Source organism: Chryseobacterium sp. FR048, from assembly GCF_056844665.1.
In genome coordinates this window covers 115,344-173,014 of record NZ_JBXDSE010000004.1, presented here as the reverse complement: position 1 = coordinate 173,014, position 57,671 = coordinate 115,344, and the positions used below count along the sequence as shown (strand labels likewise).

The window sequence follows — 57,671 nt, the reverse complement described above, 5'->3', positions numbered from 1 at the left end:
GGATGAATAGCCTGTTTAAACATCACCTGCCCATCAATGGTCATACAATAGCCGCCATTGAATGTAAGAAAACCATCAAACTCGATATGCTTGATATGACCGAGATCATTGATTGACCGGCCTGTTGCTACAATAACTTTAATTCCCTGTTCCCGAAGATTTTTTATTGCTTTCTGAGTTGATTCCGGAATAACTCTGGTTTTTAAACTGATTAATGTGCCGTCAATATCAAAAAAGACTGCTTTTATATTTGGATTCTGTACAGGATTCATACTAATTGATTACTACAACATTTATTGAATAAAAATACAAACAATAATCTACCAGAGTCTTATTGATCGTAAATTTCACTTTATTTTAACTTTGGGATAATTGATATGGTTAAGCCGATATTTCAACGTAATTTCCTTCAGGATCTAAAACCACACTTTCGTAATACCCGTCTCCTGTTGTTCTCGGTTCACTTTCAATCGTGTAATGATCATTTCTCAGCCTTTCGGTTAACCGATCTACCGCTTCTTTTCCGCCTACTGAAATTGCAAAATGGGCAATCCCTTTACTGAAGCCTCTTTTCTCAGGTTCTTCATGAATATCAATTCTATTCATAATTTCTAGGCGGGCTTTACCCTCACCGAATGAAAGAAAATAGGAAGAGAAACCTTTCTTTTCATTAATGTATTTTTCGTTACTCGTCATATCAAAATACTTCAGATAGAACTGACGCATCTTTTCTAAATCGTCTGCCCAAATCGCTAAATGTTCAATTTTCATTTTGTAAATTTTTAATAAGTATCATTTTAATATTTGATCTTTTCAAATATTTATTTTGCAAATTTATGCAATATTGCATAAATTTGCAAAATAAAATTAATCTATGTTTGATAACAAAATATCAAAAGCAAAACTGGCAACACAATTTATATTCCTTGTTTGTGGTCTTGCTATTTCGAGCTGGGCCCCTATGGTCCCTTTAGCAAAAGACAGACTTTTATTAAATGAAGCTGAACTGGGACTTCTACTTCTTCTATTAGGAGGTGGTGCTTTGTTTATGATGCCACTCTCGGGATTCTTTATCAGCAAATTCGGAAGCAGAAAAGTAATTCTTATGGCGGTTCTTATGGTAGCATTCCTTCTTCCATTCTTATTGATCATCCATAATATATATTTAATGGGCGCTACCCTATTTGCGTTTGGATGTGGCATCGGTACCATTGATGTGGCTATGAACTCACAGGGAGTGCAGGTTCAAAATGCTTATGGAAAATCTATTATGTCGTCTTTACACGGTTTATTTAGTGTTGGGGGGTTATTCGGTTCCATTGGTTTAGGGTTTTTAATAAAATTTGGGCTTAATCCCATTTATGCAGCCATTACAATCTCCGCTCTATTGCTTCTGTTATTGGCTTTTCAGTATAAGAATTTATTGAACTACCAAGCAGAAAAGGAAATTATTCAGAAATTCTCTCACGTTGATGAAGCTAAAGCAGTAACTAAGCGTTTCCAATGGTTGAACGGAACAGTACTGGTTTTGGGGTTTATGTGTTTTATAGTTTTTCTTTCAGAAGGAGCAATGCTGGATTGGAGTGCGATATTTCTAAGAGATCACAAAGGGATCGAGTCGGAATTTTCAGGTATTGGCTATGCGGCATTTTCAGTGGCTATGGCCGTCATGAGATTGACCGGAGATTCTTTGGTCAGCAAATTAAACAGTAAAATCATTGTGATTGGAGGAAGTTTAATCGCCTCTATCGGAATTTTAGTTTTGCTATTCAGTCCCTGGATTTTATTATCGCTGTTTGGATTTATCCTATTGGGAATTGGTGCGGCTAATATTGTTCCTGTCTTTTTCAGTGAAGGAGGACGAATTGTAGGATTGTCGCCAACGGTTACCATTCCGGTTATTTCTACAATGGGATATGCCGGGCAGTTGGCAGGACCAGCACTTTTAGGATTTATTGCTCATCATTTTTCTTTGACTGTTGCTTTTGAAAGCATAGCTTTGTTGTTTGTTATGGTAGCCATCATTTATAAATTCAGAAAATAATATATGCTAAAAGAAGAACGTTTTGAAATCATTCTTAATGAATTAAAAAACAGGAAAAAAGTCAAATTTGAGGATTTGGCCGTGCAGCTGAATGTTTCTGAAGATACAGTACGAAGAGATATTGATGCTTTACATCGCAATGGGTTATTATCCAAAGCCAGAGGCGGAGCTATTCTCAGAGAAAAAGACCCGTTAACTTTTCAGGACAGGCAGTCTTTTCTTACCAAAGAGAAGGATATTATCGCCCTAAAAACACAGCGGTTTCTAAAAAATGGTAGCACCGTTTTTATGGATGGTGGTACCACCGTACTGGCTGTGATCAATGCAATGCCTTTGGATATTACGATCAGAATTGTTACGAACAATTATTCTGTTGTTCCCATTATTGAGAAGTTTAAAAATGTTGAACTGATCCTTTTGGGCGGCAATTATGAACGAGATCTTGCCGCTACATCAGGATTAACAACCTGTTATGAGGTTTCTAAATACATAGCAGATGTCTTTATCATGGGAACCTGTGCTGTAGATCCGGTGTATGGCGTTTCCGCAACTTCTGTAAATGACGGAGAAACTAAAAAAATGATGGTTCAGTCTTCTAAACAAACCATTGCCCTTGCAAGCCGAAACAAACTATCTCAGACAGAATCTTTTAAAGTCTGTGATATGAGTCAGGTGGATGCTTTAATTACAGATTTGGATTCTAATGATGCAGATCTCGATGATTTTAGAAAATCAAATGTCCAGATTGTATAATCTTTTCTGATGGATTCGTTTTAATTCAATTTACTTATTAAATTTGCTTAACTCATGATTAATTTGCATTAATGGATCTACAACAGCTCAAATACTTTCTGGCATTGGCAAAAGAACTTCATTTCTGGAATACTTCCGCAAAAATGAATATTACCCAATCTGCTCTGAGCCGGCATATCCAGTCTTTAGAAAGTGAGCTGGGTGTTCAGTTGTTTTACCGTGATAAGCGCAATGTGAAACTTACTCCGGCCGGAAAATTCCTGCAGGAAAAATGGGGCGAAGAACTTAGTCAAATCGAGTCTTTTCATCAGTTGGCCCGGCAAATTCATTTAGGAGAATCCGGAACGATAAGAATTGCTCACCCCGATTCTATTTCATCTTCCGTTTTGCCCGATTTTGTAAAAAAGATTTCTGTCGCTTTTCCCAACCTTAATCTGGAATTGTTTCAGCTGACGAATGAGATCCAGGAAGATTATCTTAAAAATTATAAGATAGATCTGGCCTTTTCACGTGATACCAATACCTATTCCGTAATTAATGAAAAGAAATTACACCAGGAAAACCTTTCTTTCGTTGTTCCCGAAAATCATCCTTTTAAAACCTTAGCTGATATTTCTGCAGAAACACTGAAAGACCAAAAATTCCTTCTGACCACAGGAGATGACAGCAGCAGTTATAATATGTTGGTTCAGGAAGTGCTCAATTTTTATAAAATCAAGCTTGATTCTTACATTCGCTGTGAGTTTGGCTCAACCATTATTTCATTGATTAAAAACGGATTAGGCATTTCTATTCTCCCACATTCTTATCATCTGCATCAAAATACCGGAATCCGCTTTATCCCTCTTCCCTTTGTTACCGATCTGTATATCCAATGGCGTAAAGACGATCCTAATCCGATTCTTAAAAATATTCTGGAATTAGTGTAAAACCATTTCTATATGCGGAATTCCGTCTTCATCGTAAGGCTTTCCTACTTCTTTGAAACCAAGAGCATTATAAAACTTCAACAGGTACAATTGGGCACTGATCCGAATGGTTGATTCTTTAAGAATATCTTTACAGCCTTGTATAGAATGTTCCATCAGCTGTTTTCCAAGCCCTAATCCTCTATAATCCGAACCGATAACAACGCGGCCAATTGAAACGTCTTCATAGGTGAGCCCACGGGGAACAATTCTCGTATATCCTGCCAAATTCCCATCAACGAAGCACATCAGGTGATGGCATTTTAAATCTTTATCATCTATATCCTGATACACACAATTCTGTTCTACAACAAATATTTCGCTTCTTAATTTTAATATTTTGTAGAGTTCAATCGTCGATAATTCATCGAATGATTTGATAACAAATTCAATTTTCATTTTGTGGTTTTTCAAATCCAGTTTCATCATAATATCGGTCTGCTCTTCGTTTCCAAGTCTGAAAATATGTTTATCAAATTCTTCAAATCCATTTTTCCTGTAAAATCCGATAGCCCGCAAATTGTTTTCCCAAACTCCCAGCCAAACGTAGTCTACATTTTTTTCGATGGCAATGGCAATCGCTTTGTTATAAAGGGCCTGCCCTACTTTCTTTCCGTGAAAGTCTTTAGAAACATATATCCTTTCAATTTCAAGCGCATTCCCCTCTACAATTTCAGTTTGTGATGAACCGGTGTTGATCTTTAAATATCCGATAATGGTATCCTCTAGCTTAGCCAGGTAGAATTCGGAATTTTCATCATTTACCTCAGCAATAAGCTTTTCTGTGGCAAAACTTGTTTCAAGGTATTGTGCCATACTTTCGGCCGTATTATTCACGGAGAATGTTTCAAAGAACGTTTTTTTACCAATCTCCTGTAATGCAGCTATTTCGTTTTCTTTAATTTTTGTTATCTTAATCTCCATTTTCTATACATTCCATTCGTAATTCAACCCATTTATTGGTGCAAAATTAGGAAGTAGAATAATGCGAAAAAATGCTATTTTTTGATTATTTGATTTGATTTTTGCATTAAAGGATATTCCTAATAGATTGAGCTTGTATTGTCATAAAGGTTTTAATTATTTTATCAGCTATTTTTTGATTGATTGTTTAAAAAGATAAACGCAAAGTTTATTAGTAATTCTGCTTTATGGTAAGGGAGCTAAGGGAAGCGACTTTGTCGCTGATGAAGCTGGATGATTAGCCGTATGCTTCAACGAAGCAACGAAGTTGATTCTATTCTTTTGCTCTCTTTAAATCAGCAGTTTCAAAAATGAAAACTTTGCTTTAGAAAAAATATCATCAGAATATAAACCACCTGCATCAACCAATCTCAATCTTTTATTGATGCATCACCTTCTTATTCTGAATGGGTATCAGCTGTTTTCTTTTCTCTCTTTCTTTGAAGAATAAGGTGTGCTGCATCCAGCATTTTCACCGTATGGATGTAAGGCATCACGATATTTCTTTCCGGGAGATTTTCATAGACACCCATTGAGAAATAGACGATTCCGGACATAAAATAATCAAATTCTTTGAGAGTGTACTCTCTGAATGCATTTTTGAAAACCAGTAGTGGATTCCGGTATTCCTTCTCCGAAAGCAGGCCAAGAGTCCACGGGGAAACCTTTTCCTGACGGGTATCGACCGTCCATTTTCTTTCCTTCAGCATAAAGAGATATCCTGCCCGGATTAACAACCTCATCGACTGGTAAAACTCATAGATGACCGCCGGATCTTCATTGATCCAGCTATTTCTCTTTACAGCATAATTCATAATGTTGCTGAGCCTTTCTTTGGAAACATCCAGCTCATTGAACTGAAAGAACGTTTCCATCAGTTGCAACCCGGAGCGCTTCTTACTTGCCCGAAACTGGGTATCGAAATTTGTTTTTATCTTTTTCATGGGTTGTATTTTTTTATAAATGTAAGAAAAAAACACAGGTATTCGGATTTCAGTCCGAGTTTTTTTTAAGAATAAGTAATTTATTTGTTTCTATGACGGAAACAAATAGAAAAATTGTTGAATTTATAAGGGATGAATGGGTTATTCCTTTGAACAATAATAGCAAATTTGCAGTAGATCATAACATTGATGAAAAGACAGTTCGAAGAATAAGAGAAGATGCGACTTATCAAATTTCCCTTATCACCATAATGCGAATTTGCCATGCTAGAAATTTAACTCTTGCCAGTTTTTTCAAGGTGGTTGGAATATAGATTATGAAACAATATAATTAATAAATCCTGACGAAAGTTGGGATTTTTTATGATATAGTTTTTGGAGAAATTCCGTAAAAATACGGATTCACAATTTTAAGATGTTTTTTATTTTTACAGATTTATAGAATAAAACAAACATAGTAAAGCAAGTTATATAAAATTTAGCCAAAAAAAATTACGGTTTTCCCCATAGTAGGAATTAAAAATTTTACTTATACTTGCTTTTTAAAAATTTATACATTTTTCTATACCATAATTTATTATAAAATGGTTTGAAAATGAAGTTTAAAATATATAATTGGATTAAGTAATTAATGGAATCATTTATAAAATGGGCTGGAGGAAAAAGATGGTTTATTAAAAATTATAATCATTTGATTCCTAAAAGTGATCAATTTAATAGATACTTTGAACCATTCTTAGGAGGAGGTTCTATGTTTTTTTACTTAAAACCTAAAAAAGCATTTTTAAATGATATAAATAATGAGTTAATTATTACTTACGAACAAATTAGAGATAATTGGGCAACTATAAACAACAGTCTTATAGATCTAAATGGAATGCATAATGAGATTTTGTATTATAATATACGTGCTCAAGAACCAAATATAGACATTGAAATTGCAATTCGATTTTTATATTTAAATAGAACTTGTTGGAATGGCTTATATAGGGTAAATGCTAATAATGAATTTAATGTGCCAATTGGTACAAAAACAAGAGTAGTTTTGGATAATGATAATTTTGAATCGAGATCTAAATTACTTAAAAACGTAAAATTCAGCTCTAACGATTTTGAAGTATTGATTAATAAAGCTAGAAAAGATGACTTTGTTTTTATTGATCCACCTTACACCGTTAAGCACAATAATAATGGATTCATAAAATATAATGAGATTCTATTTAAATGGGAAGATCAAGTTAGACTAAAAAATTGTGTGGTTAAGGCTGTTAATAGAGGTGTAAAAATATTGATATTAAATGCTAATCATGAATCAATTAGAGCACTTTACCATAACATTGGAGAATTTCATTTTTTAACGAGAAAAAGTGTTATTTCAGGAAAAAAAGAATTTAGAGGGACTTATGAAGAATTAGCAATAAAATGCTATTAATAATGGCCCTAAATAAACATAATTTTAAATGAGCAAGATTGTGGATTTTACCTTACTAAGGAAAAGTGTTAGCGAAGTTTTTTGGCTAACATTGTTTGCTTTAGCTCCCTTAATGCTGGGTTTATCATCTGAAGTTATTAAAACATCAATTTCAGATGCTATAGCATTAAAAGTAACTAGTTCTGAAGTACTAGCATATTGTGTTAGCTTTTTAGCTCCTTCAATTTTTTTTATCAAGAAAACTCATGGGAAGTCAATTAAACTACCATTTCTAGATTTTTATTTCTTTTTGACAGTTTTAATGTATGGTTTTGGATTATGTTATGTATTTGTTTTGAAAAATAATGTAGACCCTAAAATTGTTCAAAATGTAACTAAAAACCAAATATATTTATGGGTCTCATTATCATTTTTAGCTATTACTATAATATTTAGAATTTATAGTATTTATCACTCAAATAAGCCATCAGATTATGTTAGTAATCAGTCCAAAGAGCAGAAAGATTTCAATAGTGAATTTAAAAATACATTAAATCAGTCAACTAATGAGAAATAAAGTATTAAGTGTTATAAAACTGACTCAATCAAAAGGCGATTTTTTTGTTGGAACTGTTTTGGCTCAAGATTTAGTTGACATTACTTATTCTGATGTCAGGAGAATAGAAGGTGAGAATAGAGATGTGGAAAGATATTTAGGTATTCAAAGACCATTAGATAAAGCAAGAGTAGCTAAAATTAAAAAATATTTAGAATCACCAGATGCATCTTTTCCTACAGGAATTGTTTTATCAATTGACCCTAATTGTGCAGAATTTGATCCAGATAATTCAACTCTAATTTTAAATGAATTTAGATCAGATTTTGATGATTTGAATATACCTTTACATAAAATAGCTAAGGTTTTGGATGGGCAACATAGAATTGCTGCGTTTATGAATGACCTAGGAAACTACGATTTTTCATTAAATTTAGAAAAATTTGAATTAAATGTTGTAATTTTTGTTGGGTTGGATATTGACGAACAAGCAAATATTTTCGCAACCATTAATTTAGCACAAACAAAAGTAAATAAAAGCTTAGTTTATGATTTGGAAGGCCTTTCAAAAATTAAAAGCCCTTTTAGAGTAGCACATAAGATAGCTGTTGCATTAGATGAGGCAGATTCAAACAGTCCTCTATACCATAGAATTAAAAGATTAGGAGTTAAAACAAAAGGTCGAGTAAATTCAGAACCTTTGACTCAAGCCGTTTTTGTAGAGTCATTACTAAAATTGATATCAAAAGATCCGTTTGAAGATAGAACAACACTTCTAAGAGGTTACAAATTAAGTTTATTAAATAATAATGAACTTAATGAATTACCATTCAGAAATTTATATATAGAGAATAGAGAAATGGAAATTGCTTTGATTCTATATAATTATTTTAAAGCAATACAAACTACTTGGCCAGACTCTTGGAATGATCTTATAACTGTAGGAAATTTATTACCGAAATCTAATGCATTTAAAGCTTTTATGAGATACCTAAAGATTTTGTACCCACAATTAGTTAATAAAATTGGTGATATAGTTACAATAGAAGAATTTAGAGAACATTTTTCCTCATATAAAATTGATGATCTTGATTTTTCTTCAGGAAATTTTAAACATGGAAGCGGTGGAGAATCTACATTTTATAAAATTTTGACAAAAGAAATTACCATTCAGGATTTGAAAGAATAACTTGACTGATTCAACTAATAGATACCTTCACTCTAAAATCGCTTGACTTTGAAGACCTTATTACATCCTCTCTCCGAAGTCTCCTGACTTTGGAGCAAGTTTAAAAGAAATGATTCTATTTACTAGCTCAAAGTCGGGAGACTTTGCGCAGCAGAGTTGGGATTTTCAAGCAAAACAATCTACAACCTCTATTATTGCAGGAATTTTCCACAAAAAATGCCGGGTATTTTCCATATCCGGCATTTTATAATATTCAACTATTGATCTATTTTGCCTTATTCACTAATCGTTTCCTGATGGTGCTTACAAACTCCTTTGAAACACCAAATAAGTTCTTTATTCTTAAAACGAAAGGATCAAAAATTCAAGACTGTAAACTCATACAGTTGCTACAATTTTAATTTCGACAAGCTGTCCCGGCAATGCAAGCCCGCTTACTCCAACCATTGTGCTGGCTACAGCTTCAGGATTATCGTAAAATTCTGTTTTGAAATTTTTTCTCGCCTCAAACGCCATCGTCATATCCATTGCATAGATAACCTCTTCCATCACATTTTCCATCGTCATATCATACCTTGACAATAATTCTTTAATATTTGCATAAGTTTGTTTCATTTGTGCTTCCATTCCTTCTGCTAATTCGCCTTTTTCGTTGTGACCCAACTGACCGGAAATCCAAACGGTGTTTCCTTTTTTTACCGCCTGGGCATATCCATAAATATCTTCCCAAGGCATTCCAAAGCCTTCTGCTGTTTTGTTTTCCTGTATCATTTTTTATTATTTAAATTAATAAGGCAAATGTAGAACGGATAAAAATCTTAGAAATTTAACTGGTTTAATAAATAATCTTTTCTTTTATTCTAAATAAAAAAGGTGGTTTACCTATTCTGCATAACCACCCTAATAATTCTTCGAATTTTTGTTGTCATTTCAAGAAAGGAAAATTTCCTGCTTATTATTTTTGTTTCTCTTTATTAGCCAATCGTTTCCTGATGGTGCTTACAAACTCCTTAGAAACGCCAAGATACGATGCAATATAATACTGTGCCACACGCTGCGGAATGGTAGGATACACCCTGATAAATTCCAGATAACGGTCTGTAGCAGGTTGAGAAATGGTATTAACCAGTCGGTTTTGAAGCGTCACCACATACCGCTGCATCATCAGCCGGAATGCTCTTTCAAACTTCGGAACCTTCTGCATCAGTTCCTCTTTAGTTTCCGGATTCAACATATAAATTTCGGTGTCTTCCAGGGCTTCTATAAAAATCTTCGAGGGTGTTCTATTATTAAAAGAATCAATATCGGTAATCCACCAATCTTCAACGGCAAACAGAAGGGTTACTTCAAAACCGTTTTCATCAAGATAATAGGTTCGTACACATCCTTGCTTTATAAACCCTTCGAATTGGCAAATCTCTCCTTCGCGTAGCAAATGTGTTTTTTTCGGGAACTTCTGAAGGGTCAGCAAACCTTCATATATATTTTCTTCTTCCGGAGTCAGGATCACAAATCGTGAGATGTTTTTGATAATATTTTGAAACATACATTTATTTTACGGCCGCAAATTAGAAAAAAGCCTGTAAAATTCATAGTTCAGAAGCTATTTGATGATCCCAAAATGCTAAGATTGAATGATGATCTGAAGAAAAGATTGGAATCAGAAAGCAAATTAAATGGCTCAAACAAAAAAATGTTGTCAATAGGTACGAAATTAAACTAGATTAATTTCAGTGAAAGCGAACTGTCCTACATTTGCTAAAGAATTAAGACAACAAAAAATTATAAAATAAAATATCAATTAACATTAAAAATTTAAAACTATGAGCACACTTACATTAAAAGACGGAACAGAGATTTTTTATAAAGACCAAGGAGCAGGACCGGTATTGATGTTTCACCACGGATGGCCGTTATCATCAGACGACTGGGATGCACAGGTTATCTTTTTCTTACAGAGAGGGTACAGAGTAATTTCCCATGACAGAAGGGGCCACGGCCGCTCAAGCCAGAACATCTACAATCACACCATCGAGCAATATGCTTCTGACGCTGCAGAATTGGTAGAATTCCTTGATTTGAAAGATGTGGTACACATCGGACACTCTACAGGAGGTGGTGAAGTGATCCGCTATGTACATAAATATGCCAATGGCAGAGCAAAAAAAGCAGTTTTAATAAGTGCTGTTCCACCGGTAATGGTAAAAAGTGAAAACAATCCGGATGGAGTTCCCATGGAAGTTTTTGATGGAATCAGAGAGCAGACTTTGAATAACAGAAACCAGTTTTATTTTGATCTCACTTTCCCTTTCTATGGATACAACAGAGAAGGTGCCAATGTAAAAGACGGGGTACAAAGAAACTGGTGGAGACAAGGAATGATGGGTGGTATTGTAGCTCATTATGACGGAATCAAAGCATTTTCTGAAACTGATTTCACCGAAGATCTGAAAGCCGTAGATATTCCGGTTTTGGTGCTTCACGGGGAAGATGACCAAATTGTACCGATCGAAAATTCTGCTATAAAATCTGCAAAACTATTGAAAAACGGAAAACTGATTACGTATCCCGGTTTTCCTCACGGAATGCCCACTACGGAACACGAAACTATTAATAAAGATCTCTTAGAATTTATTGAAGCTTAATAAAAGAATAATAAAAAGAGATGAATCAGTTTGATTCATCTCTTTATGTTTAAAGCACTTTCAAAGAAGTGATGTTATTCACCAGCTCTACTCTACGGTTTTGCGCCCTGCTCAATCGGTGCTTTCTGTAGAATTTGTATGGCTCCGGTAGAGGTATTTCCATAGAGCTGAATATAAATATCATCACCATTGGGTCTTCTTATGACATATACTTTTACGGGTTCATTCCAATAGTCTATAGAACCTTCTTCACCAAAATATTTGGCTTCGTCTTTTATTCTGTCAAGCTCCTGCTGAGAGACTTTAGCATCAAATATTTTTACACCCCCCAGTTTTGTAATCGCCTCATCATAGCTTTTCAAAAAATAAGGTAATGACCATTCTTCTGTATTGTTTTTCTCGTTGACGACATAGGTTTTCCATACTTTTCCTTCTATCGGTGTCATGACGCCGTTAAGTGGAAAAAACAGCCTATCGTAACTTCTTTGTACCGGTTTGTTCTGGAAGTCCAGCCCTTTGGGAAAACTGAAAAAGGGAAAATCTCCCACCTCAGCATTGGAAACCGGCACAGAATTGATGTCAAACTGAGTGGTTGCTCCCGAAGATTTTTCTATAGCTGTGGGAGTTTCTATGGCAACAGTATCTATTTTTTGTTCAGCTTTTTTGTTACAAGCCGCAAGCAAAGCGCCTATTGACAGAATAATCAGTGTCTTCTTCATTGTAATATATTTAGTTTTTTGGTATATTATTTTTTAAAATAGAGAGTAACAGGACAAATTGAACCCTCTTTATCAAAGTTGTTCAGTATGTTTTATACTGTTCTATTTTGGGCGACACTAACTTACAAATAAAATACGAATGGGAAACCCCTGGCTTTAAGGATTTTATGGATTAAGAAGATATTCCTCGAAGCATATGGATAAAAATACCGCTCCCCGCTCTCCTAAGTCTCCTGACTTTGCATAGCAGACCAGCATCAGAATAATAACGCTGTTTAATTTTTTTATTAAACCACAAAGATTTTTTAAACACTTAAGTTATATACTTTCTGTATAAGAAGTACACTTAAGTTTTGTTGAAAATCAAAGATTTTCATCTTATGTGAACTTAATCGTGTGGTATTTCCTTAAGCTTTTTAAAGTGTGCTAAAGTGTTTAAAAAAAATAAAAACTTTTGTGACTTTTGTGGTTAAGTTTAAGCAGACTTAATAATTGATTGCACAGCAAAAACATTCTTATCAACAAAATCTATTTTTCTTTATCACTTATACCCTATTTTTGCAAAAAAACTAATGGACAAATTAAGTTTTCTGGAAGTTATTGCTGCGATTGCCGTTTTTGTATCGCTCTTGCTAGCTGTATTTCTGTTAACAGTAAAAACAGAAAGAAAACTGGAAAACAGATTATTTGCCGCTTTCCTTATCATTAATGCGATTGACATCAGCGGACTTTTTATGCATCTTTTTGTGGAGAGTTATAATCTGAAAGCTTTCAAAATATCAGCTTACTTATTGGTAATGCCTCTTTTCTATCTGTACGTAAATGCAGTTTGCTATTCCGATTTCACTTTAAAAAGAAAGCATTTCCTGCATCTTGTTCCTTTTATTGTTGCCAATTTAATTTTAGTGCCAAGACTTTATCTAGCAGAAGGTGCTGCTAAAGAAGAATTCTTTGCAACGATGTGGAACTCTCCGGAAATGTTTTTTTATCAGGCAATCGGGGAAATGCAGTTTTTCTTTTATATCATTGCTGTATTTCTTATCCTTAAAAAATATAAAGAGATTTATCTTGAAAACTATACCAATCCAAACACTTTATTATACAAATGGCTGTCTCAGCTTACCCTGATTTTCTTAGTCATCCATATATGTATTATTTTTAAAAACATCGTAAGATACACCCAGCATAGAGATCTGTTTATCTGGCTGAATATTGTTGCAGGAACAGTGTCTTTATTGGCCGCCTGCTGGTTTATTTTAAAGGCATTAAACTATCCTGAGCTTTTCCGAAGGATTGATTCTACGCTACAGCCGACAAAAGATTTTGCCGACACTCTGGAAACTGAAAATAAAACGGACGCCACAAAAAGCCTTCAGATCGAAGAGCTTAAAAAATTCATGGTTGAAAAAGAACCTTTCCTGGAACCTTCATTAACGATTCAGGAATTGGCAGATCAGGTGGACATTCCTGTTCGTGAGCTGTCTGTATTAATTAACCATCATCTCAATCAGCACTTTTTTGATTTTGTGAATGAATACCGCGTTAAAAAAGCGATGACCATTCTGAAAGACCCTGCGAAAAAAAAATATACCGTGCTAGAAATTTTATATGAAGTAGGTTTCAATTCTAAATCTTCTTTTCATACTTCATTTAAAAAATATACGAATCAAACTCCGACAGAATTTAGAAACAGCTGATAATTAACAATTTGTAAATAATCGGACTTTGAATTGCAGATAGTCGGACTCATTTTAATCAACAAAATGAGTCCGACTTTTTTAGATGGACTCTTTTCAAGATTTTCTACAGGATATTTGCGTCAGATGATCAAAATCCAATTAAAATTCTGACCATGAAATATGTAACCCTTATTTTATTTCTTGCTTTACTTGGCTGTAAAAGCGCTTACCCAACCCATGAAAAAAAGATTGAAAATGCAATTACAAAAAATGCACTTCAGCTCTTAGAAGACAAAAGATTTCATTCTGTTTCTATTGCCGTGCTTAAAGACGGAAAATCTACCATAAAGCATTTTGGAGAGCTAACGATTGGAAAAGGAAACAAACCCAACGATTCTAGTCTTTATGAACTCGCTTCTGTCACGAAAACTTTTGCAGGATATGTAGCTGCAAAAGCGGTACTCGATCAAAAACTCAGTTTAGAAGATGATATTAGAATCTATCTTAATGAATCTTATCCCAATTTAGAATATAAAGGGGAACCTATCAAAATCAAGCACCTCATCACTCACACCAGCGGATTTCCTAATTTCCCGATAAAAAGTGAAAATAAAGAGGCTTTTTTAGAAGGGTTAAAACGCATCAAAATCGAAACGAAGCCTGGAGAAAAATATTTCTACTCAAATACAGCTCCAGAGCTGACAGCCTATATCCTTGAAAAAGTGTATCAAAAACCTTATGAGGAACTGGTCTCTGAATTTGTTTTAAAACCCAATAAAATGAACCAGACTAAGTTCACCCTCAATGAAAATGATAAAGCAAGATTGGTGAAAGGCTATAATGACAAAAACGAGTTAATGCCCAATTTCAACAGAACTTTATGGGGTGGAATTTCAGGGCTACATTCTACGACCACCGATTTGGTGAAATATATGAAGTTGCAACTTGACTCATCAAATCCTATTATCAATGAGTCTCATAAAAAATTATATAAAGAAGGTTCTGATTTTTGGGAAGGCTATCATTGGTACATCATTGAAAATGATCATCAGTTAATCTACAGACATCATGGCGGGATATACGGAATGCAGAATTGGTTTGTGATTTATCCTAAACAAAATATGGGAATATCTATATTGACCAATACCAGCTTTAATGAAACGGGAGAAATTTTAGAAAAAGTAGTGGATATCCTGTATGATGACATCATTGTAAACTAAGAACAAAATCGTTTTTGGTAAACGCAAAGTTTATGCATAATTCCACTTTATTTTAAGGGGGCTAAGCGAGGCGACTTCGTCGATGATGAAGCGATATGATTAGACACACGCTTCAACGAATCAACTTTGTTGATTCCAGCCTTTGCTCCCTAAAGTAAGTACAAAGAAACTAAGACTTTGCGTCACAAAAAATCCTTATCAGTACATTTTTTCCTCTGTTACACATCTTATTTAGATTAATCGCTGAATTTATCTTAGGATTTTATATTTCTTCAAGTCTGCAAAAAAGGATTAACGCAAAGTTTATCAGCTATCCTATTGATTTTAGAGGAGGCAAAGATCGGAATCGACAAAGCGGATATGAGCCAAGACTATAATTTCTTACAACGGATAGAATTATTGCCCTGCGCCAGTTTTATTCCAGTCACCATTCCTTTTTTATTCAGTAAAAACTGAAGTTTTGCGTTAGTTTCAAAAGAATAAAACTCATTTTCTCCGGTTCTTTTCAGGAGTGCCTTCCGACTTTCCTTATCATGATCTTTTTCGTTATTATACATCTCAAAATACAGATGATTTTTCCCTGCCTGTGTTATTCTGAACTTTCCAATGCTGATGATCCCTGCTAATTTGGCACTGTAAATACCTGTGTAGATCTGGGTCTGAGGAGCATTTGCATTTTCATATGCCGTAAAATCCGGTCTTTGGTATTGGGTATGATAATATTTTGAAGCGATCCCTAATGCAATATCATTCAGTTTAATGTTGGTTCCATTGGTAAGAATTGTCAAAGTCAGATCATCTGCCGGAAAGTAGACTGTAGCAGCCCGAAATTCATCGATTCTGCCGGTATGACCGTATCCGTTTTTATGATGAAAGGGCGTTCTGAACAATCCATAGCCAATCCCGGTTTGCAAATTGGTCTTTTCCATTTGTTCTAATGATTTTTTGGACACCAGATTTTCATTAAAAAGGGCAAACATCAGCCTGGATAGATCTTCCGTATTAGAAACCATCGCTCCTGCGGCAAGGGTAAAACTTGGATGGGTCTCCTTTTCTTTAGACCAGGTTTCTCCATCAAATTTATAGGAATCATTCCGTTTGAAGTTTCCACTTTTATCTTTCTCTGTTTCGTAATAGGTATTCTGAAGCCCCAATGGATTGATAATACGGGATTTTACGTTTTCTGAGTAGTCCTTTTTCGTTAGATCTTCTACGATATACCCCAATAAAGTGTAATTGGAATTGCTATAGGAACTTTCCTGATTAGGCTTAGATTCCGGTTTCCCCTGTTCTATGAGTTTCAGCATATTTTCTTTGGTGTAGCTATTACTTTTCTGGGGGTAATAGTCTTCCCATTCTAAATAATTGTAAATTCCGCTGGTATGGCTCAGAAGATTTCCTATGGTGATTTCATCAGCATATTGTATGGCAGGATAAAACGTGCTGAGTTTCGTTTCAAGTTTAAGTTTCCCTTCCTCAATGAGCTGAAAAATAATAACAGCAGTAAAAATTTTAGTAATTGATCCAATTCTATAGGTATTGGTACCGTTTGGAAATGTATTGAATTCTCCCTTATAAATAGTCTGTCCGCTCTTTTGAAGTAAGACACTCCCTGAAAAAGCATTGTTTTTCTGAAAATAGTTCAACAGACTGTCGATTGACTGTTTGTAATCGGGGCTTTGTGAAGAAGTGATGACAAATAAATTCAGGGCAAATAAAAGAAAGAGTCTTTTCATGTTTCAGTTTTATTGATGCAAATGAAAGAATAGCTCTCGTATAGTTTTTCATTTTTTTGACCAACAGCCTCATACTATGGACCAACAATTTGGACATTCATTTTTTATTGTTTGTCAATGATTCATACGCATTGGTGTAAAAAAGAGCTTGCTACGGGTGAAAATATTTAACTTTACCAGCTTATAAAACCAATCAACCATTGAACAGATATAATTTTCTGAGAATATTCAGCAACCTTGTATTTATCATCTTTATATTTTCAGCACCGATAATCAATAATGATAAGAACATCCCTATACATTTTATTCTCTTTTATAACATCCTGCTTTTTTCTCCTGCATGGCTGAATAACTTTTGGCTTCTTCCCCAACTTCAGCAACATAAAAGAATACAACAGTATGGTGTTTCTATATCAGCCATCATCTTAGGCATTACATTCATATTGGGTCAGTATGTACAATGGTTATATCAGAGTTTTAATACTACAGAACTGATTAATTTTACTCCGGTTGCTGCCACCTCCTCTGCTCCTGCGGGATTAGAAAAGTATCAATATTATTTCGATGTTTTTCCGGGAATCATTCTTGTTTTAGGGATCATGATTATCGGGTATGCCCTCCAGCAATTTTTATTGAAAATCAAAAAAGAAAGACAGGTACAAACTCAACAGACTATCGCAGAACTCAGTTTGCTGAAATCACAGATCAGCCCCCATTTTCTCTTCAATGTACTCAATAGTCTGTATTCTTTATCTCTTAAAAAATCAGATGAAACACCGGATGTTATTTTAAAACTCTCTGATATTCTGCGTTATTCTTTATACGAAACGCAGGTGAAAGAAGTTTCTATAGGTGACGAAATCCATATTTTGAATACCTATATCGATATTGAAAGATTAAGAATGCCTGAAAACGCAACAATTACCTTTCATTACGATGATGTAAAAGAATATGTCAAGATTACTCCAATGCTATTATTACCCCTGATAGAAAATGCCTTCAAACACGGCACAGATTCTACAGTGGGTCATTCTTATATCCATGCAAAATTAAGCTGTGACGATATTAGTCTTATATTTACCTGTGAAAATAATTTTAAAGAATCAGCCCAGAAAGAGGTGGGCGGAATTGGTATTGAAAACATCCGCAAACGTTTGCAATTGATCTATCCTTCCAGACATCAGTTTCAAATTGAACAAAGCAATGGTATTTTTAAAATTATGCTTGAAATAAAATTCTAGGAAATGACAAAAATAAAATGTTTAGTGGTAGATGACGAAAAGCTGGCTCAGGATGTTTTGATTCATCACATTTCAAAATTTGACACTTTGCAGTTAGAAGGGGTCTGCAATAACGTTTTTGAACTAATCACGACTCTCAACAGAAATAAAGACATCGATCTCATTTTTCTGGATATTAAAATGCCGGAAATCAGCGGAACCGAATTCGTTAGCATGTTCAATAATCCTCCCGCCATCATCTACACCACGGCGTACAATCAATATGCATTGGATGCGTTTAACCAAAGTGCTATCGATTATCTGTTGAAACCCATCTCTTTGGAACGTTTTGCTAAAAGCATCCAAAAAGTAAGTCAATTCCTGAAACCTGTACAGCAAACCTCAGCATCCATCACTGCGGAAAAAGAGAATGACAGCTTTTATGTGAAAAGTGATAAGCGTTTAATCAAAGTTAACCCTGCAGAATTAATTTATATTGAAGGCATGGGCAATTATATTAATCTACATACTGAAGCCGGTACGATTATGATTCACGCAACCTTAACTTCTTTTGAGGAAAATTTAAAGCATCTCAATTACATTTGCAGGGTTCATAAGTCATTTTTCATCAACCTCAACAAAGTCAATTATCTCGAGCAGCATGTCATTATCTTGAGCAATAAAAAGAGTATTCCTATAGGGCTCAGTTACCGTGAACAGTTTTATGCTCAATTAAAAATCTTGCATATAAAGTAAGGCGAAAATATACATACAGCAAGTCTGAAGTAAGGCTACAAAAAATTTTGACGCAAAGTTTATGCATAATCCCGCTTTATTTTAAGGGGGCTAAGGGAGGCGACTTTGTCGCTGATGAAGCGATATGCTTAGACACACGCTTCAACGAAGCAACTTTGTTGATTCCAGTCTTTGCTCACTAAAGTAAATACAAAGAAACTAAGACTTTGCGTCACAAAAACTCCTTATCAGTACATTTTTCCTCTGCTCTATCTTATTTAGATAAATCGCTGAATTTATCTTAGAATTTTACATTTCTTCAAGTCTGTAAAAAGGATTAACGCAAAGTTTGTGTATAATCTCGCTCTATTTTAAGGGGGCTAAGGGAGGCGACTTCGTCGATGATGAAGCGATATGCTTAGACACACGCTTCAACGAATCAACTTTGTTGATTCCAGTCTTTGCTCCCTTAAAATCAACTGTTTCAAAAATTAAACCTTTGCGTCACAAAAAAATCATCATCAAAATAATATACATTTAATCAAAAAACACTCAGAATTACAGTTTTCTACATTTTTTGAACGAACCTCAACATATATTCAAATCACGGCTATTGCTTCATTACAAAATCCATTTGCCTGTCAAATCCTGTTCTTAGATCATCTGGTTGTGCTGGTATTTCAACATCCGGTTTAATTCCTTTAGGATCATTGATGAAATGAGGGGTTCTCATTCTGTATTGAAAAGTAGGAATCCAGACCAATGTTTTGGAATATGGTAATACAAATGCCTGTCCGCCTGCATTGCTGTAATTGCTTCCTTGTGAATATTCACCGTAAAATTTCCCAATTTTATGTTCTCTCATCAAAGCTAACAGATGCCCGGTAGTTGAAAAACATCCACCATTGATCAAAACGCTGACTTTTCCTTTGTAAAAATTGGGTTTGTTTTGTTGGAGTTTAAACCACCAATCTGTGCTGTTGATTTCTGTGTAGCAATTTAATCCATCCTTGGGTTTTGTTTCGTTCAGATTGATTTCTTCGATATTGTCCGGATATTGAGCATAATGCTTCCACTCTTTTACGCTTTTATATTTTGCTCCCCTATAATCAAAATAGTAATAAGGAGTACTGCTTAAATATGAAAACAGGTAGTTGGCAATATCTGCAGAACCACCGCTGTTATCCCGTAAATCGATAATTAAGTTTTTCGTTTTTAAACTGTCAAGTTGTGCGAAAAATCGGTCTAATTGTTTCTCTGCAATTTTCCGGTCTGCTTCATTATATCCATTTTCAAATGAACGAAATTTTAAAACAGCTAAGTCGTTTGTTCTGAACTCTGTAGTCAAAGGTTCTGTTTTTTTTGAAATATTGCTTGTATATTCCTTAAATGGCATTCCTTTGAATATCCCTTTTAGTTTATGGTGGTTACGATCTTCATATTCAATTTCAAACTTTTCTGTCTGATTGTAAATAAAATAATAAAAGGGGAAATTACTAAACCGCATATTGAGTCCTGTTTCGTTTCTGCCTTCAAGATGAATATATTGTTGAATTTCGTTCACTACAGTATTGATGTCTTTTCCATTGATCTTCAAAACTCTCAATCCTGCATATTCTTTATTTTCCGGAGATGATTGATCCAGATAATATTTGTCCTTAATTTTATAGATGCTGAAAGGAAAAACTAATCTGTCATTGAGCAAATTAATAATTCTTCCTCTATCAGCGGCTGTATGTCCGTCTTTGATTTTTGCCATTAAGGTGGCTGTCAATTTATAATATTCTACCAGGGAAAGATCCGTTTTTATGGAATTTTTTAAAGAGGAATATGTTTTATCAAATTCATTTTTTGAACAAAACATAAATTGCCCGGGATGAATGGTATTGGTTAAATGATAAAGTTCTGAAAACTCGGCAATAATGCTATCTTTCTTCAGTGATTTGTCAAGCAGTCCCGGTGTTTCTAATGCTGAGTTTTGTCCAAAAGTAAAATTGACTGTAAAAAATAAAAGCGGTAATAGTATTTTTAAACTCATTTTAAATGTTTTTGCTCTACAGCCGTTCGAATGATACACAGCAAGCGGAGGTATTTATGAAAAGCGGAAAATAGCAGCCAACCAATTCAGTCTTTACCCATTCAGTAAGCTGAGCCATTTTTTCTGAGCCAATTTACATTTTTCATGGCAGAAAATGGTAAACGCGGGGTAGCAACATTAAAATAAGTTTCAGCTTTCAACTGCCTTGTGAACAGCAACCTTATTTAATCTAATTCTACTGTGTATGAATTGGCATAACTCATCTCATTTAAATTGTTTCGTTCTTATGGTAAAAACAGACTTTTGATGTAAATTCGGTTGATAAAATTCATTATAAATTAACCTGTCACATCATATCCCCATAGATAAAAGGACAGAAACCATAGGCTCCTATCCTTAATTAATTAAAACCGTCTGAAAACAGATCTACTATTTTATCGGGATTTTAATATGCTCATTATCAAAGTTGAGAATCTTTAAGTCTATTAGTTTTTTTTCATGGTGTATATTGGCTTTTTCCAGTCTTTCCTTACGACTACAATATTTTCAAATACCGGAGACCGTATTCTGCAACGGCTCATTTTGTTTTCCAGTCTAAAAATGATACTATAAACTTTATAAATTTGATAAACTACTGCTTATCATCCTACAAATATGATCGTTTCAGGATACACTAAGCTATATATATCCGGAATAATCTTACATAAATCACACCTTTTACAGGTCCTCCAGATTTCCAAGGCGTCTTTGTTTCAGCTGCTTATAAAATGAAGGGGAAAGCCCTGTGATTTTCTTAAACTGGCTAGAGAGATGGGCCACACTGCTGTAGTGGAGTTTATAAGAGATTTCTGTAAGGTTGAGCTCATCATACAGCAACAGTTCTTTTACTTTTTCTATTTTATTAATAATGATAAAATGCTGCAGTGTCATTCCTCTTACTTCAGAAAAGGTATTGGCAAGGTAGGTATAGTCATATCCCAGTTTTTCGCTTACATAATCTGAGAAGTTTTCTTTTGGAAGCTCCTCTGAATAATGAATCATTTCTATGACTACATTTTTTATTTTTTCTATCAGGATACTTTTTTTATCGGCTAATACTTCAAGTCCTGTTTTAAGTAAATTCTCTTTCAGAATCTGCCTTTGTTCGGCGCTGATATTCTCCAGTAATTCTACCGTTCCCAAATCTACCACAGCATTTTTGATGCCCAATCTTTCCAGTTCCTGATGAACAACCATTTTGCAGCGCAAACTAACCATATATTTTATATACAACTTCATTCCCCTTACTGTTTATATCCGCCAATTATTTCATTAACAGCCATTTACTCAAAGTTAATCTATTAAATCGGAAATATCTATGATTTATACAACAAATTGAAAGACAATTATAAAGCTTTCCTTTTTAAATGGTTGAAATTTACAGTTCACAATAACACTTTACCATGCCCAAACTAAAAGAGGAAAAGAGAGCCCAGACACGGAGGAAAAGACCACAAGAAAATCAGGTCAGAATAAAAAAACACAATTAATAATAAACCTGAAATTATCTTCACAGATACTTTTCCTCCCAGATGGGAATTCGTATGAAGGGAATAGATTCCGGGTATCGTCATTCGGCTCTTTTAATTGCAAGGATGCATCAGGGCTATCTGCAGGGAACTCCAAGAGTTTCACAAAATATGGTATTGCAATGGTATCATCAGCACTTAACGAAATATCATCCAGTAAGATGAAGTATGTGATATGGAAATGCCTGAAAGGATCGGAAACAGATTAAGAAAACACTGTGAAGAGGATCTCCCATATTATAAAAGAAATTAATCTTTGATCATTAAATATTTTTACAATGAAAACAATACATCTCTTTCGGTTCAACGATTCTTTTTTCCGTAAAATTCCTTTCTTCAAAGAAGAGCACAAGTTGAAAACCGATGTAACAGAACTTGATATGATGGATATTGAAATAGTAACCGAATATATTGTGAAAACTCATGATGATTTTAGTTTCGACAACACTTCAAGAAATGACCTTTTATCTATGTGTAAAAAAGCTCAAAAAACAATTGAGCATTATTTTGTGATCAGATTGGATCACTATGATTTTATATGAAAATGCTAGAATAACAATCCCAACGGCAGCACTTTTTATGCTTAGTAACACTTTAATCTTTTTTGATCCGGCGGTTTACTACAAAAAATGGTAAAGAAAAATGACATCTCCTACATAGGCAGGTTTTGCATGATCTTTTATCAGAAGTTTCGCTTCCACCACTACCTTTACCGTCCCTCTCAGATCCGTCACCGATTGTACCGTGGCCTGTAGTTTCACATCACTTTCTACAGGAACAGCCTGGCCAAATCTAAAATTCTCAATCCCGTAATTGATTTCCATTTTCACATTTCTCACCTCTGCAATCTGTTTCCAGAGATAAGGAATGAGTGATAGTGTCAGATAGCCGTGAGCGATGGTAGATTTAAAAGGGCCCTCCTTTTCGGCTCTTTCTTTATCTGTATGAATCCACTGACAGTCTAAGGTTGCTGCGGCAAACCTGTCAATTTGATTCTGATCTATCGTATGCCAGGCAGAGGTTCCAATGACTTTGCCTTCAAGGGCTTTATATTCAATAAAATTGTTGATGATCATCATACCCGTACAATTTTCTTTTGTTTTTATGGTAAGCTAATTATTTCTTAAAAAACCTCTCACATAAAGCGAGAGGTAAATGAACATAATGAAAATAAAAAGTAATGTATTTATAGTAATGTCCGTTCAAAAACTATATCCAGACGAATAGGTATGGATTCTGAATTTGTAAAAAAATATAAAATTATGAAACTGGAATTGCAAAAAATTATCTTTTTAAATATCTACAGCCAGGGTTAGCTTATGCTAATTTTACATTAACAGCATTTAAACCCTTGTCACTCTTTTGTACATCAAAAACGACTTTATCATTTTCACGAATTGAAGCAACGCTCAATCCTGAAGAATGTACAAATATATCTTTACTCCCATCTGAAGGGGTAATAAATCCGAAGCCTTTTGCTTCATTGAAAAATTTTACGGTGCCTTGTTGCATTGTAATTATTATTAAAATTGAATATTATGTTCTGTAAACTCTACAGAATTTATTTATAAAATGATCTGACCGGCATTGTAAACCCGATCAGTTTTTGAATATTTTTAAGATCTGAACGCTCATCTGTATCGCAAAACGAAATAGCGGTACCCTCTGCTCCTGCCCTTCCGGTTCTTCCAATCCGGTGAACATAAGTTTCGGGAATATTAGGAAGTTCATAGTTGACCACATTAGGCAGGTCATCTATATCAATTCCTCTCGCTGCAATATCTGTAGCTACCAACACATTTATTCTGCTGTTTTTAAAATCATCAAGGGCATTTTGTCTTGCTGCCTGTGATTTATTTCCATGGATGGCTGCTGCAAAAATCCCTACATCCTCCAGCTGCTGAACAAGTTTATTGGCCACATATTTAGTACGGGTAAAGACCAATGATCTGACAGTATTTTTTTCCTGGAGTATATCAATCAGCAGATCTGTTTTATCTTTTTTCTCTACAAAATAGACGGATTGCTTAACGGTTTGGGCAGTTGAAGACACGGGAGTTACGGTAACCTCAACAGGATTATTCAGAATTGTTCCGGCAAATTTCTTTATGCTTACCGGCATGGTTGCAGAAAAAAACAAGGTTTGTCTTTTCCTGGGAATTAAATTTAAAACCTTTTTTACATCATTTACAAAACCCAGATCAAGCATTCTGTCTGCTTCATCCAAAACCAATATTTCAATCTTAGAGAGATCAATATGTCTTTGGTTCACCAGATCCAGTAATCTTCCCGGAGTGGCTACCAAAATGTCCACTCTTTTTCTCAGAGCAGCAAGCTGGCCTCCTATTGATACACCTCCAAAAACAGAAAGTTGGGATAAAGGCAGATATTTGCTGTAAATGCCAAAGTTTTCTTCAATCTGGATTGCCAATTCCCGGGTTGGAGTGAGAATTAAGGTACGTATTTCCTGATGTTCAGGATTATATCTTTTCAGTAACTGTAGTATAGGCATAGCAAATGCCGCAGTTTTCCCGGTCCCGGTTTGAGCGCATCCTATGATGTCTCTTCCTGCCAGGATATGTGGAATTGCAGTACGCTGTATTTCAGTAGGCCTGGAATATCCGGCTTCTGTTACAGCACGAATAATGGGATTGATTAAATTTAAGTTTTTAAAGCTCATTATAAATTCCGGTCTTCCGGTAATTGGTAAGCAAATCTGTTTATCAGAATTTGAATTGATGTAAGGATAAACAAATAAAGAGTACTTTTCCGGTTTATCATTTTGCTTGCTTTATCTGTAACAATATTCTTCAAATTGTTGATGACCAGCAATAACGTATCGCTCCTAATAATCATAGGACTTTTATAATCTTCGACTTTTCACTCATAAAGTAAAGATCATAAATGGGTAGCTGAAAAAGCAAAACTGGAAAAGAAAAATTGTGATTTTAGACTATTACAGAATAGCAAAGGCAGTGACCTGTTTTTATAATTCTTTTGCAAACCTACGATAAAAAAAACGAACAAAGCCACATTTAATTAATTGATTATCAAAAATTTATTCATACCTTCCGCACGTTAACCGAATTGTTTGCAGGCGCGGATGATTTTAAGCTCTCCCCAAAATGCAAACAGCCTTTCCCACTACCCATCCTCAGCCCCAAACCCTGAAATCATATGCGACACCGCATATAAAAATCGCCTATTTTATTATGATACATCACAAACCGCATGTATTCAAGGCAATGTTTCAGAAAATTTTTACAAAAGATCAGTTTTATCTTATTCATATTGACAGAAAGGCCCAGCCAGCCTTCACAGAAGAAATACAACTCTACATCACTCAATTTCCCAATGTCTTTATTTTAGATAGCCTGAATATTGTTTCAGGAGGCTTCAGTATGATCCAGGCAGAGCTTAATGCCATGGAGTTCCTCTTAAATGCAAGCCGGGAATGGGACTATTTCATTAATCTGAGTGGTGAAGATTATCCTCTTAAATCCCAGTCTATCATCCGTAAATTTCTTACGGTGAACAATGGCAGGAATTACCTGTTCTATTACGACCAGAAGTTTTACAGACCGGATACCCTGAAAAGAATACAAAATCATTTCACCGAATTGGCCTATATAATCTCCTCCTTCATTTACAAAAGAGAATTTATGAAAGGGGTAACTCCTTATATTGGAGGAAAATGGTTTATGTTTACAAGAGAAACCTGTGCTTTCTTAACCAGCAATAAAAAAGTAATGGATTTTGAGGATTACTACCTTCATACGTTTTTACCTGCTGAATCATTTTTTCAGACTGTTCTTATGAATACCTCATTTAATGATATTATCGTTAATGATGACAAAAGAGCCGTATTTGAGAAATCAATTTTCCAGAATAAGCAGGATACGCTGAATTATATAGAGTCTCTGAAATCGACCAATCAGCTTTTTATCCGAAAAATAAATAATAAAACGGATGAAAATATCCGAAGCTATATTGAAAACACTTTTTTTCTTCCTTTAACGGAGATTGATGAAGTGGAAAGAGAACTAAGAAGGGATGACCGGCAAAATAATTAATTTATTGTATCAACTTGCTATTCAACAGGAATGTTTTAATATCATTCACTACTTCATTCGGGCGCTCGTCTTTTACGCCATGCCAGGTGTTTTCATACACTTTGTGAATAATAAAAGGCTGATGCTCCTTTGTAAGCTTATCATTTTCTTCTTTAAAATCGAACCAGTCATTTTTACTGACAGGGTCTAAAATAAGCAAAGGTTTATTCAGATTCCGGTAAATGATTTTAGGATTTAATTGATGGGTAGAAGCTCCAAAAGCTGTTTTGGAAGTAAAAGGAGTGTAAATAATGGCAATGTTTTCTTCGGCAGAATTTTCTCCGGTAAGTTCTTCTGCACCGGGGTTTATTTCATATTTTCCGTTGGCGTTTTTCTTGATCCGGGCATAAGAGGTAAAAATTTCTTTTTTCAGTTTTTCATTTCCTTTGCCTTTTATCCCCCAATTGTTATACATAAACCAATATGCATCAAACTCATTATCAAAAACCATTGCTTTTTTGTCGGTATAATATTGTTTGGTTTCTTCAATATCTTTCGCAATGTTGGCCGCCTTTGCCTGAAAATCCCAGGCCACAGAACCGCCGTCTTCCAAAATAAGAGCCTGAACCGTTTCCGGATAAGCATCGTAAAATGCTGAACTTATGGTTCCGCCTCTCGACCAGCCTCCAATGATTGCTTTTTTAATTTTCATCTGGTCCAAAAGAAATTTAATATCATCTGCTACGTGATAAACAGACAGATTTTTTTGAGAAATAGACGTATATCCGTGGCCATAATAATCTATTGCAATCACATGCAGATTCATTTTTACCAATTGGTCTATAATTTCATATAATTCATAGCCATTGCTATACGTCCCGTGAATCCAGACAAGGGTTGGAGTTTTCTTACTTCCCCACTCCAGATAATGCATTTTTACATTATGGGTCTGAATATATTTTCCGTGTTCTTTTTCGTACTTCTCAAATTCGGGTTTTAAGGTCTGGAACAAATTCCGTTGTGCTACGGAATCTACGGCAGTTTTTGTCTGAGCATCTGCCGATAAATACATCATGAAAGAAAGCAACAGAATGATATTTCTTTTCATACTTCGCATGTTTTTACTTTGTTTACGTTGGTAGTGGTTATTAGTTTACGATACATAATCACACGAATAGATCAATTGCTTATGTTTCGCACCAACAATATTAATGAATTTATCATGTACTACAGCACTCATTTTACTGTTTACTTCATTTTTTATTGCGTATTTCCGCTACTCCAGCCTTAGTCAATTTAATCATTGAGTATTTTCCATCGGAATCTTTCATAAACTCAACGGTTCGACCTGAAGAATTTAGTCACGGCTAATGAGCCTTTTATCTATTTCAGAACGGTATCATAGATCTTATTCAACAGATCTTGTCTCATTTTTGAGTTTCTCTGGTCAAGAAGGATGATAATCCCCCATTTTTTGTTTCTGTTATAGCAAATGATGGAAGACTGCCCCATAGAATCCCCAGATTTCATATAAATGGTATTTTTATCATCAGTCACAATGTTCAGCCCCAGCCCCATTTCTCTTTTTTCATCTTTATACACGATTTTTTCTGTGATGACTGCAGCCTTGCCAACTGTTGTTTCATTATTTAAAACGGCTTTTAAATACGTAACCATATCGGAAGCATTGGATTTTACCAATCCGGCAGATGCTGTAATATTCCATTTGAAGAATTCCTGAATACCTCCGTTTGGATTGTGAGCTGTGGTTCTATTTTTCACGTTAAAATCCTTCGTGAATGTATTTTTCATGTGTAACGGTTTTATGATTTTAGCTCTGATGATTTCATCATAACTTTTGCCATATACTTTTTCTAATATTTGGCCCAGTAAAGTATATCCAATGGTAGAATATCTGTATTTACCATAGTCTTTCAGCTCACTGCAGTTATTGATGATCTCAGCCAGTGTTTGTGCCGTTACATTGCTTACAGGCTGTTGTGGATTCATTTCTATGAGCTTTGCAAAATCTATATCAGGTAAACCGGATTGATGTGAAGCGAGATCCGAAATTTTAATTTTATTCCTAAGATTTTGTTGCAGTACATATTCTTTGGGAAGAAAGCCGTCTATATAATCATCCAGCTTCAGTTTATGATCCAAAACGGCCTGAGCAATTAAATTGGATGTCAGGATTTTGGTAATGGACGCAATCTCAAACAGAGAATTTTCATCAATATTTGCCTGGCTTTCTGCATTCAGCTTACCGTGAGAGGTATAATATTCTTCATTATTACTGATAAAGCCTACGCTGATTCCTACTTCAGGATTTTTTTTATAATTATCGTTTATAATAGAATCAATTTTTTGGGAAAAGTTTTGTCCAAAAGAGAAGCTGCTTACAAATAATGCTATTGCTAAAAATTTTGATGAAGTTTTCATTGGATCGTTTTTTTGTGGGTTAAAAAATTATTTCGATACAAAGATGTGGAAGAAGACCTCAACAGGCGACCGAATAAAGGTATTCGATCTCATTTGTTCAAAAAAACAGGTACGATTCTTTACGAAAAAGAGTACGAGTAATTACAAAATACTAATATTCAATTTCTTACAAAAACAAATCAATGCATTATGTTTAAGCTTCTTAAAAGAAGTATTGAAAGAAAATTTTGAATTAAAAGCAAGTTCGAAGAGTATTTCAACGATAATTGTCTTACTTCTTTGTAGCTTCTTTTAAAAAACAGCAAAAAGACACCACTAAAAAAATGGTGTCTTTTTTATATTAATCAATAACTTTTTATGTGGTTAAATCTGGAGATCAAATATTGGAGAACTTTTTTGTTCCCTTCCTATTTTTCTATCAAACAAACCTACATGGTTGCTCTCGTTCTGCAATTACTCTTCCTGATTCTGTCACATACAATCTGACGAAACAGAGTGGGCTAATATTATATATTCTTTTGCCATATACTTCAACTCCCATCATACCTTTGTTATAATCAAAATTATAAATAACGATCTGTTGTTTCGGATAGACTTCTTTGAAACCTACAACCATCTCCGTCTGTTCTCCAATAATATGGATAAGTCTGTTTTTATCGTCTACGCCAAAATAACCGGGAGCAGGGACATTATATTCGTGTGGATCTAATCTGAGGGCATAATATTTAGAATCAGACTGATCATTAACAATTTCATCTTTGAGGCTGGCTACTCTACCATCAGGAATAAAAACGGCGTTTGGATCTTCATCTTCTGATTTAAAGTTATCACTTGCTTTTACGGAGCCGCTTACACTTAATTTATCTTTATCATTCGCCTCTCGCCCCATTCCGAAGAGCGTGGTATTAAGATTGAAGTTTAACCCGTCAACATTCCTAAAACCAGAGCCATAGTAATAATAATCTTTTCTTTTCGCTGCTAATAATCTCCTCAGTTTAACATCTATAATCCCTGATTCGCTACTACCGGCATAATTATCTGAAATAAATAATCCGGACCCTGTAATTGTTGTAAATTCTGCGTTTACCCGTAAACCATACTGAGCCACATTATTCCATTGCTGAATACTCGTTGTGGTAAGTTCCTGGGCCGTCCACACCTGTGCCCAATTAGACCAGACACCTCCGCTCATTGTCCTTTGGTAGGTTATATTGGTCGTATTCCCTGAACCAAATGCAGTTGCGGTCTGTTTTACCCAGGTCGTATCGTGAGTTTCAACAGTTACATACCACCAGCCGCTATTATTTGAAGGTGCATTAACTAATGCAGCCCCTCTGTAAAAACCTGTTTTAAGATAAGAGTTCAGATTTGAACCTGAGATGACAACGGATGTGCCGTTCGGGGTATTTACAAAGTTGGACTGTGCATAAGACTGTGTTGCCAATGCTACATATAATCCTGAATTATGATACATATACGGATATGCACCTCCATCCGCAGTAGGTATATTTCCAGATGAGAACCCTACTGCCGTAGCATTTTCCTGACCATTCGCTTTTGTACTCAGCTGGTTTAGATTTACTGCATGAGTTCCTAAAGTTCCTGCCGGGATAACCGGGCTTTGCGAGAAGGTATTGGTATTGGTAAATGTCTGCACTCCTCCCAGCGTGGCATAATTGTTTAACTGGGCATTTAGAGCCGTTTGTGTTACATAGCCTGTAGCATTAAAATTTCCTTCATGAAATATCCTCCATGATTGAGATCCATCTGCCGTTTCCACTCTCGGATCCAGTCCATTAGTTCCTCTGTTAATATAGATTCCGCCGCCACCTTTTTTATAGATCTTACCGCCATCAAAAAAATTGATCCCGGAATTGTCTTGATTAAAATTAATATTTCGATCAGAGTAAACTCCATTGACGTTAAATGTATAGAGGGTACCAGTTCCTCCATAATTAAACTGAGTATTGGTAGTAGACTGAAGTATTGTATTGGGTAGAAACGAATTTCCCAGGTACAAGGTATTTCCCTGAGGGCTTAATATCTGGCCTCCCGTCAAATTATCTGATCCCAGCGATCCTATATTCCCATTTAAAGTTCCATTCTGAGAATATCTGAGATAAGCTCCATTATTCTGGCTTCCCGGAACTCTTAATAGGAGTTGATCCCCATTAGTTCCATCCCATGAGGTAGACAATAACTTTTTCTGAGCATATGAATCTCCTACAGTAATTAAATCCGCTACAGCCCCATTAAAATGAATTGTTTCATTCTTAACATAGCAAGCTTCTTTTATTCTGGAAAATACAGAACTGTTGACTTCATAAATTTCAGCAAAAGCTAAACAGAATTCCATTGCAGTATCCGGACCTGCAACATACACATGGCCTCCATTGCCAAAATTAGTCCCGGTTCCGCATATCACTGCTCTCACATAGGTTTCCCATTTCCCGGTTCCTGCTTTTGAGGTCAACCAATTCACTGAAGCATTATCCCCCATGTAGTTTTCGGCATTATTGAATGAGTATCCTACAGGAAGCTTCGCCATAAACTTTTGAATGAATATGGCATTCGCTCTGGCTATAAATCCTATGATAAATCCACCTAAACCTGGAGTTGCTCCACCACCATTATAATTGAACCTCAACTGCATTCCTGATCTGTTCGGAAGATTAGCGGCAGCTTCTCTGGTCATCGTTACATTACCATTACCATAGTTATTGTAAACTCCTATTCCATTAAATCCGCTTCGGAATTCTTCATCTCCATATAAAGGATAAGCTCCCTGTAAAGCAAGATTGAGTAAAGAGATGGGGCCCATCTGCGGATTAGCTACCGATGACCTGTCCCATCCGGAATATATGGTATTTTGAAAACCTATCGTTTTAGTAGAATTGATGGTCTGATCTGAATACCTATTAATGTACTCGGTATTGTCTAAAGAGCCATCTGCCTTTAAAAACTGGGCGGCTGTACCGCCCGTCACTCTATAGCCTTTAGAAGTGTTATAATATGCGTATTTTACATCCATGTTAAATATCTTTACGGGTTACTGTTACGGATACAGTATTAGGTAAAGCAGAATCAAATTCAATATCTATTTTATTAGGATCGGTTAATTTTATCCTGCCATCAATTCTGTACAATGTCGTCGTATCATACATCACAACATCTACATTTCTGGAACCTAAATTGTGCGTCACTGTTGCCGTTCCGGAAATGGTTGTGATGTATGTTTTTGTAGCATTGCTTCCAGCAGTAACTCTACCTTTAGCATCTACTGTAACCTGGCTATAGGTACCGGCAGTTACTCCTGTTGCCGCTAATGTCAACGCTGCCGCTGCGTTTACTGAACCGTCAAAGGAAACACTCCACGTTCCGTCACCTGTAGCAGAAATAGTTCTCGGGGTTGTCAGTTTTGCAGCTGATCCCGTTGTATTCACTGATGCAGTCCCTGTAAGTAATGTCGCAGGAACAGCAATAACAGGAATGGTTACATTTCCGGAACCGTCAATGGATTGTGCTGTTGCCGTAACTCCGGAAAGCGTAATCGTCTGCGCTGTAGTCCATTTTGTTGCGGAAAGAACATTTTTTGCAGCATCTGCTGTGTTGTCTACATTCCCTAGACCTATATGGGTTTTGTTTAAAACAACAACACCTGTTAATCCGTTTACAGAGTCTACAGCTCCTGAGGTGATATACACAAACGTTGTTCCCGTCCATCGGTACGTTTTGTTAGTATCAAGAGATACATAAATTTTACCTGTTTCTCCAGCAATAAGGGTGGCATACCCAGCCTCTTTGTAAAACTTACCGTCCGCAGTTTTATAATATCCTTCCAACACATCATCTACATAAGATGGTAATTGAGAGGCAGGAACCAGCCCTGATGCGTCCAATGATGCCACTCCATTCGCGGCTCCTTTTTGTGCTAACGGGATATAATTAGCCAGATCCGATGTAGTAGGCATAGAGCCCAGATTCACCGTAATTCCGTTGGCAGTCTGACTGACTCCTGTAACTACATTCCCTGTACCTGAAGTAGTGACCGGCAAAGAAAAGCTAGTTCCCGTCAATGTCAAACCATTCCCTGCGCTGTAAGTGGTATCTACAGCTGCTAATGTGATTGTATTCCCGGCCTGGTTAATGGTCACATTAGCTCCTGCCGCAAGGGTAACATCTCCGGATACTAAAGAACCGGATGCCCCTCCCTTCAGACGGGTAATCGTGTCTGGCGTTGTAAATGATCTGTTTGCCGACAAATCAAAAGTGGTCCCGTTAATGGTTAAAGTTCTTGTTTTAGGCACATAATCTAACGGATTCAAATTTCCGTCATGCCAGAAAGAACTGATTGCTCTTGTGCCTCCTCCGGCTGTTAAAATATCATTGTCTGTTTTTCCTTCTATTTTATATCCAACAGAGCTTCGATAATAAGCGTATTTAATGTCCATAGTTATATTTTTTTAATGGTTAACTGAATTATGTTTGGTGGCACTGAGTCGAATAGTACTTCAATTGTATTGGGATCTATTCTTCTCACTTTAACAGGTATTGTAAACATGGTTACTGTGTCGTAAGCATCGATCACAAAACTTAATGTATCCAGATTATGTTTTATCCTGGAGTCTCCCCTGATTCTCTCTTCATATTTATTTTTTTCGGGATTGGCTGCATCTTCTATATTTTTAATTCTATTGTATACCTGATCGTTAAACTGATTCTGATAAGCAACCCCACTCCAGTTGGAATAGCTTCCGGCAAGGTGAACTTTATCATCTGAAATGCTGGTGATAATAGCCTCTTTAAGCCATTCTACCTGAGCCCTGTTTTCTTTGATATAGTTGACGATTTCCTGAATTGTATCAAGATTTGCATCATCAGACGCCAGTATTCTATTGATCTTTGCAATATGCTCAAGCATTTCATCATCCTTTGTCTGAAATGCATGCATAATTTCTCTTATCTGCTCTTTTGTATAGACATTTCCGGTTGCTTCAACGCCATCTATGGTCGCGGCTAATCTGATTTGTAATTTTTCTTTCCATTCGTCTATATTAGCCGCTGTAAGATTGGATGCGTTGCGTTTTGCCAGTACAGAAGTATGTGCGTTTTCATCTTCCAGGTGGTGGGTAAAAGTTGCGGAAGACAAGGTGTTTTGAAAGGCTTCACTCAGGCCCAGCACCTCATCCATTTTGATTTTTTCGTCTAAATGGCGGAATGAAGAAAAGGTCTCCTTAAACTGCTGTTCTGTAGGAAAATCACCTTTCTCAAACCAGCTGAAAATTATATTTAATGGTGTACTCATGTTTATTATTGAAATTAGTTTTGATACAATTGATTCGGGAAATACCTATATTGTTGGCAGGTCGATCGGCTTGAATGGAATTCTATATTCCTGAGCTGCTTCGGATTTTATTCCTTTTTATGACCTTATCAGCAGGTGAATTACTTACAGGGGCGTTATCAGGAAGACCATGAATTTTGCCAATGTCTGTTATTTTATCTGATCACAATATCATGTACATTTTTCTGCTTAATCTCTGATAATGATATTGTTTTGTAATTGCAATGCTCAAAATTCATTTTTTTTTTAATCATATCAAAGCTTTTTGCCCTCTCTATTCTGTAGCTGCAGTAGTCTCCTTTCAAAAGTGAACATTACCGGATGAATTCCCGAAAAACATCAGGTTGATTATTATGGAAAACTTTTGTATTTTTAGGTCAAAATACATTTACTGCCTGCTATACATGCAGCGAGAGCCAAACTCTGTTATTTATTCATGAAAAAACTCAATCCTGGTTATTTCGAATTTTTCTTTTTCGGATATGAAATTATTGTTATTGCTGTTCATGTAGTGGCTATATCATCTTATCTTTGCACCAAAGAAAAAAAGGAATTGTCCGAGGGTTTTCTGCGTTTGAAAAGCAAAAGCTGATGTAAAAAAATCAACACCCAACAAATATTATTTTTTATTACCCATTATTAACAACAAATTTTCTCAATCATGAAGTTAGAATTATATCAGATCGATGCGTTTACAGAAGAAATTTTCCGTGGAAACCCAGCGTGTGTTGTTCCGTTAAAAACCTGGTTACCGGACGAGATTCTCTTAAAAATAGCCCGCGAAAATGCCGTTGCAGAAACTGCTTTCTTTATTGATAATGGCAATACCATTCATCTGAGATGGTTTACTCCGGAAATAGAAATGGACCTATGCGGACATGCTACCCTGGCCACCGCTCACTGCCTGGCCTCCATTTTAAATTATCAGAATGACAGAATTGTCTTTGAAACGAAAAGCGGTGAGCTAACTGTAGAGGTAAAAGATGGATTCTATTATATGAATTTCCCGTCAAGAATGCCTGAAGCCTCCACTCTTCCGGATGCCATTGTGCAGGCTCTCAATATACAGCCTAAAGAGGTTTTCCTATCAAGAGATTACGTTCTTGTATATGAGTCTGAGGAAGATATTAAAAAAATCGAAGTTGAAAGATCCGTTTTGGACCTCATCAATCTGGATCCGGGAGGAGTTGTTGTAACGGCGAAAGGGAGTGACAGTGATTTTGTGTCAAGGTATTTTACCCCGCAATCATCAATTCTTGAAGATCCTGTAACGGGTTCTGCCCATTGCTCACTTATTCCTTTCTGGGCAGCAAGGTTAGGAAAAGATAAGCTTTTCGCCCGTCAGCTATCGGAAAGAGGTGGCCAGCTTTATTGTGAAAACAAAAACGAAAGAGTGATTGTAGCAGGTAAAGCCAGAACCTATTCTATGGGACATCTATGGATAGAATAACATTATTTTGAAAAGCTACTTTCAGAATCCACAAAATCGACAAATATTTACGTATTTGTCGATTTCTTTATATAATCAGACCACCCGAAAGCTCGCTGTTTTTTTAACCTTCTTATTTTAGACTTTTTTGTTTAAAATTCTCCGTCTCTGTTTTTATTCCCAAGATTTTTTATTTGGAAAAGAACAGATCCGCTTCAGCTTTTCTTCTTCTGATCAGTCCATTCAGCGTTTTTCCGCCAGCAGTAATGTATTTGGTAGTAAACCAATTTCTGATCTCCGTTTCTCCTGCTTTTTTATTGACCAAAGAAAACAAGCCATCTGAACCTCCGGTATTGTAAGTATGTGAGACAAGAGCATCAAATTGATTTTGGGTAAGCGTTGTTTTTACCTTATTGCTGACTATTTTTTCATAGGTTGGCAACACCGTTGCAAACAATTCTGCTCCTTTTTCTCTTGTAATAGCCGGATCTTTCATGGTCACTTTTCTGCCACCGGGATAATAGGTATTTCCGTATCCGATGGTGGGAATTTTTGCTGAATCCAGATAAGGTTCCGAACTGAAGCCTTCAAATGATAAGATTAAGTTGATTCCTTTTTGTGATGTTTTCATTTTTTAAAATATTTATAGGTGAAAAAGATGAGTATCAGAGTGATTCCAATGATGGTAATGAAAATCCAGGCTGCAGCTTCAAAACCGGTTGACGTGATTTTTTTGGTCTTTTCAGAGACTTTTGAAGCAACTTCTTTGGTTGTTTCTTTTGTCAAAGTTTTCTGTACTGAATCCTGAATGATGCTGGCAGATTCTTCTTTTTTAATCTCTGATTTTTTATGATCTTTTTTTACATAATGGCTTTTGACCAAATATTCTGCGTTTCCTGTGATGGAGATACTTTGAATGGTATCTCCTTCCACCACATTATGAAAGACAAAAGGATTGGATGCATCAGATTTACCTTTAATCAGAATATCCCCGGACATTTCATTTTTCTTTTCCTGGATCAGAACTTCTGCATTCTCACTCTGAGCCGATTTTGAGTCATGTAAACTCATAGAATCAGCTTTTATACTTTCTGTTTCTTTTGTATTTTCTTTATAAGTTGTTGTGATTTTATGTTTGCTCCGGCAGCCCATCATGAGGCTGCTCAGTAGTACCAGCAATAGAATTTGTGCTTTCATCAGCTTTATTTTTGAAATTAATAGAAATACTTTTTTACAACGGACAAGAAACAATTTGACTGAACAGCAATATCTTACATGAATATTTTATCTTCTTTCACATATTCTTTTTTGATGCTTTCCAGTAGCATGTCTGCACTTACTTTGTAATCTGATTGTTTTAATCCGATTGTTTTTAAGCTGACATCCTGTATTACATTCATAATATTGGAGCCACTCAGTTCGTATTGTTTGGCAATCTGATCTAAATCAATATCTTCAAGTTGTAACTGTTTCGGTAAATTTTGCTGCCAGATACGCAGACGCTCCTCATGCTTTGGATTATTGAATTGTATGCAGCTATGAAAGCGTCGCGTAAAGGCTTTATCCATATTATTTTTGAAGTTGGATGCCAGAATAATAAGTCCTGAAAATGTTTCTACCCGCTGCAGCAGATAAGAAACTTCCTGATTGGCGTATTTATCATGGGCATCCCGTACATTGGTTCGTTTTCCGAAAATAGCATCGGCTTCGTCAAAAAATAAAATCCAGTTTTTGTTTTCTGCTTTATCAAATAGTTTTGCCAACTGCTTTTCTGTTTCACCGATATATTTAGAGACCAGCATGGAAATATCAACTCTGAAGACAGGGCGTTGGGTATATTTTCCTAAAAGGCTTGCTGCAAGAGTCTTCCCGGTTCCCGGCTCACCGTAAAACAAGACTCTAAAGCCCGGTTTCAATTTTTTCTGCATATCCCAATCCTCCATGAGAATCCGGCTGCTATGGTACCAGGTTTCAATACTCTGAAGTTCATCCAGCGTGTTTTTAGGAAGGATCAAATCTGCCCATGATCTGCGGGTGTGCAGTTGTTCTGCAGGGAAGTCATTGCTCATTTTCGGTAATGATTCCAATCCAAACATGATCATATTAAAGGCTTCGTGATGAACACTTATCGGGCTGTTCACAGAGGTATCTGAAAAAACAATGATTTCTTCTCTGGTCAAAGCTGAATGGGAAGTGAAATAATCCATCGCCTTCAATCGCTCTGAAATGCTGTCGCCACCTAAAATATACTGAACGGCCTGAATGGTTGGATAAAAGAGTCTGCCGTTATCATTGGCTGAACAAAAATCAAACAGCGCACTATTGGGATACTCCAGGTAAATGCGTTTCAGCAATGACGGATCCAGTTGTGGCAATAGGGCCATTAAAAGAATAACAACTTCCTGATGGGCAAGCGCTCTCCCTGAAATATAGTTTCCTAATTGAAAACCTTCATGGTCATCAGCATTAAATTCAGGGGCTCCTATATTAAAATCTTCTGAAGGATTCTCGATACGCCATGTAATGACCTCTTCCAGATGGGTAAATAAGTTTTGTAATTGTACGGAATTCATTGGTTTTTAGTCTTTTTATTTTCGGAATAGGATGTACCCTATCTTAGGGATGCATCACTATATTTTATGATTGGTTTTAAGAAACACCGGGAAAGCATTTCACATTTGAGCGTCTCTCCTCAGCTGCCATAGAATTGTTTTGGAGAAAGTTCAAAATTGATGTTTTTTTTGCTGTTATAGAAGTTTTCCAGCCTCTCTGTTCTGTAGCTGCAGCAACTTATATTTTGCTGATAAACAGAATATTGAAATTGAATTACAAGCACAAAATTGATACTTTTTTTGCTATTATAAAAGTTTTTTGGCCTTCTTATCCTGTAGTTGCAGCAGCTCTTATTATTCTTGTTGAATGAAACAATGTATTTTAAAAAACGCAAAAACTTTCATTTGAATGTTTTATTTTAGGGAGCAAAGAAGAGCAACTTAGTCGCTGAAGAAGCTTCATGAATATGCATTCGCTTAGAAAGAATCAATGAAATGGATTCCATTCTTTGTTTCCTTAAGAATATGGGATAAGATTCTAAAAATCTTTGCGTCGATTAAATTCCACAAACACAAGCAACACGATTTCCCAACTTTTGCGCTTGATCCGTTTTGTTAAAATGTGAAAGCCTGAACGATGGAACAGTTAATAGACTTTGGTGTTGATCCGTTAGATACGGCAAGCGAGAGAGAAATAGCCTCAGTAGTAGATGTTATGGATTGAATTTTGGTAGTATTCCCTACTGTAAGAAATTGGGTATATACATTTCCCTGCCTCATCACAACGATATTGGCATTCAGCATTATGGCTCCAGGTTCTATTTTTGTCTGAAGGGACATTGTATTGTTCCAAACGGCCATAGACTGATACCCTCCACTTCTAAAACTCGCATTGATCACTCTAAGAAAAGAATTATCCGCCAGTGCCAAAGGCATATTATTTTGAAGCAGCCCCAGATAGCCATAGAAATCATTTACTTCTGTAACCCCAACTCCAGTCATGGAAAGAGACAGGTTCATTTCCAGATAGAAATTCGAATTCACTCCAAAAATAGCTTCACTCTTCGCCGCTCCTACAATTACATTAGGTTCATAGGCATATGCCTTATTATTGACATTGGAATTGTAGTTGAACATACCGCCATTGGTTGTAAACACACTTCCTTCCTGTCCACCTGTATAGGTTTTCGTTTCCCATTTGAGCTTACTGACGTCAATACTGTTAATGGTGTTGACGATATTGATTGAGCTTGTGGTTCTGTGAACCTGTGGCATTGGGGAAGATGTTCTTATCATCAGATTGTACTGGGTTCCGGCCTGTAATGAATCTCCATAGACGGATACAATCATAGACTGACCGTTGGCAACAGTCTGGAATCCTAAGCAATCTATCTCACCTACTCCGGTCGCATTGGCAACGGGTATAAACCTTACAGAAGTGGAGGCAGGATTTATATTTAAATTGAGCCCCTGTAACACAAGATAGTTGACAATATGATCATTTTTGATCACGGTGGGAGTAATACCATATACATTCAAGCTTCCGTTTGAATACTGGTTATTCCAGTCTGTTCCGAATTTCTCTTTCTGCGCCGGTGTTAACAAAGACGGCAGCTTTAAAAATTCAGCAGGAAAATCTTCCGTCATTAAAACTGTTTTTTTGGTTCCTCCGCTATCTGTAAATAATAATTTTTTGTTGGCAGAAGTAATCTGATTCACCAAAGTTTCATTATTTTCGTCCAAAACGTAAGCTTTACTTCTTACTCTTCCGTTGTTTAAATGAAGTGCTTCTGTAGGTGAAGTCGTATCGATCCCAAGTTTTCCTGCATTATTATACACATTAGACTCCTTGAAATTATTGCCGTCCCATTGAAGTAAATAATTTGTAGCAGGAGATATTGTAGCGTAAATAGGTCCGGGGCCAAGGTTTCGAACAAAGAAATTACCATTAATGGCAGGTTTGTTCATTTTCTCATTCAAAGCGGTCTGCAGTCCTTCCACCATTCCCATTGTGATATTGGTCATCCCAGTCGGCAGATAATTTTTCTTATCTCTTTTTTCACCTCCTTTGAATATATAAAGCGTGTAGTTTCCATTATTTACAGGAATTGCAATAAAATCGTTATTTTCAAACTGATATGCATTTGAATTGGCTGCAAAGTCCGAAATTGTAGTTTCAACAGCTTCAATAATCGTAGTAAGCCCCAGTGCTTCTATTTTCTCGGCCAGGATCTTTCCGCTGCTATCGGTATAATCTCTGTGAGACATAAACAGATCATCCGCCTGAGTTTTGGTATACACATTTCCTGATTGAGGATTGCTTCCTCCCTTATCCACCGTAGCAACGTTGGAGGGAAGAATAGACTCATCTTTGTGCCAGAACGAGGACCATGAATCTCTAAACTGTTCCTGGGTTGGCAAATCACCACTTTCGAAGTAGCTGTAAATGGTTTCTAATGGTATTGACATATAATTTATTTTATTGATTTGTGATTTTTGTTTTTTAGAATTATAGAGCTGTAACCTCTATAAAGTTTTTTGTAGTGGTTGGACCAGATTTTATCTTTCTATAATCATTTAGTGATATGGTATGGTCTGCCCTTGAGTTACTGTTGTTTTTTTAACAGCTTTGTCTTTATACAGACATTTTATGGTTTTTGATAAGAAGAAATTTGGAATGATGATGATTGAAAAAGGGTGCAAACTAGTGATATTCAATACTCTTTACACTGATTATTTTCCACCCGGAGCATAAGTACATTCGATTCTGACATTTCTGGTTTCCTTTATTTCGCCACTACCAATACCTTGATTGTTTTGTCCCGCCTCGAGGTAAGTTGTTGCTAAAAGCTTGTTATGATCTTCATCATAGACATTGCATTCTATGGACCGATTGATTCCCTGAAGGTCTGCTCTGAGAGATAGATACAAAGAATCCCAGGCATCATAATGATCGGTAATAATATCTTTATCAGTATATTCACTGCTCCAGTAGCCTCCTTGCAGGATGTATTGAACGGGTGCCTGAGTTTTATTAACAATCTTAATATGGGTGTTGACAATATTAACTTTTTGCCCTAAATCCATCTTATTTATAGATAAGTTTCCCCTTTTCCCCTTCAGTGTTCCAAGCACAAACCCTTCAGGAATCTTAGGCAATGTATTCCCAAACAGTCTATTTACTGTGGAGCCATCATCCATTTGAAACGCTACACTATAATATTCTGTCTCTTTTAATCCTTCTGTCGGGAGATCTTTTGCTTTAATGACATATGGCCCAGTCCCAAATAAATAGGATTTTTTATCATTGTAGGGAACGTCATCTACTGTGATTACCTGATCTTCTTCCTCCTCTGAACTTGCAGTGAACAGGTATTTTTTACCTTGAAGATTGTATGCATAATAAGTTATACATGCATTATTCATAAACACCCAACTCAAACTATTGGCCATGATCACCGCATCTTTATTGGTTGGAATGTCTCCTTTATGTCTCAAAGAATCGATCAGATCTGAAAATTGGTTTTGGGTAGGATATTTACCGGTTTCGAAATAGGTTTTTAATTGGTCTCTTGGGGCTAATTTATTATCTTCCATGGTATTTTAGTCTTCTTTACATTGATGCTTATTGTATCATCATCTTTTGGTTTCTTATGATTATTGATGTTCTATTTTTAAAGTTTGAAACTCATTTTTTTCTTCCCGGAATTTTTTTTTTGGCTTTCACCAAATGCTGTGCTTAAGACATTAAAAGATTTTGCTTTTTACGATTCAGCGACATAGTAATCACACTCGATTCTGATGTTTCTTACTCCGTGTGTCTGACCTCCGCCCCAGGCACCCGGATTGTTTTGTCCGGCATTCAGATAGCCTGTCATCAGAAGGTTACCATTATCTGCATCATAGAGCCTGCATTGTATAGACTGCTCGATGGCCCGAAGATCTGCTTTATAGTAAAAGTAGAAAGAATCATCTACATCATAGTGATGAGTATCAAGGTCTTTCGCTGTGTATTGATGGTTCCAGTAGCTTGCTTCAGGTCTGTATTCAATGGGCACTTCTGTTTTATTGACAAACTCAATATGGGTGTTTATAATATCTATTTTTTTCCAAAAACGCTGCTTGTTTATCCGGATACTGCACCTTTTGCCCTCCATTTTTCCAAACTCAAACCCTTCTGGAACCTCAGGAAGATTATTTCCAAACAATCTGCTAGACTCAAAATTCTGTCCTAAAGAATAGCGTAAATTATAGTATTCTGTTTCTTCTAATTTCCCCTCTGATAATTCTTTTATTGTAAGAGTATAAGGCGCATCGCCCCAAAAATATTGCACTTTTTCATTTCCATAGGTATAATCCATTTTGATTACCTGATCTTCTCCCTCCTGTTGATTGACAAGTAATGATACTTTTAAATCTATATCATCATTTATAGTATATTGTACAGACCCTTTATTGATCACTGCCAACCTATTCGCAAGGATGACAACGTCTTTATCAGTAAGGGCATCTTCTTTGAGTCTTAAAGAATCAATCAGATCTGAGAATTGGTTTTGGGTAGGATATTTACCGGTTTCAAAATAGGTTTTTAATTGGTCTCTGGTACTTAGTTTATTTGTTTCCATATTGCTTTGCTATTCTTTAGGATTGATGTCAATTCGCATCATTACCTTCTGGAGTTCAATAATTATTGAGGATTGACATTCTTTTTTATTTCCGGAAAGCGGTTCTGCTTTCTCTTTACTGTTTTTAGAAAAATTCGGATTTTTATGATTCGGCAACGTGGTGATCACATTCTATTCTAATGTTTCGGCATCTGTCTGCACCACCTCCGGGAATATTCACATTTTTTACCCCTGCATTCAGCCAGTTGGTCATTAAAAGTTCATTCGTATCATCATTGTAGAGCCTGCATTCTATACGCTGATCATACCCCCTAAGGTCTGCCTTATAATTAAAGGTCAGATAATCACTCAAATTATAATGACTGGTAACAATGCTTTTATCTGTATATTCATGAGACCACAATCCTGCATATATCATATACTGAACAGGGATTTCTGTTTTATTAATAAACCTGATATTCGTGCTAATAATGTTCACTTTGTCTCTAAAATTAACTTTTTGCAGCTCTATGGTAAGCCATTTTCTATTGAGTGTTCCCATATCCAAACCCTCAGGAATGGTAGGCAGATTATTTCCAAAAAGTCTCGACAGCATATAGACATAATCTTCATCCGGCTGATAACGCAAACAATAGTATTCATTTTCTCCTAATTTATTTGCTGAAAACTCTTTTGTTGAAATCGTATAAGGAGGCTGCCCAAAAAAATATTGTTTTACTATATTTCCACTATTATTTATTCCCACATCAATCATCTGTTCTTCTTCATCCTGCGATCTTACAACGATTGGAAAATGTTCTTCATCAGGAATATAGTTTACATACGCAACAAACCCGTTCTGTATCGCATTCAAAGTATTGGCAAGGGCTACCGTTTCCTTGTTGGTCAGCCCGTCCTGCTTATGTCTTAAAGAATCGATCAGATCCGAGAATTGGTTTTGCGTTGGATATTTTCCGGTTTCAAAATAGGTTTTTAATTGGTCTCTGGTAATTAGTTTATTTTCTTCCATAATACGTTATTATTCTTTGCCGTTGATGCCTCTCAGACATCATTGCGCCTTAGTTTCAATGATAATTGTTATGTTTTAAAGCACGAAATTCATCCTTTTTTTGCTCACGAGGAAGTTTTTTGACCTCTCTATTCTGTAGTTGCAGTACCCTTTATTTTTTTAGAATCGGATGATGGGGTTGCTTAAGTTTCAGGATCCAAAGTTCTCCTTTTTTTTATTCCTGAGAAAGTTTTCCGGCCTCTCTATCCTGTAGTTGCAGTAATTCTCATTTTCCGGAATCATTATAAAAAAGACCCGGATTATAAAAATCCGGGTCTTGAATGTATATGTTGAGCCGCTGTCTGCGATCAATTCAATTTAAAGAAGAAATAGACTACTGCCGCCCATTCTTTTTTGATGCCTTTTGCATAGCCGATTGTACTATGGCTGCTGCTTTCTACAGTGCCGTCATCTTTGATGTAGCCAATGGTTGAGTGGCTGCTGTTTTCTACTGTTCCGTTGCTTTTTACGTAACCCACGGTAGAATGGCTGCTGTTTTCTATAGTACCGTCACTTTTGATATAGCCAATGGTGCTGTGGCTTTTATTTTCAATTGTACCATCGCTTTTAATGTAACCGACTGTTGAATGGCTGCTGCTTTCTATGGTACCATCACTTTTGATATACCCTGTGGTGCTGTGGCTTCCGGATTCTATGGTTTGGGCACTGGCAATGGAAAGACCGAACAGCAGGGAACAAATGAATAATGTTTTTTTCATGGTTTAAAATTTTAATTAGGCTATTGATTTTTAGTTTAATATATTCAAAAGTATTGATTATTTTCTTATTCTATCTCTTATCAGACTAAATCCGAACCTATATTGTTCAAAAATCCGTTCATTTTACTCGACAATAATATTTTTAAAACAATAAAAGCTCAAAATACAGGTCACACGAAAGGATTCGTGCGACAGCGAAGGGCAACAGGCAATAAAGCATCTGGATCTTTTAAATCAATCACATCTAAATAGAATGTTGTAATATTTCCAGCATTATCCATATCATAATAATTCTCCAAGATATGTTCTTTGGAATAGATAATTTGAGTATCAAATTCTTTTTCTAGCTTTCTTATAAAATCCTTCATGGTTATTTTGAAATTTCTCAGTTTGAGAGCTTAAAGATAATCCTTTAAAAAAGCAAACTTCTAATTGAAGTTTCGCTTTAAAGCTCATTAGTTATTTATTTTTAGAAGATTATTAAACAGAAATTATTCAAAAATACCTCTAGGACCTCGATACAATGATGTAGGCCAACGATAATCATCGTCATAATTAATCTTAACATTTTCGGGTGCAACAGCTTGAATTCTTTGAATATCCTTTTCGCCGCGCATGTATATATAACAGTCCGAAACTAAATTATTGAAAAACATTGTATCAAAATAAGTAATTGGTTTATTGGCTTCCAATAGTAAAAGTTCAAGGTTAATCAGATTATCCAAATTCTCGACTTTACTTATTTGGTTTTCATTAAGGCTCAGCCATTTTAAATTCGTTAAATGATCTAATCCTTCTATTTTGGAAATTTCGTTCAAATTCAAATCTAAAACCTCCAATTTGGATAAATTTTCCAATCCTTCAATACGTTTTATACGCCATGTAGAAATAAAAAGTTTTTTTAAATTTTTTGAAGCATCAAACCCCTCCATTCTTTCCACGAAAGTACTATTCAGATTAAGATTTTCCAAACCAGGAAACCGCTCCAGATGAGTTACTTTTTCTATATCAACGTTTCCCAAATTTAATACGCGAATATTTTCATTTGCACAGATATTCTCAATACTCTTTATACAGCTGAAAGAAGCATCTAAATGGTATAATGACTTTAAATCTTCCAAACCTTTTACCTCATAAAGGCGATCACTTCCCCCAATAAACAGCATCTCTAAATTAGTAAGACTACCAAGAGATGAAGTATCTTTAAGATCTGTTCCACTTAAGTCCAGGTTTTTGAGATTTTTTACATCGCTTAAATATTGTAGGGTTGATTCATGTAAAGGGTTACCGCCTAAATCTAACGTCTCTAATTTAGAAAACGATTTTAAGGGACGTACACTTTCTATATTACAATCTACAACTGCCAATTTCACCAAACTATCTGCTATGGGTAGTAATACCCCAAGATCTTTTAAATCAATCTCGTCTAAATATAATGTTTTAATATTCCCATCTTCATCCACATCATAATAATTTCTCCGGATATGTTCTTTGGAATAGATAATTTGAGTATTAAACTCTTTTTCTAGTTTTTTTATAAAATCGGTCATGGTTTTATCTTCTTTTTCTGCCCAAATTTCTTCATTGTTGATATTTTATTAGATTTCCCATTAACTTAAGAGCCCTGTAAAAAACAGGACTCTTATTATCGAAACAATTTTTTTGACGTATATAATGTTCTCGGTACAAAATGATCATCTTCAAACTTAATTGTTACATTCTTTGGAACATCTTTAATCTCTTTAATATAATCTCCTGTAAAACATAGAGAAATAAAACATTCTGAAACTAAATTAGATAAAAAAGAGGTATCAAACTCTTTAATTTTATTCGCCTCAAAAATTAAATACTCAAGATTTATGAGATGATCTAAATTCTCAACTTTGGTTATCTTATTTTCATTTAAATTTAGTTCTCTTAAGTTTTTCAGATTATCCAATCCTTTGATTTTTGAAATTTCATTATAACTTAAGTCTAATACTTCTAAATTTGTCAAGCTATCTAATCCTTCAATTTCTTCTACATGAGTAGCCGAAATAAAAAGTTGTTTGAGATTGTATAAAGTATCCAAACCCTCAATTTTGCCTACCCGGGTTCCATTTACTCTCAATTCTTCCAAATAGGGAAAACGCTCCAGATCGGTTATTTTTTCAATTTTAGTTTCTCCAATATTTAAAGAGCGTATATTTTCATTAACATTTATTTTTTTTATATGATCAATTCTAGTCAGGCTGACATCTAATTGCTGTAAAAACTTTAAATGTTCCAAACCATTTACTTCGAGATACGGATTGCAACCAATATATAATATTTCCAAATTCATTAAATCGCCCAACAAAGAAGTATCTTTAAGTTCAGTTGCTGTCAAATCCAGATTTTTCAGACTTTTTAAATCTCCTAAATATCTAAATGATTTTTCCGGTAATTTATTACCGTTTAAATCTAATGTTTCTAACCGTGAAAAAGCATTTAATGGACGCAACATTTCCACATTGCAGTATGGAAGAGCTAATTTGACAAGACTGTTTGCTATTGGTAATAATACATCTAAATCCTTTAAATCAACCTCATTTAAATATAATGTTTTAACATTCCCATCTTTATCCATCTCATAATAATTTTCCCAGATATGTTCGTTGGAATGTATAATTTGAGTATCAAAATCTTTTTCTAGTTTTTTTATAAAATCGTTCATGGTTTTAGTTTTTGACTTACTTAAAATCTTTATTCCTGGCTTCAGGGTTTGGTTTTAAATCTCCGGCTAATTTATTGTTTTTAAATATTCGGGTAAAAATTCTCCGGTGTTTGTTTTGAAATTTCTCAGTTTTAAAGATTTTTTAAATATTTATATCTTTTATTTTTCTAAAAGTTATAGATATTCGTCTTCCCCGAGGAATGGTAGTATTCAACCACTTATCATTTTCCACTGCTTTTATCCCATGTTTCCAATTATATCTTGCTTCTCCGTTTAATAACAGAATGCTTCGCGGATTTAAAAGTAATTCATGCTTTTCCGCATCTTTTGAAAATTGCATGACACAAGAAGATAACAGGCTTACAGAGATTATTATATCTTCAAAACACGGTATACAATCTATATGATTTGATATTCCCTGCCCTGGTTCATATTCGTTGATAATAACCTGGTCAAAAGAATTTTCAAGATTAAAATTCTTCCTAATTTTTTCCTCCAATGAAATAAGCCAATCAGGCAATTTGACTATTTTAAAATCTTGATCAATATTTTTTTTCTTATAATCATAAATATAGCCGTAATGCTGAACTCTCCGCTTCAAGTTGGTATCCCAAACTGCATTATCTATTTCTGACAAAATCAATTTTTCGTCTTCAATACTTAAAAAATCATCCTGATAAACAAGACCTTTTACCATATTATGCTTCATTGTCAATAGTTAAAATATATTTTAAAAAGTCTATAAAATCTTTATAAACAGGTTTATATCCTGATTCCAACTCATTAGAAAACCATATAGAATTTTCCTCTTCATGCTTAGCGTGGTAACCATAAAAAAAAGCGTCATTGTTATCATCATATCTAAGATCTGCCAATAAATAGATATTTGCATCATTAAGCAGTGGAGTTGTGAGAAGACTTGGATTCAGCCAATCATCAAAACCAAAAATACTTATATCAAAAGCATTACAAAAAATATTGCATCCTCCATATTCGCTTAAGAAATAAAAATAGGCAGCATCTTTTATAAATGCAGCATCTTTCATTATACCTAACGCTTCTTGTTTCCAAAGATGTTTTATTTTTTCATCATTTCCAGTTTCAACTCTATACTTTGCAATTATATTTTGCATAAGGTTATCCACCTCAATAAATTTACTAATCATAAAATATTTCATTTTATTTCTAAAAGAACTAAAGTTATATTTTTTCCATCTTCCATTGAATCCACAGATCTATTTTTTGTGTCATTTTAAACTTTCCGTTATTGCATTCTTCCGTGAGGTTTAATACCAAACATTATAAATCTAAAAAAACTCAAAAATATAGAAAACACATTATATAATCGTATGACAAAATAAAAAGCTTCGTTTCTCCATATTGTTTCCCAAAAACAGGTAAGGCACAACTTTTTAGTTGTGCCTTACAGCTTGCCTGCCGGGTTTGAAAAATCTTCCCCATTAAGGTAGATTCTTTAAGAATTGAAGTAAATAGAAATGGTGTTTGACTTTGAGAAACAGGCAATACTGAACCATTTCCGGTTTTGTTCTCTTGTTTTTGAAGTTTTCTGGTTTTCAAGTTGGGATTCTCCTCACCTGCATCTTTCACAGGTTTTCAAAGAACTGTCACTTGTTGTTTTCATGCGTTTTATTAGTTCATACCCTCCTTTTTTTCTTCCTCGTCAGGCTGTCTGTCTGTTTTGCCCCCATATCGGCTGTCAATAAGAAGATTCACAACTTTATCAATCCAGTTAGGCAGATTGTTTGTGATCATTTTCAGGAATTTATCATAGCCGTAGCCTAGCACAAACAATACTCCGGTTGAGTACCATTTGTCATGCAGCTCTGCTCTGTTCATCAGATAACTCATTGTAAAACCTACGATGACGACAATTACCAATGTGATAAAATGTTCCCATGGCTGTTTTTTTTCTTTATTTTGTATGGAGACCAATACCCTTAATAATCCTCCTGAAAATGCAATTGCAGTTCCGATTAAAAGGGCTTTTATACTATCCAAATTCATTCTGTTCTATACTATATTATTTATTAAAAATTCTGATTTTCTGCTCTTTTCAGAGGTCATATTATTCCTGGATCAGGATATACATATCTTCTAAAAACTTTTTGCTTTTACGCATGTTTTCATTTTCATCTCCATAGGCCATTTCATCAATAAGATCACTGATGTCTCTGCGGGGCTTCTGGTCCTTCTCCTTATTTTTTTTCTTTTTTTTCTTTTTCATGGTTCTAAAGTTTTTTAAATGGTCAATTGTTTTTAATTTTTTTTGAAATTGGTTATTCTAATCATTCAGGGTCAGGCAAGTACTTTTTAAGTTCATGTTTCATTGAAAACAACAGAACTAAAAAGCAAAAACAGTTTTTACCGAAATTTTTACCTGATAAATGTAAATTGAGAAAGAGCTAAGGTCAACCCTTCTGATTCATCTGGCTGATGACGGGTTGCTGGGTAGTATAATAACTATGAATCTTTTTCTATCTTTTTAGAATAAATAATTCCAAGATCTAATTCATGAATGTCAACTCTAAAAGGCTGTCTTCATAAAGTTCAGTATGCTCTTGTTTTACACTGAAAGGCTGAACTTTATCTGAATATTAGGCCGAAAGAAGAATGTTATAGATCGTTCTTTCAGACAGAAACAACATTTCCGTTAGTTCCGTTACAATGACTTTCATCTGCTTATCCTGATTACGTCTTACATAATCGATTACAAAGTCTTTTCTTTTCTCTACTAATTCTTTACTACGTTTCATTATTCTATGGTTAAAAGTTTTTATTAAGGTTTAGTTTTTTTTGAATCAGACTGTTTTCTCCTATTTCTTAGACCGGTCATTGTTTAAGTGAGGCCATAGAGGGTCTCTAAAGGCTTTATTTAAGCCTTTAAGCGGATGTCTGAGTCATTTATTTAGGTTAGGTTTTTTAAGAAACCGCTACCAGGCATTTTTCAATGGAATGGCGTCCGGCTTCTTTCTCTAAGTTTTACTTATTGTAAAGGGCTCTGCTCATGCTTATAAAGAATCGATGTTTTATAAGTCATTAAACGGTGAGCACATTACTTTTCATATCTATTTGTAAAAGGACAAAGCAATCTGCTGTGGTTTTCAATGATGCTTCAAGAACCATTGAGACTATTTCACAAATTTTATTTGCCCTTAGGAAGGATTAGCAATCTTATCGTAACTATAATTAATCGATATTTTATATGCAGACAGGAGTGTTAATCTACTTTTTGGTGTTTTTTCAGGAAAACAAAGAGCTAAATGGCTGCTTCATTTTTAAATCAATCAAAAATAACGCATTTTTATCATCAATAAAACGGTTGAAATACGCACAAAAATCAAAAATAAAGATTCAAAAAAGCGCACTTTTTACACTTTAACAGATTATAAAAGATTTCTAAGGTTTCAATTACCACTGGATAAAATCCAATGAATAAAATCTAACTTTTACGTATACCAGGCACAAAACAAGCATTTAACTTTTTTAATAACAACTAATTACACAACAAACACAATATTTTAAAATATTAAAAAAATGTTAAATTGTAAATATAATTTTGTACCTTTGTACTGTTCCGTTTTAACAACGAAACAAATATACGAACATTGTTCGTTTTTCAAAACAAAAAACGAACATTTTTATTCATTTTTTTTAAAAATAACTATAAACATATCAAAATGAACTATTTAGAATTCAAAGAAATCAGGAAGAAACTAAACATGAAGCAGGCTGATATAGCAAAATCTATAGGAGTAGGCACCCGTGCCGTACAATATTGGGAAAAAGGCGAACGAAAAATACCGGAAACCACTGCTTATTTTGTAACCAATCTCCTACTGGAGCAACAAAAGAAGCTCAATGATGACAGTGCGTCTCCCGTTGTTTTTTCAGATTTAAAGATTATGAACGTTCCGCTGGCCAACCAGTATGCACAAGCCGGCTACCTGAGTAGGTTTGCAGATGAAGAATACATCGAAAGTTTACCTACCATTCCTTTTACCGACGATGTAGAACACCGTGGTGAATACATGTGTTTTGAAGTGAAAGGAGACAGCATGGATAACGGATCCTACGAAAGCTATCTGGAAGGTGACATTATCTTATGCAGAAACATCAGACAGGATTACTGGATGAGTAAGCTGCACTATGACAAGTGGGATTTTGTCATCGTTCACAAAGAGAAAGGAATTCTCGTAAAACGAATCATCAACCACGATGTGGAGAAAGGGATTATCACCCTTCATTCTCTGAATGAATATTATGAAGATTTCGAAATCCACCTGAAGGATGTTGCGAAACTTTTCAATATCATCAGTACAAGACGTAAAAACAACAGAAGATAAAACTGCCTGAGTGAATAAAATCCTCAATTTCTTGAGGATTTTATTGGGGCATTTTCAAATAATCAGAGTGTGAGATATTCTAATATTCATAACACTTCTCCCGTTCAATCTCCCCTATTTCAGCTGTACTTGGTTCTACCCGATAAATTAAACTTGGACTAAACTCCGAATTGGACCTTAGAAATGTAATCCATCTGATTCCACCTTTTTTCAATTCTTCGGGAGCATTTTGCTCAAATTCTCTTATATTGTCAGGTATTGCAGGCTTACCATTAGTCAGATAAATCATGCTATTCACATCTGGAGGAGTGGGCTTGACAACCACTTTCAACAGCCCGGCAGGGGAAATTCCATGACAAAGAGAGTTTATATTCCGCTCATAGTCGGGAGGCAGGCAATATGCCTCTACTCCCCATATTCCAGAGTCAAATGGAACAAAACCTGACCAGCCTGAAATTCCATCTGGTGAACAATATTTTCTTATTCTTATGTATAAAGTAGTTTTGTCTGGAATATTTCCATTTCTCATGTCGATATTTTCAAATTGGGTATAGTATATATCACTAAAACCCACCTTTGAATAAATAATATCTTCATTTTTAAACGCAGAATCTTTTGCAATCTGATATTCCATTGCTACAAGATTGCCGGTATTAAAAACCTCGTAGTTCATTACGATCTGACCATTATCCAATACTTCTACTTTATGCACCTTCGGAGTTTCACAATAGCTACAAGAACCCACTATCAAAGTAGCTTTTTTTGTATCGACAACACCATTTATCTCTAATCCTACCTCCAAATCGTAATCACCTACATCCTGAATCTTAGACAGTTTTATTGAATTAGGATTCTGAAGTAAAGCATTCTTTATATCTTCCTTCTCTTCATTTGTGGATCCTGGTGGATTTTTGTATTTCACAAAAGCATTTGTTATAGTCTCGGAAGATTGGTATTCTATTTTAAATGAAACATTACATTTCTCCATTATAGTATGTTTTATTGTTATTATTTTTTTCTAGTAATAAAGGGATGTTGTAATTATTATAAAGATAAAAAACACCCCTTTATATATATGTTATGGAGCCACATTTATATCTACTCTGGCGATTGCAAATGCATCACTTTCAGCATCCTTGACTAAAAGCTGGAATATATATTTTCCATGACTTATATCTTTGATGTTCAGAGTAGGTCCGTTAACATTCTCAAGTATTACATCCGGACCGAATAACTTACTCCAGAAATACAGTAGATTATTGGCTCCACTACCCCAGCCTTTTATTCCCAATTGTCTAGTAGGCAAATCACCTTTGGATAAAGTAAAGTCCTGATTCCTGCCTGCATCGGCTGATAAAGTGCGTAAAACAGTATTACAACAATTACCCGTAGAAGGGAAGCTAATCTTATCTATCACAACATACGTAGGTCTGTACCACTCACTTATCGGTATCTTTTGAGTACATCCTTCAACCTTCACTTCTATTCCTATCAACGGAATCTTCTTTGGATCCAGATTAGTATATCTGTGAATGATCTTACCATTTTCAAGAGGCTTTACAGTATATTGTCCAGTACCCAGGAAATCCCAACCGTAAGTATATTCGTTAAAGTATGGTCCCGAAACGTCAATGGTTATGATTGTATCTGTTGAACCATTACCTGGATAATCAACAGTATAACTGGTACTGACTGTAGGTGGTGGAACAACCTTAATACGGCAGTTAGTTGGTTTAGTGCCTACAGTAAAAGCAATGTCTTGACCATACAAAGTTGGACTCACTTCAGTTGGCTTGAAGTAATAAACCCCGTTGGATTGATAAACACTTTTTTCAGCATCAGCCTGAGCTTTTACCTCTCCACTTAAAGGGAACACAGTAAAAGGTATAGAACCGGCTCTAGAGCAAATAACCTTACTTGGCAAACTTAATGAAACCGGAACGTCATACCAATCTCTTATTAATATCTCTTGCTTACATACGCCACCGCTCACTTTCACTCCTATCACAGGGATATTGTTTAGATTCAGATTGGTGTAATTGTGACTGATCTTACCATTTACAAGAAGTTCCGGCTGAGAATACTGTCCGCTACCATCGAAATCCCATTCATAAAAATAATGTTCAGAGTAGTCTCCGGAAATATTAATGTTTATTGTTGCATCTGTTGATCCGTTGGTTGCATAATCAACAGTATAATTCCTGCTAACTTTTGGTGGCGGAACAACCTTGATACGACAGTTAGTCGGTTGACCATTTACAGTAAATGTAATGTATTGGCCATACAAATTAGTATTTACAGCACCTGGATTGAAGTAAAAATCCCCGTTGAGGTTGGAACCTATAACTTTATCCTGATTATCAATAGGATTAGCACCTACGTAAGCTACTATAGGGCCACCGGCAGGAATTACCTCAGTAAAACGTATCGCATCGTCTCCGGAACAAATAATATCAACTGGTAGCGTTAATTTAGCCGGAGCATTGTACCAATCTCTTATAATGACGTCCTGAGTACATCCGCTTCCACTTACCTTCACTTTTATCGCCGGAATCTTTGTTGGGCTTAGATTATAGTATGTATAACTAACATTTCCATCTTTATCAGGCTTCGATGTAGTGAAACTTCCGTTATCCCAGAAATCCCAGCTGTAGGTATAGTCTGCGAAGTTTTGTCCGGAAACTGTAAAGTTTACTATAGTTGCCGGTGAAGCTCCCTCCGGATAAAAGACAGGACCAACAGTTATTTTTATATCCGGTTGCGGAATCACTTTAATACTGCACTCTGTAGCTTTTCCATTGACAGTAAAGGTAATTTCCTGCCCATACAATTCAGGACTTACTAATTCTGGATTGAAGAAATACAATCCATTGATTATTTCTACTCCGCCATTAAATTTTGCATCCACATTCGCTTCTACCACTCCATTCATAGGGAATACCGTAAAAGGTATACGGCCAGATTTATTACAAACAACAGCACTTGGCAAGCTCAATTTAACTATAGATTTCGGAGTACAACATATGTATGGAAGTGAAAAATCTGCGATCACATTTGGATTTCTGATAGAATCATAAACAATTAAAAAGGTTCCTCCCTTTTCCACTCCATGCCTATGTTCCATTCCTGGATTTTGCTCTACATACTCATTGAAATAAGCTTTCGAAAAATCTTTATTATGGACTAATTCTTCCAGGGACAGCGCCACAATATCAAATCCCAGCTGTTGTTTATCTCTGATTTGCTTTATCTGTTCTAAAGCTTTTTGGTAATCCATCCCCTGATGGCCTTCAATATTATAAAACGAGTTTCTGTCTATATTAAAAACTAAAGGATCATCCTGAGCACCAGGATTTGATGATTGCCAATTCGTATCATAAGCTAAATTATCCTGATGCGACCTGTTACCCGTTTTCTCAAAATTCCATACTTTTAAAAAACCTTCTGTAACGCTATAATAAAAAGGAATCGCTTTATTGCTGAGAGGGCTTAATTTTCGGGACTGAATAATTTTCACACGCTCCCTATTGTTCATAATACGATCTGCATCAAAATACCCCACCTGATGGTTGAAACGACTAATCAGGAATTTCACTTTTTGGGTTGCTTTGTCATCATCCAAAACCGGCGAATTATAAAACTGATGTCTGAAGGAATCCAGTTGGGTATCCGATATTAATTTCCCAAGCATAATATGTTTCGGAAAAGAAGCGAAATCGGGAAGACATTTCGTAAATGCCTTAGGAAGTAGTTTTATAATTTCGGAGTAGGTATCCATCAAATCCTTAACCACATCATAAGCATACTGATACCCAATTTCCTGATTAATCACCCTCGCCAGTGACTCTCTGAACGGCTGATAATTAACCGTTGGAACTCCTAATATTCCGGCAATTGCCTGGATTTTTTCAAAAACAGCCTGGCCATATTTATTTTTCGCCAAAACATCGATGTACATGTTTTTTATATGAGAAGAGGAAAAACGGGTATCAACTCCGTTGGCTGCAATAAGTCGGCTCATAATCACCCGTTGCGGCTCATCCGTTCCCAATATGCCATCTATAAACAGCGGATGAGGCTGAATACGATCTTTTCTACTTCTTTTCTTTGTACCAGTTATAGGATCAATGACAAGACGATCATCTCCAAGAATATGAGTGATTCCTTTTGCCGTAGTCACTAATACTTTAAGATTTCTGACCTGCAGGACTCCATGATTATCACAATCAATACCCACACAAGGCTTCATTTCTTTTTCATAATCCTCCAAATACAGCAATAAGTATTTGTCTTCTAAACCTGAAAGTTTGGTAATGGGTTGAAAATCAGTTTTTGCTTCTTCAGCTGTTGCCAGTTCCCAAACCTCAATCTGCTCAGTACCTTCATAAAATGACGGATATTTTACTCTGAAGTTATCATATGTTTTAAAATGAGTAAATTCTTTATTTTTTACATCCACAGTCTTTAAGTCGCTCATATACAACTCTTCGCTCACCTTTTTGGTCTTGTTCAAGGTTAGCAAATCTCCGTCAGTTGTAACTGCCACTCCTTGAGAAAGCTGTATACTGTTTAATAGTCTGTCTTTATAAATAAGTGTTGGTTTGAAGCCGCATACAATCCCTACTCCCTGAAGCAGCATTCTGGATAAACGGTCCTGATCTTCAAAATAATCCAGAAACTCATTGAACTGATCAGGTCCTATATATTGTCCTTTACTGAATTTGCGGTATTGGACTGCTATACTACTTAATTGATTATTCATTATTGTTCATTTTTAATGATTTATTAAGGTCTTTTAATAAGCTTCATAGGCAATTTATACTGCCTATGAAGTCATTATTACCTATTATTTTGTTATACCTGTACAAGGATTTATTTCTAAGAAATTACCATTTGGATAACCTGAGTAAATAGGTGTTGCAGCATTAGCAAGGAATATCTGAGTAAAGGCAACTCCTGTATGACAGTTCGCTAATGCACATTCAAGAGAAAACTTCACAAACCCGTCAGGTGATAATAATGCTATTGCCTGTGCTTCGTCTTTGGTAATAACAATTTCATTATATCTACTGGACCCGGTTAAACTACCTCTATTACCTGCATCCTGGCTTCCTCCTGTGTTACTTAAATGAACATTTCCTTTAATAATTCCTCTTGGATCGTTGTATGGTGTTTTACCCAATATCAGAGTACCGTTTCCTTTTAAGTTGAAACTAGCATTATTACAGTCATGCCCCGGGTCTTTACCTGCTCTGTACTGAATCACAATTCTCATTCCGTCTAAACAAACAACTGTCATTTGACCTTTTAACTTTAATGGAGCTATAGCAATTGTTTTACTACATCCGTTTTTATTCGTTACCGTAAGCGTTGGGTTGAAAACATCTTCCTGCCCAGCAATAAGATTATATGTATGCTGAACAATTCCATTAGTTGGTAAGGTACTCAAAGACAATGGAGCTGTTCCATCTCCAAAATTCCATGTATAGGTAAGTCCTGCATTGTTAGTGGAAGGGCTAACCTTGAAGTCTACAGTAGCATCCGGATCTGATGTATCTACACCATAGCTAATATTTCCTATCGCTACAGATGCATTTGGTTGTTCGTACACCGTCAATTGCGCCTCAACAGGGTCATCATTAACTGTAAAGCTAATTGTTTGTCCCAAATAGGCAGGATTCACCAAACTAGGATCAAAGAAGTTCTGACCTCCGGATTGTTTAATGGCAGATATTTGAGTCGTACCATTTACAAATGCTTTCACCTGACCATCCAGCGGAACAATTGTAATTGCCATCGGAGCATCATTTTGACATAGCTTATTGTCTGTTAATGCTAAGAATACAGGATCCTTTTTAGAACAGCACAGGTAAGGCAATGAGAAGTCTGCAAGAACCTGGTTGTTGGCTTCTGATTCATAAAGAAAAGCAATCGTTCCGCCCCGCGCTACACCTCCTACGTGCTCCATTCCTGATTTTCGCTCCAGGAATTCACTTAGAAGCTCACTTACTAC

General features: G+C 35.4%; 53 protein-coding genes (2 of these 53 cut by a window edge). 16 read left to right on the top strand and 37 right to left on the bottom strand.

All coding sequences use genetic code 11. From position 1 onward, the window contains the following. Positions 1-272, bottom strand: partial view of a Cof-type HAD-IIB family hydrolase gene (locus tag AC106K_RS13280; protein ID WP_482445989.1) — the 5' end (the start) only. Its footprint begins 529 nt before the window's first position; 272 of the gene's 801 nt are visible here — the first part of the coding sequence; the start codon lies at positions 270-272; the stop codon falls past the left edge of the window. Between the two features lie 109 nt (positions 273-381). Next, positions 382-771, bottom strand: a complete 390-nt coding sequence (locus AC106K_RS13275) for a VOC family protein (RefSeq protein WP_482445987.1) — start codon at positions 769-771, stop codon at positions 382-384. Positions 772-874: 103 nt separating this feature from the next. Between AC106K_RS13275 and AC106K_RS13270 the strand changes: the two genes are divergently transcribed. The 3 genes from AC106K_RS13270 to AC106K_RS13260 all read left to right on the top strand — a co-directional run bounded on the left by AC106K_RS13270 (position 875) and on the right by AC106K_RS13260 (position 3,726). Continuing rightward, entirely contained in the window at positions 875-2,044 is a 1,170-nt protein-coding gene (locus tag AC106K_RS13270; RefSeq protein ID WP_482445985.1) for an MFS transporter, read from the top strand. A 3-nt stretch (positions 2,045-2,047) separates the two neighbouring features. Further along, a complete protein-coding gene (locus AC106K_RS13265; protein ID WP_482445983.1) occupies positions 2,048-2,797 on the top strand; it encodes a DeoR/GlpR family DNA-binding transcription regulator in 750 nt (249 codons plus the stop codon). A 71-nt stretch (positions 2,798-2,868) separates the two neighbouring features. After that, complete coding sequence (locus AC106K_RS13260; RefSeq protein WP_482445981.1) at positions 2,869-3,726, top strand: LysR family transcriptional regulator; 858 nt, start codon at positions 2,869-2,871, stop codon at positions 3,724-3,726. Here the strand turns inward: AC106K_RS13260 and AC106K_RS13255 are convergent. After that, positions 3,718-4,689, bottom strand: a complete 972-nt coding sequence (locus AC106K_RS13255; RefSeq protein WP_482445979.1) for a GNAT family N-acetyltransferase — start codon at positions 4,687-4,689, stop codon at positions 3,718-3,720. The two genes, AC106K_RS13260 and AC106K_RS13255, sit on opposite strands and share 9 nt — an antisense overlap. A 437-nt stretch (positions 4,690-5,126) precedes the next feature. Beyond that, positions 5,127-5,672 (bottom strand): hypothetical protein, encoded by a 546-nt coding sequence (locus tag AC106K_RS13250; protein ID WP_482445977.1) that lies wholly within the window; start codon positions 5,670-5,672, stop codon positions 5,127-5,129. A gap of 631 nt (positions 5,673-6,303) precedes the next feature. On the opposite strand from AC106K_RS13250, the gene AC106K_RS13245 reads away from it, so the two are divergent. From AC106K_RS13245 to AC106K_RS13235, 3 genes are read left to right on the top strand one after another with little or no spacing between them, the layout of a single operon-like run. Continuing rightward, on the top strand, positions 6,304-7,104 hold the full coding sequence (locus tag AC106K_RS13245) for a DNA adenine methylase (RefSeq protein WP_482445975.1): 801 nt from the start codon (positions 6,304-6,306) through the stop codon (positions 7,102-7,104). A 28-nt stretch (positions 7,105-7,132) separates the two neighbouring features. After that, positions 7,133-7,660, top strand: a complete 528-nt coding sequence (locus AC106K_RS13240; protein WP_482445973.1) for a hypothetical protein — start codon at positions 7,133-7,135, stop codon at positions 7,658-7,660. Further along, positions 7,650-8,828 (top strand): DGQHR domain-containing protein, encoded by a 1,179-nt coding sequence (locus tag AC106K_RS13235; protein ID WP_482445972.1) that lies wholly within the window; start codon positions 7,650-7,652, stop codon positions 8,826-8,828. Before AC106K_RS13240 ends, AC106K_RS13235 begins: the two co-directional genes overlap by 11 nt. 378 nt (positions 8,829-9,206) lie before the next feature. On the opposite strand, the gene AC106K_RS13230 is transcribed toward AC106K_RS13235, so the two are convergent. Together AC106K_RS13230 and AC106K_RS13225 are read right to left on the bottom strand one after the other, a co-directional pair. After that, positions 9,207-9,599, bottom strand: coding sequence for a Rid family hydrolase (locus AC106K_RS13230; RefSeq protein ID WP_482445970.1), 393 nt, complete (start codon positions 9,597-9,599; stop codon positions 9,207-9,209). A 184-nt stretch (positions 9,600-9,783) separates the two neighbouring features. Continuing rightward, positions 9,784-10,374 carry a Crp/Fnr family transcriptional regulator gene (locus AC106K_RS13225; protein WP_482445968.1) on the bottom strand — a complete coding sequence of 197 codons (591 nt, stop codon included), beginning with the start codon at positions 10,372-10,374 and terminating at the stop codon, positions 9,784-9,786. A gap of 277 nt (positions 10,375-10,651) precedes the next feature. Between AC106K_RS13225 and AC106K_RS13220 the strand changes: the two genes are divergently transcribed. Further along, entirely contained in the window at positions 10,652-11,473 is an 822-nt protein-coding gene (locus AC106K_RS13220) for an alpha/beta fold hydrolase (RefSeq protein WP_066695107.1), read from the top strand. A gap of 92 nt (positions 11,474-11,565) precedes the next feature. Here AC106K_RS13220 and AC106K_RS13215 read toward each other — a convergent pair whose 3' ends face one another. Next, entirely contained in the window at positions 11,566-12,192 is a 627-nt protein-coding gene (locus tag AC106K_RS13215) for a hypothetical protein (protein ID WP_482445966.1), read from the bottom strand. Between the two features lie 572 nt (positions 12,193-12,764). Between AC106K_RS13215 and AC106K_RS13210 the strand changes: the two genes are divergently transcribed. Both AC106K_RS13210 and AC106K_RS13205 read left to right on the top strand, forming a co-directional pair. Further along, positions 12,765-13,889, top strand: a complete 1,125-nt coding sequence (locus AC106K_RS13210; protein ID WP_482445964.1) for a helix-turn-helix domain-containing protein — start codon at positions 12,765-12,767, stop codon at positions 13,887-13,889. Between the two features lie 155 nt (positions 13,890-14,044). Beyond that, on the top strand, positions 14,045-15,091 hold the full coding sequence (locus AC106K_RS13205; protein ID WP_482445962.1) for a serine hydrolase domain-containing protein: 1,047 nt from the start codon (positions 14,045-14,047) through the stop codon (positions 15,089-15,091). Between the two features lie 371 nt (positions 15,092-15,462). On the opposite strand, the gene AC106K_RS13200 is transcribed toward AC106K_RS13205, so the two are convergent. Continuing rightward, the gene (locus tag AC106K_RS13200) at positions 15,463-16,827 is read right to left on the bottom strand and encodes a serine hydrolase domain-containing protein (protein ID WP_482445961.1); all 1,365 of its coding nucleotides are present in this window, start codon (positions 16,825-16,827) and stop codon (positions 15,463-15,465) included. Positions 16,828-17,027: 200 nt separating this feature from the next. On the opposite strand from AC106K_RS13200, the gene AC106K_RS13195 reads away from it, so the two are divergent. Continuing rightward, the gene (locus AC106K_RS13195) at positions 17,028-18,068 is read left to right on the top strand and encodes a sensor histidine kinase (protein WP_482445959.1); all 1,041 of its coding nucleotides are present in this window, start codon (positions 17,028-17,030) and stop codon (positions 18,066-18,068) included. Between the two features lie 3 nt (positions 18,069-18,071). Beyond that, on the top strand, positions 18,072-18,803 hold the full coding sequence (locus AC106K_RS13190) for a LytR/AlgR family response regulator transcription factor (RefSeq protein WP_482445957.1): 732 nt from the start codon (positions 18,072-18,074) through the stop codon (positions 18,801-18,803). A gap of 589 nt (positions 18,804-19,392) precedes the next feature. Here AC106K_RS13190 and AC106K_RS13185 read toward each other — a convergent pair. Next, positions 19,393-20,820 (bottom strand): S41 family peptidase, encoded by a 1,428-nt coding sequence (locus AC106K_RS13185; protein WP_482445955.1) that lies wholly within the window; start codon positions 20,818-20,820, stop codon positions 19,393-19,395. A 717-nt stretch (positions 20,821-21,537) separates the two neighbouring features. Beyond that, the gene (locus tag AC106K_RS13180; RefSeq protein WP_482445954.1) at positions 21,538-22,098 is read right to left on the bottom strand and encodes a helix-turn-helix domain-containing protein; all 561 of its coding nucleotides are present in this window, start codon (positions 22,096-22,098) and stop codon (positions 21,538-21,540) included. Between the two features lie 305 nt (positions 22,099-22,403). Here AC106K_RS13180 and AC106K_RS13175 point away from each other — a divergent pair, with 305 nt between their 5' ends. Next, entirely contained in the window at positions 22,404-22,553 is a 150-nt protein-coding gene (locus AC106K_RS13175) for a hypothetical protein (protein WP_482445952.1), read from the top strand. A 113-nt stretch (positions 22,554-22,666) separates the two neighbouring features. Beyond that, positions 22,667-22,930 carry a heme oxygenase gene (locus AC106K_RS13170; protein WP_482445950.1) on the top strand — a complete coding sequence of 88 codons (264 nt, stop codon included), beginning with the start codon at positions 22,667-22,669 and terminating at the stop codon, positions 22,928-22,930. A 78-nt stretch (positions 22,931-23,008) separates the two neighbouring features. Here AC106K_RS13170 and AC106K_RS13165 read toward each other — a convergent pair whose 3' ends face one another. The 3 genes from AC106K_RS13165 to AC106K_RS13155 form a co-directional block, all read right to left on the bottom strand. Further along, the gene (locus AC106K_RS13165; RefSeq protein ID WP_482445948.1) at positions 23,009-23,467 is read right to left on the bottom strand and encodes a MaoC family dehydratase; all 459 of its coding nucleotides are present in this window, start codon (positions 23,465-23,467) and stop codon (positions 23,009-23,011) included. 238 nt (positions 23,468-23,705) lie between these two features. Beyond that, complete coding sequence (locus AC106K_RS13160; RefSeq protein WP_412850865.1) at positions 23,706-23,900, bottom strand: cold-shock protein; 195 nt, start codon at positions 23,898-23,900, stop codon at positions 23,706-23,708. A gap of 49 nt (positions 23,901-23,949) precedes the next feature. Next, positions 23,950-25,068 (bottom strand): DEAD/DEAH box helicase, encoded by a 1,119-nt coding sequence (locus AC106K_RS13155; protein ID WP_185287939.1) that lies wholly within the window; start codon positions 25,066-25,068, stop codon positions 23,950-23,952. Between the two features lie 445 nt (positions 25,069-25,513). Between AC106K_RS13155 and AC106K_RS13150 the strand changes: the two genes are divergently transcribed. Continuing rightward, positions 25,514-26,461, top strand: coding sequence for a beta-1,6-N-acetylglucosaminyltransferase (locus AC106K_RS13150; RefSeq protein ID WP_482445945.1), 948 nt, complete (start codon positions 25,514-25,516; stop codon positions 26,459-26,461). 1 nt (position 26,462) lies between these two features. Here the strand turns inward: AC106K_RS13150 and AC106K_RS13145 are convergent, their stop codons facing one another. From AC106K_RS13145 to AC106K_RS13125, 5 genes are all read right to left on the bottom strand, one after another. Then, a complete protein-coding gene (locus AC106K_RS13145; protein ID WP_482445943.1) occupies positions 26,463-27,548 on the bottom strand; it encodes an alpha/beta fold hydrolase in 1,086 nt (361 codons plus the stop codon). 275 nt (positions 27,549-27,823) lie between these two features. After that, positions 27,824-28,882, bottom strand: a complete 1,059-nt coding sequence (locus AC106K_RS13140) for a serine hydrolase domain-containing protein (protein WP_482445942.1) — start codon at positions 28,880-28,882, stop codon at positions 27,824-27,826. Between the two features lie 418 nt (positions 28,883-29,300). Continuing rightward, positions 29,301-31,913, bottom strand: a complete 2,613-nt coding sequence (locus AC106K_RS13135; RefSeq protein WP_482445940.1) for a hypothetical protein — start codon at positions 31,911-31,913, stop codon at positions 29,301-29,303. 1 nt (position 31,914) lies between these two features. After that, positions 31,915-33,333, bottom strand: coding sequence for a hypothetical protein (locus AC106K_RS13130; protein ID WP_482445938.1), 1,419 nt, complete (start codon positions 33,331-33,333; stop codon positions 31,915-31,917). Between the two features lie 2 nt (positions 33,334-33,335). After that, positions 33,336-34,187 (bottom strand): hypothetical protein, encoded by an 852-nt coding sequence (locus tag AC106K_RS13125; RefSeq protein WP_482445936.1) that lies wholly within the window; start codon positions 34,185-34,187, stop codon positions 33,336-33,338. Positions 34,188-34,887: 700 nt separating this feature from the next. On the opposite strand from AC106K_RS13125, the gene AC106K_RS13120 reads away from it, so the two are divergent. Next, a complete protein-coding gene (locus AC106K_RS13120; RefSeq protein WP_482445934.1) occupies positions 34,888-35,676 on the top strand; it encodes a PhzF family phenazine biosynthesis protein in 789 nt (262 codons plus the stop codon). 169 nt (positions 35,677-35,845) lie between these two features. Here AC106K_RS13120 and AC106K_RS13115 read toward each other — a convergent pair whose 3' ends face one another. The 16 genes from AC106K_RS13115 to AC106K_RS13040 all read right to left on the bottom strand — a co-directional run bounded on the left by AC106K_RS13115 (position 35,846) and on the right by AC106K_RS13040 (position 50,068). Beyond that, the gene (locus AC106K_RS13115; RefSeq protein WP_482445932.1) at positions 35,846-36,286 is read right to left on the bottom strand and encodes a lysozyme; all 441 of its coding nucleotides are present in this window, start codon (positions 36,284-36,286) and stop codon (positions 35,846-35,848) included. After that, positions 36,283-36,852, bottom strand: a complete 570-nt coding sequence (locus AC106K_RS13110) for a hypothetical protein (protein ID WP_482445930.1) — start codon at positions 36,850-36,852, stop codon at positions 36,283-36,285. Before AC106K_RS13110 ends, AC106K_RS13115 begins: the two co-directional genes overlap by 4 nt. A gap of 74 nt (positions 36,853-36,926) precedes the next feature. Continuing rightward, positions 36,927-38,228 (bottom strand): ATP-binding protein, encoded by a 1,302-nt coding sequence (locus tag AC106K_RS13105; RefSeq protein WP_482445928.1) that lies wholly within the window; start codon positions 38,226-38,228, stop codon positions 36,927-36,929. Positions 38,229-38,822: 594 nt separating this feature from the next. Continuing rightward, the gene (locus AC106K_RS13100; protein ID WP_482445927.1) at positions 38,823-40,676 is read right to left on the bottom strand and encodes a hypothetical protein; all 1,854 of its coding nucleotides are present in this window, start codon (positions 40,674-40,676) and stop codon (positions 38,823-38,825) included. 264 nt (positions 40,677-40,940) lie between these two features. Next, positions 40,941-41,804 (bottom strand): hypothetical protein, encoded by an 864-nt coding sequence (locus AC106K_RS13095; RefSeq protein WP_482445925.1) that lies wholly within the window; start codon positions 41,802-41,804, stop codon positions 40,941-40,943. A gap of 167 nt (positions 41,805-41,971) precedes the next feature. Further along, on the bottom strand, positions 41,972-42,832 hold the full coding sequence (locus AC106K_RS13090; RefSeq protein ID WP_482445923.1) for a hypothetical protein: 861 nt from the start codon (positions 42,830-42,832) through the stop codon (positions 41,972-41,974). Positions 42,833-42,974: 142 nt separating this feature from the next. Further along, positions 42,975-43,841, bottom strand: coding sequence for a hypothetical protein (locus AC106K_RS13085; protein WP_482445921.1), 867 nt, complete (start codon positions 43,839-43,841; stop codon positions 42,975-42,977). Positions 43,842-44,188: 347 nt separating this feature from the next. Continuing rightward, positions 44,189-44,599, bottom strand: coding sequence for a 5-fold beta-flower protein (locus AC106K_RS13080; RefSeq protein ID WP_482445919.1), 411 nt, complete (start codon positions 44,597-44,599; stop codon positions 44,189-44,191). Positions 44,600-44,769: 170 nt separating this feature from the next. Continuing rightward, positions 44,770-44,967 carry a hypothetical protein gene (locus tag AC106K_RS13075; RefSeq protein ID WP_482445917.1) on the bottom strand — a complete coding sequence of 66 codons (198 nt, stop codon included), beginning with the start codon at positions 44,965-44,967 and terminating at the stop codon, positions 44,770-44,772. A gap of 123 nt (positions 44,968-45,090) precedes the next feature. Beyond that, a complete protein-coding gene (locus tag AC106K_RS13070) occupies positions 45,091-46,149 on the bottom strand; it encodes a leucine-rich repeat domain-containing protein (protein ID WP_482445915.1) in 1,059 nt (352 codons plus the stop codon). Between the two features lie 95 nt (positions 46,150-46,244). Continuing rightward, positions 46,245-47,294: a leucine-rich repeat domain-containing protein gene (locus AC106K_RS13065; RefSeq protein ID WP_482445913.1), complete on the bottom strand. Its 1,050-nt coding sequence runs from the start codon at positions 47,292-47,294 to the stop codon at positions 46,245-46,247. A 142-nt stretch (positions 47,295-47,436) separates the two neighbouring features. After that, complete coding sequence (locus AC106K_RS13060) at positions 47,437-48,003, bottom strand: alpha-ketoglutarate-dependent dioxygenase AlkB (RefSeq protein ID WP_482445911.1); 567 nt, start codon at positions 48,001-48,003, stop codon at positions 47,437-47,439. Further along, a complete protein-coding gene (locus AC106K_RS13055; protein ID WP_482445909.1) occupies positions 47,993-48,460 on the bottom strand; it encodes a hypothetical protein in 468 nt (155 codons plus the stop codon). Before AC106K_RS13055 ends, AC106K_RS13060 begins: the two co-directional genes overlap by 11 nt. A 484-nt stretch (positions 48,461-48,944) precedes the next feature. Beyond that, the gene (locus AC106K_RS13050) at positions 48,945-49,313 is read right to left on the bottom strand and encodes a hypothetical protein (RefSeq protein ID WP_156172783.1); all 369 of its coding nucleotides are present in this window, start codon (positions 49,311-49,313) and stop codon (positions 48,945-48,947) included. Positions 49,314-49,380: 67 nt separating this feature from the next. Then, positions 49,381-49,539 carry a hypothetical protein gene (locus tag AC106K_RS13045; protein WP_156172784.1) on the bottom strand — a complete coding sequence of 53 codons (159 nt, stop codon included), beginning with the start codon at positions 49,537-49,539 and terminating at the stop codon, positions 49,381-49,383. A 370-nt stretch (positions 49,540-49,909) separates the two neighbouring features. Next, on the bottom strand, positions 49,910-50,068 hold the full coding sequence (locus AC106K_RS13040) for a hypothetical protein (RefSeq protein ID WP_156172785.1): 159 nt from the start codon (positions 50,066-50,068) through the stop codon (positions 49,910-49,912). 924 nt (positions 50,069-50,992) lie between these two features. On the opposite strand from AC106K_RS13040, the gene AC106K_RS13035 reads away from it, so the two are divergent. Then, positions 50,993-51,658 (top strand): S24 family peptidase, encoded by a 666-nt coding sequence (locus AC106K_RS13035; protein ID WP_482445906.1) that lies wholly within the window; start codon positions 50,993-50,995, stop codon positions 51,656-51,658. Positions 51,659-51,737: 79 nt separating this feature from the next. Here AC106K_RS13035 and AC106K_RS13030 read toward each other — a convergent pair whose 3' ends face one another. The 3 genes from AC106K_RS13030 to AC106K_RS13020 all read right to left on the bottom strand — a co-directional run. After that, complete coding sequence (locus AC106K_RS13030) at positions 51,738-52,646, bottom strand: hypothetical protein (RefSeq protein ID WP_482445904.1); 909 nt, start codon at positions 52,644-52,646, stop codon at positions 51,738-51,740. A 90-nt stretch (positions 52,647-52,736) separates the two neighbouring features. Further along, the gene (locus AC106K_RS13025) at positions 52,737-56,420 is read right to left on the bottom strand and encodes a hypothetical protein (protein WP_482445902.1); all 3,684 of its coding nucleotides are present in this window, start codon (positions 56,418-56,420) and stop codon (positions 52,737-52,739) included. Between the two features lie 84 nt (positions 56,421-56,504). Continuing rightward, positions 56,505-57,671, bottom strand: partial view of a PKD domain-containing protein gene (locus AC106K_RS13020; RefSeq protein WP_482445900.1) — the final stretch only. The gene runs 1,827 nt beyond the window's last position; 1,167 of the gene's 2,994 nt are visible here — the last part of the coding sequence; its start codon lies off the right edge, out of view; the stop codon is at positions 56,505-56,507.

Bases quoted from the DNA above. Each gene is read 5' to 3' on its own strand.
- AC106K_RS13035 (WP_482445906.1), top strand. From the start codon at position 50,993: ATGAACTATTTAGAATTCAAAGAAATCAGGAAGAAACTAAACATGAAG.
- AC106K_RS13215 (WP_482445966.1), bottom strand. From the start codon at position 12,192: ATGAAGAAGACACTGATTATTCTGTCAATAGGCGCTTTGCTTGCGGCT.
- AC106K_RS13150 (WP_482445945.1), top strand. From the start codon at position 25,514: ATGCAAACAGCCTTTCCCACTACCCATCCTCAGCCCCAAACCCTGAAA.
- AC106K_RS13135 (WP_482445940.1), bottom strand. From the start codon at position 31,913: ATGGATGTAAAATACGCATATTATAACACTTCTAAAGGCTATAGAGTG.
- AC106K_RS13105 (WP_482445928.1), bottom strand. From the start codon at position 38,228: ATGAATTCCGTACAATTACAAAACTTATTTACCCATCTGGAAGAGGTC.
- AC106K_RS13175 (WP_482445952.1), top strand. From the start codon at position 22,404: ATGAAGGGAATAGATTCCGGGTATCGTCATTCGGCTCTTTTAATTGCA.
- AC106K_RS13235 (WP_482445972.1), top strand. From the start codon at position 7,650: ATGAGAAATAAAGTATTAAGTGTTATAAAACTGACTCAATCAAAAGGC.
- AC106K_RS13145 (WP_482445943.1), bottom strand. From the start codon at position 27,548: ATGAAAAGAAATATCATTCTGTTGCTTTCTTTCATGATGTATTTATCG.
- AC106K_RS13185 (WP_482445955.1), bottom strand. From the start codon at position 20,820: ATGAGTTTAAAAATACTATTACCGCTTTTATTTTTTACAGTCAATTTT.
- AC106K_RS13065 (WP_482445913.1), bottom strand. From the start codon at position 47,294: ATGAACGATTTTATAAAAAAACTAGAAAAAGATTTTGATACTCAAATT.
- AC106K_RS13170 (WP_482445950.1), top strand. From the start codon at position 22,667: ATGAAAACAATACATCTCTTTCGGTTCAACGATTCTTTTTTCCGTAAA.
- AC106K_RS13130 (WP_482445938.1), bottom strand. From the start codon at position 33,333: ATGGACATTAAATACGCTTATTATCGAAGCTCTGTTGGATATAAAATA.
- AC106K_RS13190 (WP_482445957.1), top strand. From the start codon at position 18,072: ATGACAAAAATAAAATGTTTAGTGGTAGATGACGAAAAGCTGGCTCAG.
- AC106K_RS13115 (WP_482445932.1), bottom strand. From the start codon at position 36,286: ATGAAAACATCACAAAAAGGAATCAACTTAATCTTATCATTTGAAGGC.
- AC106K_RS13055 (WP_482445909.1), bottom strand. From the start codon at position 48,460: ATGATTAGTAAATTTATTGAGGTGGATAACCTTATGCAAAATATAATT.
- AC106K_RS13100 (WP_482445927.1), bottom strand. From the start codon at position 40,676: ATGTCAATACCATTAGAAACCATTTACAGCTACTTCGAAAGTGGTGAT.
- AC106K_RS13245 (WP_482445975.1), top strand. From the start codon at position 6,304: ATGGAATCATTTATAAAATGGGCTGGAGGAAAAAGATGGTTTATTAAA.
- AC106K_RS13180 (WP_482445954.1), bottom strand. From the start codon at position 22,098: ATGAAGTTGTATATAAAATATATGGTTAGTTTGCGCTGCAAAATGGTT.
- AC106K_RS13210 (WP_482445964.1), top strand. From the start codon at position 12,765: ATGGACAAATTAAGTTTTCTGGAAGTTATTGCTGCGATTGCCGTTTTT.
- AC106K_RS13095 (WP_482445925.1), bottom strand. From the start codon at position 41,804: ATGGAAGATAATAAATTAGCCCCAAGAGACCAATTAAAAACCTATTTC.
- AC106K_RS13165 (WP_482445948.1), bottom strand. From the start codon at position 23,467: ATGATGATCATCAACAATTTTATTGAATATAAAGCCCTTGAAGGCAAA.
- AC106K_RS13110 (WP_482445930.1), bottom strand. From the start codon at position 36,852: ATGAAAGCACAAATTCTATTGCTGGTACTACTGAGCAGCCTCATGATG.
- AC106K_RS13120 (WP_482445934.1), top strand. From the start codon at position 34,888: ATGAAGTTAGAATTATATCAGATCGATGCGTTTACAGAAGAAATTTTC.
- AC106K_RS13030 (WP_482445904.1), bottom strand. From the start codon at position 52,646: ATGGAGAAATGTAATGTTTCATTTAAAATAGAATACCAATCTTCCGAG.
- AC106K_RS13160 (WP_412850865.1), bottom strand. From the start codon at position 23,900: ATGCAACAAGGCACCGTAAAATTTTTCAATGAAGCAAAAGGCTTCGGA.
- AC106K_RS13155 (WP_185287939.1), bottom strand. From the start codon at position 25,068: ATGAGCTTTAAAAACTTAAATTTAATCAATCCCATTATTCGTGCTGTA.
- AC106K_RS13090 (WP_482445923.1), bottom strand. From the start codon at position 42,832: ATGGAAACAAATAAACTAAGTACCAGAGACCAATTAAAAACCTATTTT.
- AC106K_RS13140 (WP_482445942.1), bottom strand. From the start codon at position 28,882: ATGAAAACTTCATCAAAATTTTTAGCAATAGCATTATTTGTAAGCAGC.
- AC106K_RS13220 (WP_066695107.1), top strand. From the start codon at position 10,652: ATGAGCACACTTACATTAAAAGACGGAACAGAGATTTTTTATAAAGAC.
- AC106K_RS13040 (WP_156172785.1), bottom strand. From the start codon at position 50,068: ATGAAACGTAGTAAAGAATTAGTAGAGAAAAGAAAAGACTTTGTAATC.
- AC106K_RS13080 (WP_482445919.1), bottom strand. From the start codon at position 44,599: ATGAAAAAAACATTATTCATTTGTTCCCTGCTGTTCGGTCTTTCCATT.
- AC106K_RS13255 (WP_482445979.1), bottom strand. From the start codon at position 4,689: ATGGAGATTAAGATAACAAAAATTAAAGAAAACGAAATAGCTGCATTA.
- AC106K_RS13250 (WP_482445977.1), bottom strand. From the start codon at position 5,672: ATGAAAAAGATAAAAACAAATTTCGATACCCAGTTTCGGGCAAGTAAG.
- AC106K_RS13200 (WP_482445961.1), bottom strand. From the start codon at position 16,827: ATGAAAAGACTCTTTCTTTTATTTGCCCTGAATTTATTTGTCATCACT.
- AC106K_RS13265 (WP_482445983.1), top strand. From the start codon at position 2,048: ATGCTAAAAGAAGAACGTTTTGAAATCATTCTTAATGAATTAAAAAAC.
- AC106K_RS13125 (WP_482445936.1), bottom strand. From the start codon at position 34,187: ATGAGTACACCATTAAATATAATTTTCAGCTGGTTTGAGAAAGGTGAT.
- AC106K_RS13260 (WP_482445981.1), top strand. From the start codon at position 2,869: ATGGATCTACAACAGCTCAAATACTTTCTGGCATTGGCAAAAGAACTT.
- AC106K_RS13225 (WP_482445968.1), bottom strand. From the start codon at position 10,374: ATGTTTCAAAATATTATCAAAAACATCTCACGATTTGTGATCCTGACT.
- AC106K_RS13045 (WP_156172784.1), bottom strand. From the start codon at position 49,539: ATGAAAAAGAAAAAAAAGAAAAAAAATAAGGAGAAGGACCAGAAGCCC.
- AC106K_RS13085 (WP_482445921.1), bottom strand. From the start codon at position 43,841: ATGGAAGAAAATAAACTAATTACCAGAGACCAATTAAAAACCTATTTT.
- AC106K_RS13270 (WP_482445985.1), top strand. From the start codon at position 875: ATGTTTGATAACAAAATATCAAAAGCAAAACTGGCAACACAATTTATA.
- AC106K_RS13205 (WP_482445962.1), top strand. From the start codon at position 14,045: ATGAAATATGTAACCCTTATTTTATTTCTTGCTTTACTTGGCTGTAAA.
- AC106K_RS13025 (WP_482445902.1), bottom strand. From the start codon at position 56,420: ATGAATAATCAATTAAGTAGTATAGCAGTCCAATACCGCAAATTCAGT.
- AC106K_RS13230 (WP_482445970.1), bottom strand. From the start codon at position 9,599: ATGATACAGGAAAACAAAACAGCAGAAGGCTTTGGAATGCCTTGGGAA.
- AC106K_RS13060 (WP_482445911.1), bottom strand. From the start codon at position 48,003: ATGAAGCATAATATGGTAAAAGGTCTTGTTTATCAGGATGATTTTTTA.
- AC106K_RS13275 (WP_482445987.1), bottom strand. From the start codon at position 771: ATGAAAATTGAACATTTAGCGATTTGGGCAGACGATTTAGAAAAGATG.
- AC106K_RS13075 (WP_482445917.1), bottom strand. From the start codon at position 44,967: ATGAAGGATTTTATAAGAAAGCTAGAAAAAGAATTTGATACTCAAATT.
- AC106K_RS13240 (WP_482445973.1), top strand. From the start codon at position 7,133: ATGAGCAAGATTGTGGATTTTACCTTACTAAGGAAAAGTGTTAGCGAA.
- AC106K_RS13070 (WP_482445915.1), bottom strand. From the start codon at position 46,149: ATGACCGATTTTATAAAAAAACTAGAAAAAGAGTTTAATACTCAAATT.